The sequence below is a fragment of the Paenibacillus violae genome, from assembly GCF_032461945.1.
GTDB lineage: Bacteria > Bacillota > Bacilli > Paenibacillales > NBRC-103111 > Paenibacillus_E > Paenibacillus_E violae.
The window spans coordinates 57,672-115,342 of the sequence record NZ_JAWCUD010000002.1; the positions used below are offsets into that span (position 1 = coordinate 57,672).

General features: G+C 45.1%; 54 protein-coding genes (2 of these 54 cut by a window edge). 7 read left to right on the forward strand and 47 right to left on the reverse strand.

Annotated features, from left to right (window positions below):
• The 11 genes from thrS to RQP52_RS07270 form a co-directional block, all read right to left on the reverse strand.
• Positions 1-467 carry the start of a threonine--tRNA ligase gene (gene thrS / locus RQP52_RS07220; protein WP_315950494.1) on the reverse strand. It extends 1,447 nt beyond the left edge of the window, so the window shows 467 of its 1,914 coding nt (coding positions 1-467); it begins with the start codon at positions 465-467; its stop codon lies off the left edge, out of view.
• 441 nt (positions 468-908) lie between these two features.
• Positions 909-2,585, reverse strand: a complete 1,677-nt coding sequence (locus RQP52_RS07225; RefSeq protein WP_315950495.1) for an ABC1 kinase family protein — start codon at positions 2,583-2,585, stop codon at positions 909-911.
• A 6-nt stretch (positions 2,586-2,591) separates the two neighbouring features.
• Positions 2,592-2,888, reverse strand: coding sequence for a phasin family protein (locus RQP52_RS07230; protein WP_315950496.1), 297 nt, complete (start codon positions 2,886-2,888; stop codon positions 2,592-2,594).
• A 119-nt stretch (positions 2,889-3,007) separates the two neighbouring features.
• Positions 3,008-4,939 (reverse strand): fructose-1,6-bisphosphatase, encoded by a 1,932-nt coding sequence (locus RQP52_RS07235; RefSeq protein ID WP_315950497.1) that lies wholly within the window; start codon positions 4,937-4,939, stop codon positions 3,008-3,010.
• Between the two features lie 323 nt (positions 4,940-5,262).
• Positions 5,263-5,973, reverse strand: coding sequence for an MOSC domain-containing protein (locus RQP52_RS07240; RefSeq protein ID WP_315950498.1), 711 nt, complete (start codon positions 5,971-5,973; stop codon positions 5,263-5,265).
• Positions 5,974-6,101: 128 nt separating this feature from the next.
• A complete protein-coding gene (locus RQP52_RS07245; protein ID WP_315950500.1) occupies positions 6,102-7,223 on the reverse strand; it encodes a hypothetical protein in 1,122 nt (373 codons plus the stop codon).
• Between the two features lie 50 nt (positions 7,224-7,273).
• Complete coding sequence (locus tag RQP52_RS07250; RefSeq protein ID WP_315950501.1) at positions 7,274-8,083, reverse strand: ElyC/SanA/YdcF family protein; 810 nt, start codon at positions 8,081-8,083, stop codon at positions 7,274-7,276.
• 328 nt (positions 8,084-8,411) lie between these two features.
• Positions 8,412-8,648 (reverse strand): NUDIX hydrolase, encoded by a 237-nt coding sequence (locus tag RQP52_RS07255; RefSeq protein WP_315950503.1) that lies wholly within the window; start codon positions 8,646-8,648, stop codon positions 8,412-8,414.
• A 181-nt stretch (positions 8,649-8,829) separates the two neighbouring features.
• Entirely contained in the window at positions 8,830-9,687 is an 858-nt protein-coding gene (locus tag RQP52_RS07260) for an NAD-dependent epimerase/dehydratase family protein (protein ID WP_315950505.1), read from the reverse strand.
• A gap of 332 nt (positions 9,688-10,019) precedes the next feature.
• A complete protein-coding gene (locus tag RQP52_RS07265; protein ID WP_315950506.1) occupies positions 10,020-10,268 on the reverse strand; it encodes a hypothetical protein in 249 nt (82 codons plus the stop codon).
• 34 nt (positions 10,269-10,302) lie between these two features.
• Positions 10,303-11,301 carry a radical SAM protein gene (locus tag RQP52_RS07270; protein ID WP_315950508.1) on the reverse strand — a complete coding sequence of 333 codons (999 nt, stop codon included), beginning with the start codon at positions 11,299-11,301 and terminating at the stop codon, positions 10,303-10,305.
• 326 nt (positions 11,302-11,627) lie between these two features.
• On the opposite strand from RQP52_RS07270, the gene RQP52_RS07275 reads away from it, so the two are divergent.
• A complete protein-coding gene (locus RQP52_RS07275) occupies positions 11,628-12,758 on the forward strand; it encodes a helix-turn-helix transcriptional regulator (protein ID WP_315950510.1) in 1,131 nt (376 codons plus the stop codon).
• Between the two features lie 230 nt (positions 12,759-12,988).
• Here RQP52_RS07275 and gcvPB read toward each other — a convergent pair whose 3' ends face one another.
• The 14 genes from gcvPB to RQP52_RS07345 form a co-directional block, all read right to left on the reverse strand.
• Positions 12,989-14,548 carry an aminomethyl-transferring glycine dehydrogenase subunit GcvPB gene (gene gcvPB / locus RQP52_RS07280; RefSeq protein ID WP_315950512.1) on the reverse strand — a complete coding sequence of 520 codons (1,560 nt, stop codon included), beginning with the start codon at positions 14,546-14,548 and terminating at the stop codon, positions 12,989-12,991.
• A gap of 28 nt (positions 14,549-14,576) precedes the next feature.
• Positions 14,577-15,977, reverse strand: a complete 1,401-nt coding sequence (gene gcvPA, locus RQP52_RS07285; protein WP_315950514.1) for an aminomethyl-transferring glycine dehydrogenase subunit GcvPA — start codon at positions 15,975-15,977, stop codon at positions 14,577-14,579.
• A gap of 94 nt (positions 15,978-16,071) precedes the next feature.
• A complete protein-coding gene (locus RQP52_RS07290; RefSeq protein ID WP_315950515.1) occupies positions 16,072-16,854 on the reverse strand; it encodes an SDR family NAD(P)-dependent oxidoreductase in 783 nt (260 codons plus the stop codon).
• Positions 16,855-16,870: 16 nt separating this feature from the next.
• A complete protein-coding gene (locus RQP52_RS07295) occupies positions 16,871-20,017 on the reverse strand; it encodes a glycoside hydrolase family 2 TIM barrel-domain containing protein (RefSeq protein ID WP_315950517.1) in 3,147 nt (1,048 codons plus the stop codon).
• Positions 20,018-20,037: 20 nt separating this feature from the next.
• Positions 20,038-20,850 (reverse strand): carbohydrate ABC transporter permease, encoded by an 813-nt coding sequence (locus RQP52_RS07300; RefSeq protein ID WP_315950519.1) that lies wholly within the window; start codon positions 20,848-20,850, stop codon positions 20,038-20,040.
• Positions 20,847-21,800 (reverse strand): carbohydrate ABC transporter permease, encoded by a 954-nt coding sequence (locus RQP52_RS07305; RefSeq protein ID WP_315951471.1) that lies wholly within the window; start codon positions 21,798-21,800, stop codon positions 20,847-20,849. The genes RQP52_RS07300 and RQP52_RS07305 overlap by 4 nt, the downstream gene beginning before the upstream one ends.
• Positions 21,801-21,869: 69 nt before the next feature.
• Positions 21,870-23,150 carry an ABC transporter substrate-binding protein gene (locus RQP52_RS07310; protein ID WP_315950520.1) on the reverse strand — a complete coding sequence of 427 codons (1,281 nt, stop codon included), beginning with the start codon at positions 23,148-23,150 and terminating at the stop codon, positions 21,870-21,872.
• Positions 23,151-23,268: 118 nt separating this feature from the next.
• Complete coding sequence (locus RQP52_RS07315; protein WP_315950523.1) at positions 23,269-24,492, reverse strand: response regulator transcription factor; 1,224 nt, start codon at positions 24,490-24,492, stop codon at positions 23,269-23,271.
• Positions 24,470-26,311, reverse strand: a complete 1,842-nt coding sequence (locus RQP52_RS07320; RefSeq protein ID WP_394358148.1) for a sensor histidine kinase — start codon at positions 26,309-26,311, stop codon at positions 24,470-24,472. Before RQP52_RS07320 ends, RQP52_RS07315 begins: the two co-directional genes overlap by 23 nt.
• Before the next feature lie 107 nt (positions 26,312-26,418).
• The gene (locus tag RQP52_RS07325) at positions 26,419-28,122 is read right to left on the reverse strand and encodes an amylo-alpha-1,6-glucosidase (RefSeq protein WP_315950525.1); all 1,704 of its coding nucleotides are present in this window, start codon (positions 28,120-28,122) and stop codon (positions 26,419-26,421) included.
• A 170-nt stretch (positions 28,123-28,292) separates the two neighbouring features.
• Positions 28,293-30,155 carry an ABC transporter ATP-binding protein gene (locus RQP52_RS07330; protein ID WP_379174434.1) on the reverse strand — a complete coding sequence of 621 codons (1,863 nt, stop codon included), beginning with the start codon at positions 30,153-30,155 and terminating at the stop codon, positions 28,293-28,295.
• On the reverse strand, positions 30,152-31,912 hold the full coding sequence (locus RQP52_RS07335; protein ID WP_315950527.1) for an ABC transporter ATP-binding protein: 1,761 nt from the start codon (positions 31,910-31,912) through the stop codon (positions 30,152-30,154). The genes RQP52_RS07330 and RQP52_RS07335 overlap by 4 nt, the downstream gene beginning before the upstream one ends.
• Positions 31,913-32,114: 202 nt before the next feature.
• Complete coding sequence (locus RQP52_RS07340) at positions 32,115-32,678, reverse strand: SF0329 family protein (protein WP_315950529.1); 564 nt, start codon at positions 32,676-32,678, stop codon at positions 32,115-32,117.
• A gap of 36 nt (positions 32,679-32,714) precedes the next feature.
• Positions 32,715-33,683 (reverse strand): helix-turn-helix transcriptional regulator, encoded by a 969-nt coding sequence (locus tag RQP52_RS07345; RefSeq protein WP_315950530.1) that lies wholly within the window; start codon positions 33,681-33,683, stop codon positions 32,715-32,717.
• A 145-nt stretch (positions 33,684-33,828) separates the two neighbouring features.
• On the opposite strand from RQP52_RS07345, the gene RQP52_RS07350 reads away from it, so the two are divergent.
• Positions 33,829-34,308 (forward strand): hypothetical protein, encoded by a 480-nt coding sequence (locus RQP52_RS07350; RefSeq protein WP_315950531.1) that lies wholly within the window; start codon positions 33,829-33,831, stop codon positions 34,306-34,308.
• Positions 34,309-34,385: 77 nt separating this feature from the next.
• A complete protein-coding gene (locus RQP52_RS07355; protein ID WP_315950532.1) occupies positions 34,386-34,862 on the forward strand; it encodes a GyrI-like domain-containing protein in 477 nt (158 codons plus the stop codon).
• A 63-nt stretch (positions 34,863-34,925) separates the two neighbouring features.
• On the opposite strand, the gene ilvD is transcribed toward RQP52_RS07355, so the two are convergent.
• The 4 genes from ilvD to RQP52_RS07375 all read right to left on the reverse strand — a co-directional run bounded on the left by ilvD (position 34,926) and on the right by RQP52_RS07375 (position 40,195).
• Positions 34,926-36,614, reverse strand: a complete 1,689-nt coding sequence (gene ilvD, locus RQP52_RS07360) for a dihydroxy-acid dehydratase (RefSeq protein WP_315950534.1) — start codon at positions 36,612-36,614, stop codon at positions 34,926-34,928.
• Positions 36,615-36,634: 20 nt separating this feature from the next.
• Positions 36,635-37,300, reverse strand: a complete 666-nt coding sequence (locus RQP52_RS07365; RefSeq protein WP_315950536.1) for a GntR family transcriptional regulator — start codon at positions 37,298-37,300, stop codon at positions 36,635-36,637.
• Positions 37,301-37,478: 178 nt separating this feature from the next.
• The gene (locus RQP52_RS07370) at positions 37,479-39,164 is read right to left on the reverse strand and encodes a hypothetical protein (RefSeq protein WP_315950538.1); all 1,686 of its coding nucleotides are present in this window, start codon (positions 39,162-39,164) and stop codon (positions 37,479-37,481) included.
• Between the two features lie 200 nt (positions 39,165-39,364).
• Positions 39,365-40,195: an SDR family oxidoreductase gene (locus tag RQP52_RS07375; protein ID WP_315950540.1), complete on the reverse strand. Its 831-nt coding sequence runs from the start codon at positions 40,193-40,195 to the stop codon at positions 39,365-39,367.
• Between the two features lie 97 nt (positions 40,196-40,292).
• On the opposite strand from RQP52_RS07375, the gene RQP52_RS07380 reads away from it, so the two are divergent.
• Entirely contained in the window at positions 40,293-40,706 is a 414-nt protein-coding gene (locus tag RQP52_RS07380; RefSeq protein ID WP_315950542.1) for a MerR family transcriptional regulator, read from the forward strand.
• Positions 40,707-40,760: 54 nt separating this feature from the next.
• Here the strand turns inward: RQP52_RS07380 and RQP52_RS07385 are convergent, their stop codons facing one another.
• Both RQP52_RS07385 and RQP52_RS07390 read right to left on the reverse strand, forming a co-directional pair.
• Entirely contained in the window at positions 40,761-42,608 is a 1,848-nt protein-coding gene (locus tag RQP52_RS07385) for an S-layer homology domain-containing protein (RefSeq protein WP_315950543.1), read from the reverse strand.
• Between the two features lie 158 nt (positions 42,609-42,766).
• Positions 42,767-43,222 carry a VOC family protein gene (locus RQP52_RS07390; protein ID WP_315950545.1) on the reverse strand — a complete coding sequence of 152 codons (456 nt, stop codon included), beginning with the start codon at positions 43,220-43,222 and terminating at the stop codon, positions 42,767-42,769.
• Between the two features lie 241 nt (positions 43,223-43,463).
• On the opposite strand from RQP52_RS07390, the gene RQP52_RS07395 reads away from it, so the two are divergent.
• Positions 43,464-44,924 (forward strand): flagellar hook assembly protein FlgD, encoded by a 1,461-nt coding sequence (locus RQP52_RS07395; RefSeq protein WP_315950546.1) that lies wholly within the window; start codon positions 43,464-43,466, stop codon positions 44,922-44,924.
• On the opposite strand, the gene RQP52_RS07400 is transcribed toward RQP52_RS07395, so the two are convergent.
• The 4 genes from RQP52_RS07400 to RQP52_RS07415 form a co-directional block, all read right to left on the reverse strand.
• The gene (locus RQP52_RS07400) at positions 44,911-45,927 is read right to left on the reverse strand and encodes a peptidylprolyl isomerase (protein WP_315950547.1); all 1,017 of its coding nucleotides are present in this window, start codon (positions 45,925-45,927) and stop codon (positions 44,911-44,913) included. The genes RQP52_RS07395 and RQP52_RS07400 overlap by 14 nt on opposite strands.
• A 79-nt stretch (positions 45,928-46,006) precedes the next feature.
• Entirely contained in the window at positions 46,007-46,624 is a 618-nt protein-coding gene (locus RQP52_RS07405) for an RICIN domain-containing protein (RefSeq protein WP_315950548.1), read from the reverse strand.
• Between the two features lie 37 nt (positions 46,625-46,661).
• Positions 46,662-46,907, reverse strand: a complete 246-nt coding sequence (locus RQP52_RS07410; RefSeq protein WP_315950549.1) for a sensor histidine kinase — start codon at positions 46,905-46,907, stop codon at positions 46,662-46,664.
• 23 nt (positions 46,908-46,930) lie between these two features.
• On the reverse strand, positions 46,931-47,860 hold the full coding sequence (locus RQP52_RS07415) for a hypothetical protein (RefSeq protein ID WP_315950550.1): 930 nt from the start codon (positions 47,858-47,860) through the stop codon (positions 46,931-46,933).
• 217 nt (positions 47,861-48,077) lie between these two features.
• On the opposite strand from RQP52_RS07415, the gene RQP52_RS07420 reads away from it, so the two are divergent.
• Entirely contained in the window at positions 48,078-49,364 is a 1,287-nt protein-coding gene (locus RQP52_RS07420) for a galactokinase (protein ID WP_315950551.1), read from the forward strand.
• A 76-nt stretch (positions 49,365-49,440) separates the two neighbouring features.
• On the opposite strand, the gene RQP52_RS07425 is transcribed toward RQP52_RS07420, so the two are convergent.
• The 4 genes from RQP52_RS07425 to RQP52_RS07440 all read right to left on the reverse strand — a co-directional run bounded on the left by RQP52_RS07425 (position 49,441) and on the right by RQP52_RS07440 (position 51,647).
• Complete coding sequence (locus tag RQP52_RS07425; RefSeq protein ID WP_315950552.1) at positions 49,441-49,743, reverse strand: hypothetical protein; 303 nt, start codon at positions 49,741-49,743, stop codon at positions 49,441-49,443.
• Between the two features lie 2 nt (positions 49,744-49,745).
• Entirely contained in the window at positions 49,746-50,201 is a 456-nt protein-coding gene (locus RQP52_RS07430; RefSeq protein ID WP_315950553.1) for a DinB family protein, read from the reverse strand.
• Positions 50,202-50,271: 70 nt separating this feature from the next.
• On the reverse strand, positions 50,272-50,820 hold the full coding sequence (locus tag RQP52_RS07435; RefSeq protein ID WP_315950554.1) for a nucleoside/nucleotide kinase family protein: 549 nt from the start codon (positions 50,818-50,820) through the stop codon (positions 50,272-50,274).
• A 191-nt stretch (positions 50,821-51,011) separates the two neighbouring features.
• Entirely contained in the window at positions 51,012-51,647 is a 636-nt protein-coding gene (locus tag RQP52_RS07440) for a 2OG-Fe(II) oxygenase (protein ID WP_315950555.1), read from the reverse strand.
• A 231-nt stretch (positions 51,648-51,878) separates the two neighbouring features.
• Between RQP52_RS07440 and RQP52_RS07445 the strand changes: the two genes are divergently transcribed.
• Entirely contained in the window at positions 51,879-52,364 is a 486-nt protein-coding gene (locus tag RQP52_RS07445) for a heme-degrading domain-containing protein (protein ID WP_315950556.1), read from the forward strand.
• A gap of 228 nt (positions 52,365-52,592) precedes the next feature.
• Here RQP52_RS07445 and RQP52_RS07450 read toward each other — a convergent pair whose 3' ends face one another.
• From RQP52_RS07450 to RQP52_RS07485, 8 genes are all read right to left on the reverse strand, one after another.
• Positions 52,593-54,905, reverse strand: coding sequence for a BclA C-terminal domain-containing protein (locus tag RQP52_RS07450; RefSeq protein ID WP_315950557.1), 2,313 nt, complete (start codon positions 54,903-54,905; stop codon positions 52,593-52,595).
• A 21-nt stretch (positions 54,906-54,926) separates the two neighbouring features.
• Positions 54,927-55,271 (reverse strand): hypothetical protein, encoded by a 345-nt coding sequence (locus RQP52_RS07455; protein ID WP_315950558.1) that lies wholly within the window; start codon positions 55,269-55,271, stop codon positions 54,927-54,929.
• A 290-nt stretch (positions 55,272-55,561) separates the two neighbouring features.
• Positions 55,562-56,023, reverse strand: a complete 462-nt coding sequence (locus tag RQP52_RS07460) for an SMI1/KNR4 family protein (RefSeq protein ID WP_315950559.1) — start codon at positions 56,021-56,023, stop codon at positions 55,562-55,564.
• A 27-nt stretch (positions 56,024-56,050) separates the two neighbouring features.
• Positions 56,051-56,602 (reverse strand): DUF1349 domain-containing protein, encoded by a 552-nt coding sequence (locus RQP52_RS07465; RefSeq protein ID WP_315950560.1) that lies wholly within the window; start codon positions 56,600-56,602, stop codon positions 56,051-56,053.
• Between the two features lie 92 nt (positions 56,603-56,694).
• A complete protein-coding gene (locus RQP52_RS07470) occupies positions 56,695-56,889 on the reverse strand; it encodes a hypothetical protein (RefSeq protein ID WP_315950562.1) in 195 nt (64 codons plus the stop codon).
• A complete protein-coding gene (locus tag RQP52_RS07475; RefSeq protein WP_315950563.1) occupies positions 56,886-57,200 on the reverse strand; it encodes an AAA family ATPase in 315 nt (104 codons plus the stop codon). The genes RQP52_RS07470 and RQP52_RS07475 overlap by 4 nt, the downstream gene beginning before the upstream one ends.
• Positions 57,201-57,349: 149 nt before the next feature.
• Positions 57,350-57,535 (reverse strand): hypothetical protein, encoded by a 186-nt coding sequence (locus RQP52_RS07480; protein ID WP_315950565.1) that lies wholly within the window; start codon positions 57,533-57,535, stop codon positions 57,350-57,352.
• Positions 57,536-57,650: 115 nt separating this feature from the next.
• Positions 57,651-57,671, reverse strand: partial view of a GyrI-like domain-containing protein gene (locus RQP52_RS07485; protein ID WP_315950567.1) — the end only. 462 nt of this gene lie beyond the right edge of the window; only the last 21 of its 483 coding nucleotides appear in the window; its start codon lies beyond the right edge, outside the window; the stop codon is at positions 57,651-57,653.

A 57,671-nucleotide genomic window follows, 5' to 3' on the forward strand; every position in this document is an offset into this window, starting at 1 on the left:
TCTTCGAGCTCCTCGAAAGCTGTAATTGCTTCACTGCGGCTGACAGCCCGGCGAACAATTGGCAGGTTCTCTTGGATTACTTTCTCCATCTCTTTTTCAATAGCTGCAAGATCATCAATAGACAGAGGTTGTTCTATATCAATATCATAGTAAAATCCATCTTCGATGACCGGTCCAATTCCGAGCTTGACTGCCCTATCTCCATATATGCGTTTAATCGATTGGGCCATTAAATGCGCCGTACTGTGCCTGTATATCTCCAGGCCCTCTTTACTGTCAAGAGTAACGATTTCGACAAGACTATTAGGCTCAATCGGGTGATCAAGATCAACGAGTTTGCCATTGATCTTTCCAGCTACCGCATTTTTCTTCAATCCTGGACTAATAGATTCCGCCACTTGTTCGATTATCGTACCTTGTGGATACCTCCTAATTCTTCCATCTGGCAATGATACATTGATCTCCATGATTTAGCCTCCATTTCTAGTTATTCATTATTTTTGAACGCAAAAAAACGCATCTCTCCCACAAAGGGACGAGTGCGTTCAGCTCGTGGTTCCACCCTAATTTGACCTTCAACATGTCATGCTTTGGCTGTTCTCCAAAGTAGCAGTTACAAGATCCTTATTGGTATCCAGTATCGGGGATAAGACGGTGACGCTTACTGCCGCGACGAACAGATCGACGGGTTCAACGACACGGCTACAAAGGGGTAATTTCACAGCCGGTAACAGGAGAAGCTTTCAGCCTAAACTTCTCTCTCTGGACAGTTCGTGAAGGAAATCATGTCTTTGGTCAATGCCTTATTTATGTTGTGTTAACTGGTTTAATATTACATAGTCGCGCTCTTGAAGGTCAAGGGAAAGAATTATTATATAAAAGTTTCAAGCTCTGACGAAGTTCTTTATCTAGAATCTGCCCGATTTAAAAATCGAAAAAAGCAGCCAAAGACTCATTAAGGATGCCAGTATAAACCCAACTTCAATGGTTGGCACGTTGAGCAAGAAATAATGCTTCCGGCCAACAATGGAAGAGCCGATGATGAGTCCCATCATAATGAGGCTGAAGGACAAGAGAACGATGCCGAATGTGATCCTATTGCCAATGCGATCCAGCTTGCGCAGGAAATCGTAGGCATCAGTGACGCTAATATTCATATGCAGTTTCCCTTTTTTTATCTGTGAAAAAAACTCTCGGGACTGTCTTGGAAAATCAATTAGCAAAGACCCATAATCCGTGACATCTTTAAGTAAACTTGCTGTCAGATTTTTCGGGCGCAGTCGTTCCAACAGCAGTTGGAGGCCGAAGGGTTCCGCTATCTTTACGATACTGATCGTAGGATCTAACTTCGTGACTACCCCTTCAATCGTTATCAGCGTTTTCCCTAATAAGATGAAATCCGACGGAATGCGAATATGGTACTTGTACGCCACTTCGAACAGATCGTTGACGATTCCCCCCAGGCTTACACGACTAAGAGGGACTCCGAAATATCGCTCTCTAAGCTCCTCAATATCATAACGCAGCTCCGCCATATCAAGCTCCTCGTCAATAAGCCCGATCCGGTAGATCGCTTTAATCACCCCATCGGTGTTCTGGCGCATAAGAGCAATAATCAATGAGGAAAAATGAAATTTGGACTCCGCCGTAAGCCGGCCCACCATGCCAAAGTCAAGCAAAGCGATCACTTCGCCCGGCAATATGACGATGTTCCCGGGATGAGGATCGGCGTGAAACAAACCTTCAACGAATATCTGATGAAACAATGCTTGAATGAGTCGATTGGCAATTCGCGCCCGGTCATACCCATGTGCGATGAGTTGATCCTCTTGGTACAGCCGAATACCTTCGATATACTGCATTGTCATAACCTTTTTAGAGCTGTAATCGCTATAAATCGGCGGCACGTAGATATGGGCTACATGCTTGAATTGCTCAGCTATTTTCTCCGCATTTCTAGCCTCTTTGGTATAATCCAGCTCATTTAAGAGCGATCTGCCGAATTCCTCAATGAGGACCTCCATTTGAATTCGGCGTGCCCATGCAAAACGTCGCTCGGCTATCGCAGCCAGATCAGCTAGAATCTCGAGATCGATTCGGATTGATTCTGCGGCTTGAGGTCGTTGGATTTTGATAGCCACACGTTCTCCAGTGTGGAGCACGCCATGGTGCACTTGCCCGATGGATGCCGCTGCAAGTGACTGCTCCTCGAAGCGCTCATAAACAGTCTCGATACTTTGGCCTAATTCAGCCTCAATAATATCTTGTACCTGTTTGTAAGGGATGGGCTTCACATCATCTTGAAGTTTCTCCAACTCCTTAACAATGTCTTCCGGGAGGAGATCAGAACGGGTGCTGGCGATCTGTCCCAATTTTATAAAGGTTGGACCGAGTTCTTCAACGACATCCCTAATTCGCAGTCCAAGCGATTTACGGTCTGCATCGTCATCCACTCGAAATCTTCGAATTGGAATACGAAGACGCTGCAGCAGATCTGACTCTTCTACCAAGAAGCCAAACCCATGGCGAACCAAAGCAATAACAATATCCCGGTATCGTTGAAACTGCCGTATCCTTTTCCTCATAATCAACTATGCCTGTAGCTTGTGTTCCATTTGGTCGATACGCTGATCTAGCCGCTTAATATCATCCTCAGTCGCCAGGTGCAAATCAACCAGCAGCTTCTGAAGCTGTACGCGTACGATTTCTTTAAGAGCGTCCTGCTGCTCCTCCCCTTTCTTGATCAACTTTGCCACCAAAGCCTTCGACTCCTCAGGAGCAACTTCTCCCTTTACCACAAGCTCTTTAACGTAGTTTTCCAGTTTTTCTTTGGTCACAATCGTGATTCCCAGACCGAGCGAAACTGCATTTTTGATCAAATCATTCATTTACAACACTCCTCTACAAACAATTATTAAGCATTATGATTTCCATTAGATGCCAATGGTATGTATGCGGAGTAGAAATCAAAGATAATCTCTTTTTTCAAACGTAAAAAAACGTTGTTTCATTTCATGTAGCGATATTCCAGGAGATTCTTCAAATTCGAGATCCTCTGCAGCAGATTCTCCCCGACATTGGTTTCCCTCACCAGCTTCCGCTCCAGTTCTTTATCCACCAGTCTTTTTACAGACAATACGTCCGTGCCGTTACATAACACGTCTTCTTTAGATTTAAATTTCTGATGGGCAACGAGCTGCATGCCAAAGGAATTATACAACAATGTATATCCGGCGATGCCCGTTGTGGATTGATAGGCTTTGGAAAAACCGCCGTCAATGACCACCATTTTCCCGTTTGCCTTAACGGGATTCTCTCCACGAATTTCTTTAACTGGTGTGTGACCGTTTATGATATGTCCATGATCCGGATTCAAATCAAACTCCAGCAGGATTTTCCGGCAGATCTCCTCATTTTCACGCAAATGGTAATAAGGATTCTTTCTCTCTTTATAGCTTTCTTTGTCTTGGATAAAGTATCGTTCAAAGGTGGTCATTTCTCTCTTTCCAAATAGCGAGGAACATTCCCCTGTCCAGATGTACCACACCATATCCGTTGCCAGATCATCCGTCTCTTCTGGATGCGCAAAGGCGTAACGTAAATAATATTCAAAAACATCGAGCAGCTTACGGCCCGAATACGTCTTGTCCTCAATTTGCATTTCTTCCATATTTCCTTCTTCATCCAAAGGAATACAGCCGTGAAATAACAAATTTCCGTTGTATTTTAGATAAAGACTGCCCTTTTTCATAAAAAAATTCATATGCCGGGCCAGCTTTTCGGAATGCTGAACGGAGAACAGCAGCTTTTCCATCACCTGCTGTTCTTCTTCCAACAATTTTGCAGGCTGCTGCGGATCTACGGTCGCGAAACAGGTGTTTTCCAGCGGGTACGTTTTACCGCCTATTTTTATTTCAGTTTTGTCGTAATCGATTTGCTCAAGCAAAAGCCTTTCAGACATATTAAAGAATGGCCGTCTCTTGATAATAGGGATTTCAAGCTTAAACTGGATCATGGCAATAGCTTGATGAATTTTGGTAATTTGCAGGATCTCCTGCTCCGAACTGTTATGCTCGGTCTGCAGCTTCGGTCTGAAGGCCGGATTGTCATGATAGTACTTCTCTGCCAAGTTCAGCAATGGGCGAAGATTGATGCCATATACGTCTTCGATGATGTCCAGATTGTCGTATCTGGCGCAGATCCGGATAATATTCGCAAGGCAGACTAGGGAACCCGCATAGGCGCCTATCCATAGGACATCATGGTTCCCCCACTGAATATCTACAGAATGATAATTGATCAGCGTGTCCATAATTTTATCGGGGTCAGGCCCGCGGTCATAAATATCTCCGACCACATGAAGATGGTCAACCACTAGGCGTTGGGTCGTATAAGCAAGCCCGATAATGAGCTTATCCGCCTGGCCCAAGGAAATAATTTGCCGGTATATTTCCTCATAATAAGGGTCCTTATTGTTGGTCGTATCCGTCTTGTATAAAAGTTCTTCTACAATATATACAAACTGCTCCGGCAGAGCTCTACGCAATTTTGAACGCGTATATTTGGATGAGGAATTAGATATGAGCGTAAGCATTTGTTCAATCGTGTGTCTGTACCATCGATTCAAGGCTTGATTATTGCATAAATCCGCTTTAACCAATTGTATTTTTTCTTCCGGATAATAAACTAACACCGTAAAATCATTGATTTCTTGCTCCGTCCAAACCTCACGGAATAAGGCTTTGATTTTCTCTTTTACGGTACCCGAACCGTTTCTTAATACATGCTGAAAAGCCTGGAACTCCCCATGCAAATCACTGACAAAATGCTCAGTTCCCTTGGGAAGATTGGAGATCGCTTCAAGGTTGATGATTTCTGTTACAACTTTTTCTTCCGTATCATATTCCAGAGCCAATAAATCTAGAAACTGTGCATCCAAAACAAATGTCCCCCTTCAAGGAAATATGGTGATGTATTATTCTTAGTGTAAACGGTAAAGGAAAAATATTGGTATTAGATTTCCCTGAATTGAATGGAACAATAAGCACCTATTTGATCAAACCTAAATATACCATATAATGGAACTTCTCTGCCGATAGTTCAATAGATAAAAAATACCCCATAGCAACAGGCTATGGAGCTAAAATCTAAGAAATATAAAGTTCTACAATCTACATTGTATGTAATCAGCCCGCTCCTAATTTAGGTTTAATAAAATAGTTTAACAGAAATGTATAAACTAATGTTCCTCGTAATTCGAGCTTATTCAATTAAATAAACTTTCTGACCAGTACAAATTTGACCTGGCTTTATAACAGATGCATATAAACCAAAGCATAAATTCATTTGCTCATTTACTTTCTTTAGCAGAGTGACATCACGTTCTAGTGTATCGGGATCAAGCGTAATTATTGAACATCGCTCACAACTAGATTCTACTTTTAATTTTACATCCCCAAAGGATAATTGCTTTCCAATCCAATCCGTTTCATCAAAATTATTTTCATTTAATGACAAGATAATGTTAGCTCTAAACCGGCGTTTATCTAATTTCTTTCCCCATATCGATTCAAGTCTGCGTAACGAAGAATCTGTAATAATAAGAATACTAGCAAGATCAACAGACATAAGTTTGGGGTCTTCAGGGTTTGGGGCTTTATAGTCCGCCTTAGATACTTTTCTATTGGTGTATCTTTGAATTTCTTTTAAAAGTTCTTCATTCCAGCTAAAAATTTCTCCGTTTGGAGATGTAACGCTTATTTCGTTATTAAGTAGTCTAGCCGTATAACCTCTCATTTTAGGGATATCTCTAGCCGTAATAAAACGATTCCAACCCTCTTTTGTTTCATCATAAAAAGCACAGAAACGGTCTCCAAACAACCCATATGTATCCACTCTACAAGCGTCCAAAGTTTCTCCGGCAAATGATTTTACAGGATAACGTGTTATTTCACTAATTTCTCCAACAAGCAAAAGTTTTTCGCCTCCATAACATAACAATATTTTTAGTTAAATCAACAACATGGTTCATTCTTCACCTCGAAGTTACAATCTAGTCTGTGTCACTGAACTTTAATGTTCCATTAGCTATAACCAGAGGATCATTTGAACTCATAAATAATCGTATCGGGCTTAGATTCCAAAGTTGAATGGGATCGGTCAACTATGAACATCATTAGTTTACTGTTTGGACTCCAGTACATTTCGCTGCTCGCCGCTCGGTTGCCGCTTTTGTAAATCATCTTATTTTCGCCACTCTTCATATCGACCACATGGACCTCATATTTCTTTGGGTATTCTTTCATCACTACATAAGTCAATTTCGATTGATCTAGTGACCAAGATATACTGTTGAAATATTCCCCCGACTCCAAATGATTACCTATAGAATTTCCATCGGGATCAAGGAGTAGAAGCTCACTTTTTGTCTTGCCGAATTGGCTACCCTCTGTCGTTACAACAGCTATTTGTTTTTCGTCTGGCGCGGGATAGAATCGATTTACGCTCTTATCGTATAACCTATGAATTACAGGATTATCCAGATGCGACGTCTCGATATAACTAAATTCACTACCTTCTACAAAATATAAACGTTCACCTATTTTCGTTACTTGCTCTATGTTTCTGGTACCCGTATCCTTATGTTCCATTAATTTACTTAATGCAGGCATCGGCGTAATATTCCCCTGCAGGTCAATCTGCACGACGCCCCCATCACCAATTCCACCCGTATATAATACATGCACATTATCCAGCCATATGGCGCTGCCAGCAATCGCCTGATTAGCTATTTCCTTTGTCTCTCCACCATCGCGGCTGAGCATCCGATGCTCCGCAACCAGTTTCTCATCTTCCATATGATTCAACTTCACATAGATATGCCTGCCATCAGGAGATACTGAATAGATATCGTAGGAAATGTCAGGTTTTTCTCCTCTTACTTCTCCAGAGATAATATCCTTAATCCCCCTCGTATTTTTGAATATAGACTCATGATGTTCGTCTGTCCCGATTTTCACCGATTGGACAAACTCAATCTCATGATTGGAGACCCAGCCGACACCATGGATTCCCTCCAATCGACTGGTAGTCCAGCTATTCGATGAATCCAAGATAATATCTGAGTTTTCTTCCAATTCGATCTTAGTAGAAATCTGCAATTTCTCAGTCACACAAGAACTCAGCAGTACAACTATAACCCCCAAACAAACAAGCTGCTTCATCTTTTATTGTACTTATCCCCCAGTTACCGTAATGGAGCTATAATTTACCGTTAATCAAGCGTTTTTGAAGCATACACAGGATTTGCAACTCTCACCAAATCTCCATATTCCACTTTTAATTCTTCAAATGCTTTCAATACATCGTTAGGAATATCAACGTGTGCAATGAAATTTTTTCCATTAGGGCCATATCCATTACTATCATCTAATAATCTCGGAATTTCTCCCAATAATAATGAAATATATCTTTCTATTTCCCACATACCCCAAATATCTGACGGTTCAAATACCAATTTTTCATTTTTTAATACAACCCTAACCTTATACGAAGCAAAATTTATTACTTCAACTCTTGCATCTTGGAGATATTTACGAAAACCAGCATCCATCCTACATTGCATCGTTGAGTCTTGAACAATAATCATATTGTTTAGGGAAAGATTATTTTGTTTTATAACATCTAATGCGTAAGTTATGTTATTTCCACAATTTGTTGAATTACGCTCAATCAATATATTGTCAATATCGTACTTTCGTTTCATATACTCACTTATAATATCTGCTTCCATCTTGCCTGTAGTTACTATTTCGGGTAAAACACTATGGACAGCTCTTCGTAAGCTTTCTGTTGTGTGTCCTTCTCCACCAACAATCATAAAATTCTTGGCAATATTGTTAGAAATGGCTTCACCTACTACGTCACAACCATATACTATACTAGCACCGAATAATATTAGTAAATCCGCTTGTGAAAATTGATATTTTTCTTCTAGAGCATCACTGGTTAATGTGTCTATATCTCTTATTCCAAGAAAGTCACTTAATAAATTTATGTTCTTTGCAATTTTATGTAGATCCATTTATTGACCTCCATACATACCTACTGATATATCTTTTTTGTTATTTCGTTAGCTAAGAACCAAATTCTATAGATTAGTAGTCTTAATCTTTTTTATGTAGTATCTTTTGCAATGTAGAGTTAATGTTCAATAAAGCCATGAATACGAATCCGAGCATAATAAAAGTTACGATTTCCCCTGTGAAAATTGATATCACGGCTAATAATACAGCATATAATCCATTTAAATATCCGTTATTCAAAAATTTCAATTTCACACTCTCCTCAAGAGATAGATAGACACTGCTTTTTGTTTTGCTCTAACGTTCTATAACAATCAATTATTCAATCTATTGTCTTGGACCCACAGTATGGAAAAGATGCTGTCTTTCGTGATCTAATGCATTACTGACTTTTAACCCTACTTCTTCGTGAACCTCTCTTTTTGCAGTTTCCTGCGCTGATTCATCCTCCTCAGCTTTTCCTCCTGGCAGATCCCAATTATTTTTGCCATAGCTATGTTTTACCAATAATACTTTCCCCTCAGAATCTAAAATAACTGCTGCTGCGCCAATTAACTTAGGCAATGTCATGCCCCCTTATGAATATTGACTACTTAATTATAGACGGAAATTAGTGGAAATAGTTTTAAGTTGACCACACTAATCTCCCTTTGCGTCAACGAAATAAGGGAACAGCTGCCATATGGCGATCTGCTCCCTCGTTAATTAAACTTACGTTCATCAATGTTCTAACATTGAATTGATTTCATCTAGCCAGACTGACACTAAAACCTGTCCGCCATGTCGGGTACAGCGGTTTCCAGCTGTACTCCTCTCGGGCCTTCCTGTTCGATGCCCCTCGCTCCCAAGTGTTGCTATTCGAAGAAGTTTCAGGGATAGGTGCTCCTAAGGCTTGTGAATAAACCGGAAGCCAGTCAATTCCTCTCGCTGGTTCGTCATCGACAATGTTCACTGGTCCAGAAGGCCATTGTAAGGCCATAAGTGCTGCCTCAGCGGCATCCTCCACATGAAGAAAAGAAGTGACCCCTTCGGTAGCGGGTATCTGTCTTTGATGTATTTGATTTGCCATAAATCCATTATGCTCGTACCAAGTGCCTGGACCGTAGAACATTCCATAGCGTAAAATTACATGTTGCGGTATTTTTGACACAGCACTTTCCAATGCTAAAATGCCATCAATTGTCGATTTTCGAGGTTCCTCAGCCGTTAAATGCAAGGATTCATCTTCGATTGCCGGTCCCTCTCCCGGTTCATATGCCCAAGAGATGCTTTGTGCGATGATGCGATTGATACCAACCGAAATAGCGGCATCGACTAAATTTTGTGTGCCTTCTATACGTATCCTTGTATTGTCAGAAAAATTGCGGCTACTCAAAGAAGTCAATTGATGAATGACAACCTCGGGTTGAGATTCATCTAATGCGGATCGTAAGGACTCACGATCAAAGACATTAGCGATTATTGCTTTTGCTCCCGTTTTTTCGATTATGGTTTTCTTACTCTCACTTTGCGTGATTCCAATTACTTCATGACCTGCGCGAATCAATTTTGGAAGCAAAATACGTCCGACAGCTCCAGTAGCCCCAGCAACAAAAATTCTCATGGATTTTTCCTCCCAATTAATTTGCAAATTCAGTTAATACCTGGCTCTATTGTCCAATTGCTTAATGAGGTTGCCGATCAATTTCGCCGCAGCCACGTTTTATAGCTTAGCGAACAAACGTTCCAATCGATTAAAATAGATGACCTCTCTTCTGTTAAATTTTAATTTTCATATTCCCCAGTTGAATGGAGAGCATATTGATTTAATGCTAACATTAGTTTGTTATGCTCATTTTGTTTATTCGCGAAATAATTAATCAAACCTGCTCATTAGTTCAACGAAAAAAGCAGCCGATTTGTTCGGCTGCCAGGAGTATCAATATAAATGAAAAGTTAGAGACGATTAAAAATAACCTCTTCTCTTATCTTGATAACGTCCCCTTTGGGACAACCAACATTTATTTTTATTGGTATACAAGCACCATTATTTGTATCATCACCCTCTGTTGCAAAATGTCCTGCTTTTATCATTTCACCGACTTTCTCTAATTGTTGAGCAATTACGTCATTAGTAATGACAACTCTCCCTTGTTCATCAAGTGTAATATCTTTAAGATGTGAGTTAATATTTATATTAGCCATTTTATTCTTCCTCCTTGAATAAAATCAAATTATTTTAGATTCCACTCATTAATAATGTGTCTGGAAGACTTGCTAAAGGGCATGCTAATTCCGAACGATCATTATTACTAATTCCTCGTGTCCAATTTTGTAATAACTGTTGGTTTACTTGTATGGTGCCATTAGAAAGTAATTGACCGATCGCATTACGAGAATCATTTAATGCCACAGTGCATTTCCCTAAAGAACCATCAGAACGTATGATTAATGAGTTCGGTTTTGCAGCATAACATACATAATCCTTTAGAAATTCATGCTCCACTTTATGACCATAGAGACGCAAGTATAATTCTTCTAAGATCGTGGATTCGTCTTGCCTTGAAATCACATCCATATTTGCATCATTCTTACCTCCGAGTTTAGCCAGAGGTTTAAGCATAATGGTAAAACGTGGATCATCTACAAAATGTTCTCTCAGTTCTCTGATAAGGGGCTCAATGTTACTTACCTTATCATAATCAAGATGGATCCGTAATTTTATTGTAAACTTCTGGTCACTATCACGAATGTCTAATAAGTTCTTCCAAATGCGATTGAACGTTCCTTTGCCATCGGCTCTCTTTCTAGTCTGATCATGTACCTCTCCAAATCCATCTAACGAAATTTGATAAGCATTAACGCCTACCTCTAAAAGAGCTTTAAATAGCTCATTATTTAACATATAGGCATTTGTTGTCATTCCTGCGTGAAAATCCACATTATACTTCTGTGATAACTCCAAAGCATAAGAGGAAATATCCATTACAATATCTTTTGCCACTAAAGGTTCTCCGCCAAACCAGCTCAATGTTAAATGTTTTAATTCTGGCATTCTAGTAGCAAGTAATTGTTTAAAAGCCTCTATAGTTTCTTTGGACATTCTACCTTTTTCAAAATCTTCATAACAATACGTACATCTAAAATTACACTGTTCTGTTGGTAACAGAATAAACTCTTGAACCTTAGGTGATAACATCTGATATAATTGAGCCTTTGATAATGGGTTAACAGACATTGATTTCCTCCAAATATTAATCAATCAAGTAGCAAAATTTATCTCACCTAATATTTAGCAATTTCCATTGAAACTTTGTGTATCACCCCTTCCATAAATTTATCCCAAAGAACCTTTTTCTTGTTCTCGAAGGAAAAATGCCCACTTTGATATTCGCGCCGATCGAATACGACTATATGTAGTCAATGCTTTCACAGCGCCTTTTATACTACCTTGTAAAGATTCTACAAAGGTCCTCTTTACTTATTTCATTATAAACCCAAGAATGATACAATCTGTATACCAATATATTGGGGGTAGTCTTGTGTTAGGGGAGACGATAAGTGATGAAATTCAACGGGAATTATCAACGAGTGTTGGTTCAAATAAAGCGCTTGTGTTACTCTGGATTAGACGATCAGCAATTGCGTCTTGAAATCATTAGCAAATTGCACCCCATTATGCAATCCGATCTTTGTTGCTTTCAAACGGTTGATCCTGCAACAGGATTAATCACGTCAAATGTGCGGAGAGGTGTACATAATCATGCTGTAAGCGATGTGGAGCATATTTTTCTTGAGCATTTATATTTTGAGGACTACCTTCCAGCTTATAGGCGATTAATGAATTCCCGGTTTCCAGTGGACCGGTTATCGGAAGCAACAATGGGAAATACTGGTCAAGCCTACCGCCATCAAATGCTATACAAACCGATCGGCCTTAACGACGAAATCCGTGCCGTCATGTATACCGGAAAAAATATGTGGGGCACGATGGTGCTAGCTCGTGAAAAATCCACAACTCCCTATTCCGAGCAAGATGCCTGGCTCCTAGCAAAGCTTGCACCCCATATTGGTACAGCCTTTCGCACGGCATTGCAGCAACAGCTTGCCTCTATAGAGCCAACTGATACTATGCAGGAATTAGACATCCCGGGTCTCCTTATTTACAATCCCATCGGTTACATCGAGTCTTATACAAATGCTGCCTTACTTTGGTTAAATGAATTAGGAGAGCTTCATCCTGAGTGGTGCCGCATTGAACTTCCTGTTTACATTACACAAGTAGTTAGTGCCCTCAAAAAATCGCAGTCGATGCAAACCGAAAATGATTTCGAAATCATACCCGAACTTGCTCGTTATGGTCGGAGTGGACGCTGGATAACCATCAAAGCCTATGAAATGAGCGCCGATGATGATAGAAATCGAAAAATTGGAATTATTCTTGGGCCTGCCGTGCAACGCGATCTCATCAAATTTCAGACAACTGCTTACGGATTGACTCCGCAAGAAAATGCAGTTGTTCATCTTGTGGCTAAAGGCAACAGTTCATCAGAAATTTCATCAAAACTTTCCATTTCGCCTTATACAGTTCAGGAGCATCTCAGCAATATTTTTGACAAAGTTGGTGTAAGAAGCAGGAGAGAGGTTGTGAAGAAGATTTTTTTGGCAAATCTGTTCCAAGGTGAACAATCATAAAAGTCAACTACACATTTGTTACTTCATAAAATAAATAACTTCACCTTACCAGCAAATATTTCTACTATCTACTAAATGCGAAACCAGCTAGTCTAAACACCTTTTAATCACTAATACAATAGGTTACAAACTGCAACCTGAAGCTGCAATTTAGTCTTTTGACGTGTGAAATGTTGTAGAAAATGCAAATATCAATCATAAACAGAAAAGGCCCCACACGGGGCCTCTCTTTATACCAGCTGAGTCTTTTTCAAATACGCCCGCCAAGTAATGCACCATTGCTTCGGATCGTCTAGCGAAGACTCATCGTTCCGATGGACAGTACTGTTATGCGGAGCTGACCTCACAATTTCCGGTTGTGTGTAGGCCTCATGCGAAATATGCTCCAGCGCATGGATGTATTCGTCCAGATCCTCTTTGGAATACGACTCTGTCGGTTCCAAGGTAAACGGCTGCTTCACGATATACGGGTGATGGGACGTCCAGTAGTGTAGACCGAAATCACACATGCGGCGAGTGATATCTTCTGTCGTGACACCTGTCTCATCGGTAAGCTGCTTCCAGCTGTAGCGAACCTGCTCGAGACGGCGTCCTTTGATATAAGGTGCGCTCGCTCCGCGAATTTGCAGGATTTTGTGATACAGATAGTTGTTGTTTAGAACCGCGATTTCAGCGACTTGCTTCAGTCCATCCGGACCGAGGCTCAGAATCCAAGCGTAGGAACGCAGAACAGTCTGTGCAACCCCGTGGAAGCTGCGAACTTTGCCGATACTGTCTGCCGTCTGAGACTTCAACACATAACGGCTTCCGTCGTAATCCACAAGCGGTCCAGGCAAAAAGCGTTTCAATTCCTCGCTTACACCTAGTGCACCTGTCGCTGGCCCACCGCACATATGAGGAGCAGCAAAAGTCTTATGCAGATTGAAAAAGCACATGTCAAAGCCCGCTTCTTTCGCTCTCGTAATGCCAAGCAAGCCGTTAGCGTTGGCCTGATCGTAGAAGCATACTCCACCCGCTTCGTGGACAATGTCGGTAAACTCGCGAATTCGGTGATTATAGATGCCCGTATCCTCCGGATTCGCAACGACAAAACCAGCTGTTCGCTCGGAGATTACACTCTTCAGTTTTTCTATGTCTGGGAAGCCATCTTCATCAGGATGCAGTGTGATGATTTTGTAGCCTTTCACTGCCGCTGTCGCCGCTTGGGAAGGGTGTGAGAAAATCGTCGTAATGATCTCATCCCGCTGATCCCCCTCCCCCCGCGAATCATGATAGGCGCGAACGATGGAAGCCATCGCTAGTAAGGCTTGCGTCCCGCTGCTCGGTTGGAACGAGAACGCATCCATCCCGCTAATCTCTCGCATAGCAAGGTCCAACTTATAGAAAATCTCCAGCATGCCCTGAACGGAATCAGCCTCCTGCAAGGGATGCAGTTCCATTAAATGGGGCGTACGGATAAGCATTTCGTTGATGCGAGGAATATACTTCATCGTGCAAGTGCCTTGTCCGATCTCAACATTCAAATCGGAGCCAAGTGTCTCTTGGGATAGGCGCAGATAATGACGAAGGACCTTCGCTTGGCCAATTTCGGGCAAAGCCGGCGCTGATTTTCGCTTCATAGAAGAAGGAATACTGCCTATCCCATCTCCTACCTCAGCTGTAATACCAGCCTCCGTTGCCGGCGGAATGACCCCTCGCTCACCTTGACGGTGAAGTTCAAATATAACCGGCTCATCCCATTTGGCTTGATGAAAATTGCGGACTTTATGGTCTCTGCGAATTCGTTTCATGGCGTTCCATCCTTTCTATTTAAGTTGATCACGGTTGGCGAACAATGGTTTGAATGGTGTCTGCAAGACGATCAAGATCAGCTTGCGAATGAATTTCAGTAACACAATAGAGGGCACATAGTCCCCAAGCAGGGAAAGAACCGGACAAATCTTTGCCTCCGAATATCCCCGCTTCAGAAAGGCGCGCATTAATTTCAGCGACAGTTAGGCCTGTATCGTTGAAATCAACAACAAATTCCTTGAAAAATGCTGTCTCTGCGAACCGCAGGGAAACACCTGGAATGGCGGAGAGTTTTTTGGCCGCATATTGTGACTTCTGCATGATGGTCTCGCCGACCTCTTGCATACCGGTTGGCCCAAGCAAGGACAGATACACACCTGCTGTTATGCCCCATAATGCGGTCTGGGTACCGACAGATTCCTTCCCTTTCTCACGAAGCGCGAAGGATGTGCGCTCATAGGCCACGTCGCCGAAGCCATATTCGCCTTCAACCTCTGTTGGCACGATGCCGAACAAACGAGAAGGATATTCCATCACATACGTCTCTTCGTCGCGCGTCGCGATAAATCCGGCTTGACCACCGCCGTAGTTCATATGCATCCCGAGCGGTTGCAAATCACCACAGACGATATCTGCACCATATTGGCTAGGAGGTTGAAGAACACCGAGTGAGATGGGGTCCACACCAACGATGGAGATAGCCTTTACGAAATGAGCAATCTCCGAAATCTCGTGCCCTTGGTCTTCGATAATCCCAAGGTAACCGGGATTTTCGAAGTATACCGCAGCTACCTCGTTAGTTAGCTTGCTGCGCAAATCATTCAAGTCCATTTTGCCAGTTGCCTCATCAATTTCAATAAAACGCAGCTCCATTACAGGCGTGCAGTAGTTGTTAATAATCATGACTTTGTCGGGATCAACTGACTTGGGAACTAGGGCAACACTGCGGCCGGTAATGCGCCCCGCCATTCGAATCGCCGTTGATGCCGCTTGTGCCCAGTCAAAGGTAGGGACATTCACGACGTCCATATCAACCAACTCAGCCATTAAACTTTGGTATTCAAACAGAGTTTGAAATCGTCCGTGATCTTCATAAGGTTCACCGGCATACGCAGTAACGAACTCGGATCGTTGATTAATTTCATCACAAACAGCTGGAATGAAATGCTGCCAACAGCCTGCTCCGAGGAAATTCAAATAAGCAGCACCGTGCTTGTTCTTGGCGAGCAGGCCATCAATATGGCGCCGCAGCTCATATTCCGTCATGGCTGGCGGGAGGTTCATCTCCCGATTCAGCTTCAAGCTGTCCGGAATGGCGTCATGAAGTTGTTCGATTCGAGTCAGGCCTATTTCCTTCAGCATCGCATCACGAACCTCAGGTACGGTATTCGGTATATAAGGATGGGCATAAGTTCTGTTATTAGGCAAAGGTAACGCCTCCATTCGTCGTACTTTTAAAAGTAGTTTAAAAACTCGATTTCATAGATTTTTAACTGCCTAGCTTGCTAGATGCGAATCTCCCTTAGGCAATGCCTCCACCATCTACAACAAGCACGCTTCCCGTTACCCAGGAAGACATGTCACTCGCCAGAAATAGGACTGCATTAGCAATATCTCGCGGTGTTCCGAGTCTTTCCAGCGGGCGGCCTCCGGCTGAGGCGATTAGGAATTCAGCCTCATTTCGCTGCAGCTGCTTCGCTTCATCACGCAGCAGCGGCGTGTCCGTATCGCCTGGTGATACGCAGTTCACACGAATGTTGGCGACGCCATGATCGATAGCCATAGCCCGCGTTAAATTTACAACACCAGCTTTGGCAGCGCAGTAGGCAGCAGCGCGATCTCCGCCTTTAAGACCCCAACCGGATCCTGAGTTTATGATGCTGCCTCCGCCATTACGTTCCATGATTGGGATGATAGATTTGGATAGCAGATAAACGCCTTTCAAAGAGACATCAATCACTAGATCCCAATCGCGTTCTTCCAGCTCAACGACCGTTTTACGGCGAATAATTCCAGCATTGTTGAATAAAATATCAATTCGTCCATGTGCTGCATCAATTTCTGCTGCAATACGCTGGCATTCTGCGGAAGAAGACACATCACAGCGGTAGAAACTTGCTAGTCCACCTTGCTGTCTGATGCCATTTACCGCCTGTTCACCTTGTGCTTCGTTAATATCAAGAATAACGGCATAAGCTCCAAAGCTGGCTAACAGTTCAGCGGTCGCAAGGCCAATGCCTGAGGCACCGCCGGTCACAACCGCTATTTTTCCCGATAAGTTTAAAACGTCTTGTGTATGAAGCATGCTTTGTATCCTCCTGTTATAGCTTATTCACTTCAGATTTCATATGATGGCTCAACCGCTCAGGTGAGGTATCTTCGGATAAATAGGGCTTAAGCAGAATCCTGAAACGGAATTCTTCTGATGTGACTGTGTTTTCCTGGGACTGCGCGGGTCCACAGCTGTTGCTGCCTAGACCATTCTGCCTGTAATCCAAGTTGAGTGTAATGTAATCACGTGGAACAAGTTCACTAGCATGCTTGGCTGCTTCTAAGTCAGCGTCGGTATAGCGTCGTGCACTGAATTCAAGTGTTGGTGCTCCAACCGCGAGCAGTCCGATTCCGGCGCCGTCTGTGATGGATACCCACCTTACATCGGTCCGATTGCCGTTTTCCTGCGGATAAATATAAGGCGTGAAAAGTTCATCTACAGATACCTGATACACACCGAACCGTCCTGCTTCTTTGCTGTCGGAGTAACTCTCCCCTGGACCACGTCCGTACCATTTCACGGCGTCCATGTCCCCAGGTATCTCCATTTGGAGTCCAATCTTCGGTAACATGGCCGGGCGCTTACCTTCTGGAACACCGTGCACGTCGATCACGATAAGACCTGAGCCCGTTATGGTGTAGACCGTTTCACATTGGAAGCCCCAGTCGAAAACAGGTGGTGCAATGCGAGACTTCCAAGTGATACGAATCGTCCCTTCGTCCAATCGCTCCCAACGGCAATCACCGATTCGTTCAGTAAGTCTATTGAGATGCGCCTTGTACCAGTCAGGCAAGACATACATATCGTTATCAATCGGCGCACGCCAAAAATGTAGGCGCGGCCCCGTGTTCACTAGCTCTTGGCCGTTCATTCGAAGCGAACCTATTCCTGCACACCGGGTGTCTACGGTGATTCGGAATGAATCGTTTGCGAGGATGAGCTTGCGCCCTTCCTCTGTGCAGGACAAGCTCCGCTTAGTCAGACTAGCTGCTTCGTAAGCAGACGAATTTCCGCTTACTCCGACATTTCTCGTTTGCTCACTGTTCCAGGCTGTTTCTAAAGCGAGCTGCGCCCATGCTACCTCATGACCACGATTACCCCAGATACAATCTGCTGCAAGCGTGAAGCCGATATTCAACCAGCGCTCCGCATATTTCTCCATTAAAACGAATTGCATATCTGCTCTTACAGGAACGTGTACCTCTACGCTTTCACCTGGGCCAATTCGCGGCAGAGCAAGCATGCCACTTTGAACTGTCCGCCCTTCTACCTTCACACTCCAATCAGCACAGAGATGATCCAGCGTAACAAAATCATAGCGATTCATGATGCGTATGCGATTATCTTTTAGATACTCGACCCTTACAGGCTCAATAATTTTCTTGTATTCAATTAGACCTGGGGAAGGTATTCGATCCGGACGAACAAGACCGTCGATGACGAAATTGCTGTTGTTCGGCACATCGCCATAGTCTCCGCCGTAAGCGTAATCGTCTTTGCCATCCGCAGTCTTCCTACGGATTCCGTGGTCGATCCATTCCCAAACGAAACCACCTTGCAGTCTTCGATAAGCATCGAAGGTATCAAAATACGGCTTGAGTCCGCCTGGACCATTCCCCATGGCATGGGCGAATTCGCATAGAATATGCGGTTTAGGATGATCCACAAGCTGTCCGAAGCCAATCATCTTATCCACAGAAGAATACATGGTGCTCACTATATCGCACACTTCCGCTTCACGGTCTTCTTCATAATGGATGAGGCGCGTTGGATCTGCTTGTTTGCACCAGGCCGACATCGCACGGAAGTTGCAGCCGAAGCCGGACTCATTGCCTAGTGACCAGAACAGAACAGAAGGATGATTCTTATCCCGTTCCACCATACGGCGTATGCGATCGATATAAGCTTCCTGCCAGGCAGGATCATCGCTTAATCGTGAAATATTGCCCAAAGGCTCGAAGCCATGCGTTTCCAAGTCGGTTTCTTCCATGACATATAAGCCATATTCATCACAAATATCGTAGAACCGCGGATCATTCGGATAATGAGCGGTTCTAACCGCATTGATATTATGCTGTTTCATCATCTTCACATCTTGAATCATGGTCGACAGTGTCACTGTGCGCCCCGTATCCGGGTGGTGATCATGCCGGTTTACGCCTTTTAGCAGGATGGCCTTGCCGTTCACCAAAAACTGGCCGTCCTGTACTTCGATCTTGCGGAAGCCAACCCGCTGGGCAACTGCCTCCACGGCTTTATCGTTCTGATCTACGAGACAAATCGTCAAATGATAAAGTGTTGGAGCTTCAGCGCTCCAAAGTGCAGGCTTCGTAACTGGGATCGAAAATGATAGAATCGTCTGTTCCGCACTGCTGGCATTGATTTGCTCTACAGCCGAAGCAACATATACACCTTTATGATCCAGCAACTGTAGTTGGAGTTTCCCTTGCAGAGCATCTCCATGCAGTTCAACTTGAATAGATAAAGTCGCATCGCTATAGTCCGCGTCCAATTCGGTAACGATGCGATAGTCCACGATCCGCGTGGAAGCTGGCTCCGAAATCAGATACACATCTCGGAAAATACCACTCATATACCACATGTCCTGGTCTTCCAAATAGCTGCCGTCTGACCACTGGTAGACACGAACCGCCATACGATTGATCCCTTGCTTCACATATGGCGTCAAATCAAACTCTGAGGTCAATCGGCTGCCTTGGCTGTAACCGACGAATATCCCATTGACCCATACGTGAAAGGCACTATCCACGCCGTCGAATTTCACGGCCAGTTTTCTTCCATCCCAATGCGGTGGAAGCTCAAACTCTCGCACATAGCTGCCCGTCGGATTATCGTTAGGCACATGCGGTGGATCAACCGGGAACGGATAATATAAGTCCGTATAATGCGGATTTCCATATCCTTTCAGCTGCCAATGGCTCGGAACTTGAATCTCTTCCCAACCCGACATGTCATAATTTTCTAAGTGAAAATCTTCCGGCGCCCATTCAGGCCCCTTCGCATAATGAAACTTCCAACGGCCATTCAATGATTTGAACCAAGGGGAGCTCCCTCGGTCATAGCTCAAAGCTCCGGCCGGGTCGGAATGTGGGATGAAATACGCGCGGCACTTCGCGCGGTTGCGCTCCAGAACCGCAAGATTATCCCAATCACGTGTTGCTTTCTCGTTACGCATCGTTGTCTCTCCTCTCGAATCTACCCCTTAATCCCGGTTCCCGCGATACCACCGACAATGTAGCGCTGCGCGAAGAAGAATACAGCGAGCGGCGGGATGGATATCAGGCAAGTGATTGCCATAATGGACTGCATATCGACGCCAAACATCCCTTTGAACTGCGACAATCCAAGCGTCAGCGTATATTTTGATTGATCATTAAGGAAAATGAGCGGTCCCAGATAATCGTTCCAACAGCTCATAATCTGGAAGACACCAACTAAGATGAGCGATGGTCCCATAAGCGGAACAATGACTCGCACAAGAATAGCAAGCTTATTTGCCCCGTCAATCGTTGCGGCTTCATCCAGTTCGCGAGGAAGTGTCAGAATGAACTGTCTCAGCAAGAAGATAAAGTAAGCCGAACCGAACCAAGACGGAACAATAAGCGGTTTGAGCGTATTGATCCAGCCCAGGTAGTTAAACTCCATATACTGCGGAATCATGGTAACTTCCCAAGGGATCATCATCGTAGCAAGCACAATCAGAAACAACAGATCGCGGCCTTTAAATTGGAATCTTGCAAATCCATAGGCTACGAGCGTACAGGATATCAATTGGCCGAGCGTTGACATCAACGTTACGATAACGGTATTTTTCAGAAATAGGTTAAAAGGCTGAATCGTCCATGCATCAGTGAAATTGCTGAATTTCCATACGGAAGGAATCCATTTGGGCGGGAAAAGGTACAGCTCTGCAGGTGATTTCACCGCCGTCGTCACCGCCCAAAACAGCGGAGCGACGAACAGCAGCGAGCAGATAATCAGCATCGTGTAGACGATGATCCTTTTCATGCTGACCGCCTCCTTCCGCCGGATTTCACTTTCTTCTGTGATTTTTGCTTCATTTCGCCTTCATAGAACACCCAAGCCTCGGATGACTTAAATACAAGGAATGTCAAACTGAGGACAATCAGGAACATGAACCATGCGTTAGCCGCGGAATAACCCATTTTAAAAAACTTAAAAGCATTCTCGTACATGTACATCGCATAGAAATACGTTGATTTCAGCGGACCGCCTCCGGTAAGCAGGAGAGCAAGAGTTAACTGTTGAAACGCCGCGATAATGGACGTAATCAGATTGAATATAATGGTCGGGCTGAGCATCGGAATCGTCACGCTGAAGAATTGTCTGAGCTTACCCGCCCCATCGATGGAAACAGATTCGTATAGATCTTTCGGTATCCCTTTGAGTCCTGCTAGAAAAATGAGCATCATCGAGCCTTGCCCCCATAGACTGGCAATTACCATCGCCACCAGCGACCATTGTTTGCTATTCAACCAGTCTGGACCGTTGACGCCGATGATCGACAGAAAATAATTCAGAATACCGTAATCGCCGCTGTACACCCAAGACCAGATCATAGCTAGAGCCACACCTGAGATCACGGAGGGCAGGTAAAATGCGGTTCGAAAAATTGCACTGCCGTGAATTTTCTGATTGAGTAGAATCGCTAGTCCAAGCGCAACCGCTATATTTAGCGGAACAAACAGTGCTGCGAATTTGATTGTCACCCAGAACGATTTCCAGAACAGCGGGTCTTTCGTAAACATATCCACATAATTGCCTAAACCGATAAAGCGTACTTTACCTACAATCGGCCAATCGAAAAACGAAATAACAAGCGAAAATAACAACGGCCCTAAAGTGAACACTAGGAATCCGAAGATCCATGGGAAAATGAAGAGGTAGGGAGCTACCCCACCCCAACTTGGTTTCCTTCTAGGCTTGAGGCTGGCCATTGATTTCCCTGCGTTTGCTTGCTGCGGGTAGGTTTGAGCCATCTCCCTAACCTTCTTTCTGTAGAAATCTTATTTCAAATAACGCTCGCTGTCTTTGACAGCTTGATCCAGCGCTTCCTGTGCATTGCTGCCAAGCACGATAGCTTCTACAGCCGAAGATAGCTGACGGTTTACTTCATTCCACTTGGGATTAAGCAGGAAAGCCGGTGAATTATCCGAACGCTGCAGCATCGTGTAAAACGGCTTGTACAGAGGGTCCTGATCCTTCTTAAGCTCATTGACGACACTTACTCTGACCGGTAAATCCGCTACGCGCATCTTGATCGCTTCATTGGAAACATAATATTTGATAAATTCCCAAGCGAGATCCTTCTGTTTGGAATCCTTTGCAATGGATAGAGCAGATTCAGCAATCACGCCTTTGACCGGTTTGCCTGGAAATGCCGGCATCTCCACTGTGCCTACATCAATCCCTGCTTCCTTGAACGACTCCAACGGCCAGATTCCGCTTTCCCACATTGCAATCTTGCCTCCTTTGAAGATATCCTCACCGCTTTGCTGTCCTTTGCCTCCGCTCAGTACGGCCGAACCGTTCTTGACCATATCGCCGAACATTTGAATGGCTCCGGCTGTTGCTTTACTGTTCATAAACCCGTTAATCGTCTTGCCGTCATTAGAGATATAGGAGCCGCCATTGCTCCATACAAACCCTTGCAGATCGTACGTATCATTATCCGCTCGAACACCGAACCCATATTGTTTCTTGGCTTTATCCGTCAGTTTCTTGGAGATCTCCTGGAAATCGTCCCATGTCCAGCCGTCCTTCGGATAAGGAATCTTGGCATCATCAAACATCTTTTTGTTGTAATACACGACCCGAGTCGTGAAACCAGCCGGGATTCCATAGAGTTTGTTATCAATCGTTGCGTAATTGAACAAACCTTTATAGAAATCATCCTTCTCCAAGTCTTTGTCCCCGTCGGCATAGCTGCCCAGGGGTTCAAGCGATTGATGATACGTTGGGAAATCCCACATGTACATCACATCGGGAGGATTCGTAGCGCCGAAGCCCGCAGCTAGCTTCTGGTCGAAACCGTCGGCGTATGCTTCTACCTGAACCTTCGTTCCGGGATGGTTGACTTCGAACTTCTTCGCTATATCTTGCTCGATCTTCAGCGCATCCCCGGTATCCCATGTAGCGAATCGAAGCGTCTTCTCTGTAGCAGCATCGTTACCTTTCGCCGGTTGTGTCGCTTTGCTAGTCGTACCCTCGTTATTGCTGCTGCATGCTGAAAGCGTCGTTACCGCCATTGCTGTTGTAAGAACAATGAGTGAAAGTTTCTTGTTCATGCTGTCAGCTCCCCTCTCCGTGAATGAGTAGATAATAATTGAACCGCTTTCATCATAACTAAAATGAAAGCGGTTCAAAACCGTTAACTATTCGAATGTTTGAGCATTTTTGTTCGATTCACCGAGATGGGTGTCCATATGTTCGGAGTGTGCCGTCCTTATGTTCGGCGCGGTACTGACTTGGCGTTTGGCCTGTGCAGCGTTTGAACCATTTGCTGAAATATTTGCTGTCTCCAAGCCCCGTACGCTCAGCAATCTCCTGCATTGTAAGCGGCGTATCCTTTAATAATCCGTAAGCAAGCTTAAGCTTGCGTTTGTACTGAAAAGCCACGAAACTGTCTCCCAGCGTCTTCTTAAAAATAATAGAAAAGTGACTACGGCTGAGACCAACCTGACCCGCCACATCGCTGACAGACCACTCGGCCGCTGGATTGTCATGCAGCAGTTTAACCGCTTTCCAGATCGGTTCCGGCCAATCTTCAGCTGTTACGCCATAGATTTTCTCTATTTCCGCTGCTTTATGCAGCGCTAAGAACGCATCAAGACGTTCCTGTGTGCTTGTAAGCGGTCCTTTTCTGGCCCACTGCAGCTTCGCGTTCTCGCTCTTTCTCTCCACAAGTAAGCTCTTCGAAGCATTCAGAAGGGATTCGGGCAATAAATAGTAGCAACGCTCATCCCCATAAGGAACGACTGCCCCTTTACATAGTTGTGGATCTTCTTCTATCGCATCCTTTAACCGTTTAAGCCACGATGCTTCACATCGGGAAGTCTTGATGAGATAGACATAAACCGGTTCACCCTGGAAAGACCACGCATCATGCGTTCGTTTCTCCATTTCCCCAATAAATTTGTCATTATGGCCATTCAGCCAGGCATAGAGCAGGGTACCCAGCCGCTCATCTTCAACTTCACTGCCAATTGATTGGGCAACCGCCGGTGCCGAAGGAGTCATCGTAAGCTCATGTTGAAACTTCGCCAGCATGCCTTCCAGCTCTTCATCCTCGAAGGCGGTTTTGAGGAGATAACCAGCTGCTCCAAGCTTTATTCCTTGCTGCGCATACTCGAAATCCCGGTGACAGCTGAGCAAAATAATCTTCGTATCGGGAGCTGTTTCCTTAACTCGGCGTGATAATTCAATTCCATCCATTTCAGGCATAACAATGTCAGTAATGACAACTTGAGGCCGATGCTCCAGAAAGGCTTCCCAAGCTTTGCGGCCATTCGAGGCGTCCGCCACCACTTCCATTCCGTATTTATCCCAAGGAACCGTAGAACGAAGTCCTTTACGGACGATACTCTCGTCATCTACGATAATTACCTTAATGGTCTTGATTGTTTCCATGCGGACTCTCCTCCTTCTTAGGCCATTCTATGATGATTGTTGTTCCTTCACCTTGGATAGATTGCACAGTTAGCCCGTGCTGCAAGCCAAAATGCAGCTTGAATTTCTGATCTGCATTTTGCACACCCAAGCCGCCCCTGCCCTTGCGTTTCTTCTCGCTTGGCCGAAGCAGTTGGTTTAGCTTTTCCGCAGGAATCCCTGCTCCATTATCGGATAATGTAAGGCGTAAATATGTGCCTTCATCCCGAACGGTTAAACGGATCACGCCTTCGCCGTCTTCAAAGCCATGGAAGAAAATATTCTCGAACAACGGCTGCAAAGTCATGCGGGGAATTAAATATCTCTCGAGCATCTTATCGCAAGCTAGTTCATACTCGAATACGGGACCATAACGGATCTCTTGAATTTTCAGAAAATGCTCAATCATTCGCAGCTCGCGACCTAGCGGTATCAGCTCCTGCGAGATATCCAGATTTCCTTCTAGCACCATCGTGAGATGGTATAGCATCTGGCGGATATCCTCCGCTCCCTGAAGTCTGGCTTTCCATTGAATGGAGTTGAGTGTATTGAAAAGCAAATGCGGGTTAATTTGATAATGAAAAGCCTTCAACTCCGCTTCCTTCTTGAGCCGCTCGCTGCTTTCAACCTCGCTGATCAAAGTCTGTATACCACCCACCATATTGTTAAAGCTTGTATCCAAAATGCCCAGCTCATCCTTGGCTTCGACCGGAGTCCTCGTATGCAGCTTCCCGAAGCTGACCTTCTGCATCGCATCTTTAAGACGGCGAATCCTCGCTGTCAATCGGGTAGAGAATAGATACGCAAGTCCGAAGGCCAGCAAACATGAAGCAACAGCAACCATAATCGTATTCGATCTTATAATGCTGGAGGAGCGATAAAACGACTGGGCAGGCAGCCTCGCCTCGATCGTCCATTGATTTGCCGCAAGTGTTTTGTTCCAAACAATATCACTGGTTTGCGGTGTGAAGGCAGCTGCCGTCTCATAGATAATGCGGCCCGACGGATCTGCTATGCGGAGATGAGCCTTCGTATCATTTTCAAACAACCTGAACATATGGAGCAAATCTTCCGCATTTTCCTCAATCAAAATTTTGCTGCCCCGCAGCGCTCCGTATGGATTGTTAATCGGCACTGCTAGGCCAAGAACCGTCATCCCGGAATCATCCGTTTCCTTCATCCCATGATTCTGAGCATAGAATCCCAACCAGTACTTCCCTTTATTCGCCTCGGACATGGATTGCCAAGCTGGGATATGGCTAAGCTTCGATACATCGAGATTATTTTCTCCATAATAGTAACCAGAGCTGGTGATAATGTAGATGCCTGTCGTCCGATCGGTTTTAAGCGCTTTCAGAAGGACTTCGAAATCATTCTTATCCATAATTTCTTTGTAGGTCGTCGGAACCTGATCCCCTAGATCAACCCTCGCAGGATCAAGTAAATAGGAATAAACGGTCTCTGTCGTCTGATTCATCCGGTTCAAATAAGAACTCATCTGCTGCTCCAACTGCGCCACAGCGTTCTCCCCGTATTTGCCAAATTGAGAATTAATAACCTTCGCAGATTGATAGTAAGACAAAGCCCCAAGAGAGAGCAGCGGAATAATCGTCACAATGAGAAAACAGAAGAGCAGCTTCGTTAGCATGCTTCGATAATAGCTAGACAAAAGGCGGAAGTTGAAACGCTTATGCAAATAACCTTTGATGATCGCACCCTCCTTCCAGCTTCTCTGAAAAATCTTACTCTTAAGTGTAGCATGGAACACTTTCAGCGAACAATGTATCTTCCATCCATGCAAGTCCGAGTAACTGACAATGGCTTCACCCTTTTGAGATGAAACCCCCGAAACGGCAAAAGCACCTCCCCTCTGCTATTTTTTATAACAGGAGGAAGTGCAGATTTCATTTAATTGGTGTACTCATTACCTAAAATTAAGAATACGCTCGATGTCCATGTAAAAGCCCGATCACGCAAGCCTTGTCCCGTAATCGCGTCAAAGTTCTCGGCCATTCCACTGCGATCCAACATGCGGCAGAATCGATGCGCCACCTCTTCTGCCAGCTCGCGATCACCCGCTGCAGCTACTCCTTCTACGAGTAACATCGTTGACGGCGCCCAGATCGGACCACGCCAATAGCCGTCCGGATGATAGAATGGACTTTTCACGCTTTCAGTCGCCCAACCATGACGGGTTAAGAAACGGTCATCCTCCCGTAGCCCCTTCAGCAAAGCTGTGCGGATCTGCTCAGGTAGACGTTTGCCCAGAAGAATAGGAACAAACAGGAGGAGGCTGTCCCCTTCTGACAATTCGTGCGTGCCGGAGCGGCAGGCCCTGAAGCGGTCATCCTTCCAGAAATGACTAATCATTTTATCGAGTGTGCCCTCTGCAAGTTGTCGCCATTCTTTTGCATCTTCTGCATGTCCGAGCAGTCCCGCAATCTCAGCAAGCAGTTCTGCTTGGAGAATGAGAAAGGCCGCTAAATCCGGGCTTTCTACAGGAATGCCAGTATTGAAAGCTGTGCTGTTGTCCCAGCCAGAATCATTCCCGTGATTGTATTGCGGAATGCCATCTCCGTCGCCGTCGCGGTAGCGGAACCACCATTTCGTCCATTTGGATAGCGGCTCATAGACCTCCCTAAGCTGCGCTTCCTTAATATAATCCGTTCTGGCCATCATCCAAGACAGCGTCCAACCGTGTATCGGCGGCTTGTTGCAGTTCCACAGTTCAAACTTGTTGTTGATAAAATCCGGAAGCAAACCGCTCTCATCCTGGCGGTCAAAGAAAATCATGAATTGATCCCATGCCAGCTGCGGATCATGGCGAACAAGCGCCATCGCGTTGAAGCAGTGGTCCCAGCTCCAAATATTCGTCATCCAGTTTTTCGACATATACATCGCCGGCCTGGTCAGGCACCCTTCTGCCGGAACGATGCAAGACCAAGTGATATAAGCCGCGAGTTCCCTACTTTCATGCCAGCGCTCAGGCAGAGGCAGAGAGCGATCCAGCCATTCATTAAACTCTTCCTTTACTTGCTTCACTGCGTCATCGTAGGATTCCCATGTCATGCGCGGTTCCCACACGGTGTGAAATTCCTCTACCGCAAACTCAGCAATGCCCGATTTGCTGTCAGGTAAGAAGTCTGCAATTACGTAGGAGCTTTTGATTTTGTCCCATGGCACTTCCATCTTCAAATCACCAACTAGCGCTGTCAGCATGAACCTGCATTCATGGGTGAAACTGTTCACTTCCCAGCTGCTGGAAGTTGCTTGATACGCATAATCGTACGCAGCCGTGCGGAAAGTTAAACGAATTCCACAGTCATTCGTACGAATCCGAAATGTTCGGCGATTAGAGATACAAATCTCAGCGCTTAAGCCGGTCGGCGATTCCAACCGGATCTGCTCTGGGCAAGCTGTTGCCTCGAATGACACGGATTGACCGCTTTCATCTAACATTTTGATATGAAACGCTTCGCCGAATTTATCGTCTCCGCCACGAACGGTGCGCAGATACAGGCCTTGTTGTCTATCTTGGGCTTCAGGCAGAATCGAAATCGCTAAGAAGGATTCTCTCCGGCTGAAAGGTACAACGTTCAGGTCAAAGTTCATGATCAATTCTCCTTTACGAAAGCAGTATGCGCTTTCATTGTACCGAATGGAGAACAGGTGAGAGAACCGACAGTTGTTAGTGATGGATAGGTAATTTGTTGCCTACTGAGAGTTGTTAGGGGTCGAGGGGTCATTTTGTTCGGTCAGAGTAGTCTTATTGTTTGGAATAACTACGCCAATTGTTCAAATTGGCTGTTATAGAGCTCCGCGTAGAATCCACCTTTATCCAACAACTCCTCATGATTGCCGCTTTCGATGATGTCGCCGCCTTTCATGACCAGAATCAGATCGGAGTTTTTGATAGTCGAAAGCCTATGCGCGATTACAAAAGAGGTTCTACCTTCCGTTAGTTTTTCCATGGCTGTTTGCACGATGCGTTCGGTTCGGGTATCTACAGAGCTGGTAGCTTCGTCCAGAATGAGTAACGGCGCATTTTGAATCATTGCTCGCGCAATGGTAATAAGCTGCTTTTGCCCTTCAGACAGACTTGCCTTGTCGTTCAAAACGGTATTGTATGTATCAGGTAAAACTTTAATGAAATGGTGTAGGCCGACGGTCTTACAGGCATTGACGACTTGCTCATCCGTAACGCCTTGCTTGCTGTAAACGATATTTTCTTTGATTGTGCCTTCGAACAGCCATGAATCCTGCAATACGATTCCAAATTGCTGATGGACATTTTCCCTCGTCACCTGATTAGTCGGCATGCCATCCAGCAGGATTTCGCCGCCGTCCAACTCATAAAACCGCATGAGCAGATTGATGATAGTGGTCTTGCCCGCGCCAGTTGGGCCGACAATAGCTACCTTTTGTCCTGCCTTTATCTGAATCGAAAAATCATGGATAATTATTTTTTCAGGCACATACCCAAATTTAACGTTCTTAAACTCAACATTGCCCTTTACGTTTTGCAGGGTTTTTACCTTTTGGCTCTCGTCAGTAAGCTCTTGCTCATCCAAAAATTCAAAGACGCGCTCTCCGGCCGCTGCTGTCCTCTGCAGATTGTTCATTGCTTGCGCCAACTGTGAAAGCGGCTGCGTAAAGAGGCGGATATACAGCATGAACGCGACAATGACCCCAAAAGAAATGCTTCCGTTCAACGCTAAAGCTGCGCCTACCACGCAAACGGCTACATACCCGATATTTCCGATAAAGCCCATCAGCGGCATCATCAAGCCCGATAAAAATTGCGACTTCCATGTGCTTTGGTACAGATCTCCATTGAATTTTTCAAAGGTTTTCTTTGCCTCTTTGCCGCCGTTATAAACCTTCACGACATGGTGTCCAGCATAGATTTCCTCAATGTGTCCGTTGATGCTTCCGAGCCCCGCTTGCTGGGCGATAAAAAATTTTTGTGATATTTTTGCGATGATCATCATCAAAGCAAAGCCTATTAGACTTGAGCCCACAGCGGTCAAGGCCAGAATCCAACTGTTATAAAACATCATAATAAGCGAGCCAACAAACATCGCAATTGCGGTAACCAACTGTCCGATGCTTTGGTTCATGGATTGCCCAATGGCATCCACGTCGTTTGTGACGCGGCTGAGTATATCGCCATTGCTCGTTCTGTCGAAATATTTGAGGGGCAAGCGGTTGATTTTTTGAGAAATATCCGTACGCATTGATTTTGATATTCTCTGTGTTACGGTCGCCATGATATAGCTCTGCGCAAAACTCAAGATCGTTGAGCCTGCATAGAAGAACACAAGAAGCCAGGCAATGTTTACAACCGTATGAATGTCAATACTGCCCTGCACCGGCACACCTTTGATCATGGCGGGAAGCCCTTTGGCAATCTCGTTCGTCATGTCCTTGATTTTATCGGGTCCAATAATCTGCAACACAGTACCGCCGGCAGCCATCACAAGTGCAATTAGGATAGCTGGTAGATAAGACTTACAATACCGTATCAATTTTATCCAGGTCGCTTTGAAATTTTTCGATTTCTCAACTGGGGCGCCCATCCTGCCTTGGCCTCCCATACCGCCGGGGCCACCCATTGCTGGCCTGTTTTTGGTGTTTTCACTCATGACACAAGCTCCTCCTCACTAAGTTGTGACATCGCAATTTCTTTATAAACATCGCAAGTCGCAAGAAGCTCTTTATGCGTCCCCTTCCCGACCACTTTACCATCGTCGAGTACAATAATCTGGTCAGCATCCATAATGGTACCGATACGCTGCGCGACAATCATGCTTGTAACCCCTGCCGTTTCTTTCTTTAGTGCGCTGCGCAGCACACGGTCCGTTTTGTAATCCAGTGCGGAAAAACTATCGTCAAAAATATATATTTCCGGGTTTCGGCTAATAGCGCGGGCAATAGACAGCCTTTGTTTCTGGCCTCCTGACAAGTTTGTACCGCCTTGAGAAATGGCCGCGTCATATTGCCCTTCCATTGCTTCAATAAAATCCGTTCCCTGAGCAATGGAAATGGCTTTTTTTATTTGATCCGCCGTAGTGGCATCTTTTCCATTATCGCCGTATCCCACATTTGAACTGACTGTACCTCTGAACAGTACAGCCTTTTGCGGAACATAACCGATTTTATTGTATAAGGCTTCTTCGGCATACTCCTTCACATTCACGCCGTCAATTAGTACTTCGCCCTCTGTGGCGTCAAAGAAGCGTGGAACCAGATTGACGAGTGTCGATTTGCCGCTGCCCGTGGAACCGATAAAGGCGACGGTCTCACCTTGCTTAACTGAAAAACTGACATTATGTAAAACATAGTCCGCCGCTCCGGGATATTTAAAACTAACATTTTTGAACTCGACCTCACCGAACGACCCTGGCTTCCCTTCGGTTAGTGAACCATCGGCAATAATCGGCTGTGTATCCAGCACCTCATTGATACGCTTAGCTGACACGGCTGCTCTTGGCAGCAGGACAAACATCATGGCCAACATCATAAATGACATCACGACCTGCATGGCGTAGGATGAAAATACAACCATGTTGGAAAAAATAGTAAGCTTATCTGTTACTTGCGCCGAATCGATCAGATATGCGCCAATCCAATAAATCGAAAGTGACAAGCCGCTCATGATCATGCTCATCACTGGCAGCATAAATGCCAAACCACGGCTTGTGTACAGTTGAGTCGCCGTCAGTTCCTCGTTGGCTTTTTCAAACTTTGCCTCTTGGTAATCGTCAGCATTATAGGCACGAACTACGCGAATTCCGGTGAGGTTTTCACGGGTAACCTTGTTCATGTTATCCGTAAGGGTCTGCATTTTTCGGAATTTCGGTAATACAAAAATCATAATAAAAGCGATTACAACAACCAGAATCAACACTGCGCATCCGGTTGCTAGTGACCATTCATAGCCCTTGCCCGCGATTTTTGTGACCGCCCATACCGCCATAATAGGTGCTTTGATGATAAGTTGTAATCCCATTGTTACCAGCAATTGAATTTGCGTGATGTCGTTTGTAGAACGTGTGATTAAGCTGGAGGTAGAAAATCGATTGATTTCTTCCATCGAAAAAGAATCTACCTTGTTAAACAGCAAAGTGCGAAGCTGCCGTGAGAACGACGCTGCGATAAGGGAGGCAAAGAATCCTACAATGACGGCTGACAGTAAACTTCCAAGCGCGCAGAGCAGCATATATCCTCCGTGAATCCAAATGTTGCTTATGGCGCTGCCTGGTGTCTGTACCAGTCGGGTAATCTCGGACATATAATCCGGTAGCTTCAGATCGAGATACACCTGTGCGACAATAAACACGAGGCTGATCAGGACTTGAATCCATTCTTTTAATCTTAGTTTTGTAAAGATTCTTAACATCAGTAAAGCAATCCCCCGTTTTATATAATGGAAGTACTGAGCGTTTGTCATTGCTGCTATTGCGGTTTTAGTTCCGTTTTCTGGTAATAAACAATATTATGTTGCAGCTATCTTACAATTATTCAAATCAGCAAAGCGCAGCAATACTTCTTCTGCAATCGGAGCATAAAAAAAACCGCCATTATGGCGGTTTTGATTCGGATTATAAGGTACGAAGTCGTAGTTCAAAAAAATACTGCACAATCGGATGCTTTAACTTCATCTTATCGGTCATGTTCATCATTCGCTTTTTTCCAACTCTTCTGTCTACTAAAGCTAAAATATTCAATAAAATATCGTTGCTTTCTAAGCTTTCCTCTATAGAAATGGATAAAAACTTAGTAGCAATGACGTTAAAATTTGATTTGCTTAAGGTTGACTGTGCTGAAAAAAGCTCTTTTGCATAATCCGATATTTTTCTACTTCTCGCTATCACTTTTAAACGATCCTCCGGAACATTCCCTTTGGTCTCTTTTCTGACCGCTTCGATTTCATCATTGCTGATAGGAATTTGGATATCTGAATCATTCTTTATTTCCAATTCCGTCTGATACCATCTGATTAATGTATCACTCATGTTGAGTACGTTTTTTTTATCAACTGCGATATAACAAAGTCCTGCTTTGTCCGGTAAATAGCGATAGCTCGTTGAAAGGTATTCGACCCTTCCATGCAGCGCAGGACTGAGAAAACTCTCCAGTTGTTGTTTCAATTTACTCCAGGCCATTTCGTCCTCCTAATATTACAAAACACCTATTAAAGCTCAGTTAAATCGCAAAGCGGCTAAACGCTCTTCCAAAATCACACGCAGTTCATCAGGAATCCGTACATACTCGACCCCTTTTCCCAAAAACAAAAGCCAATCCGCATAATACGCAAGCGCCTCGTTATCTGCCACATCCAACTGAACATTGAAAGTCCCGCTCGACTGAAACATCCCCGTTAAGGACAAAATGATCCCAGGCGGGTGCATACGCTTATAGCGCTGAATCCCAATGGTATCAAGTTTCACAACTAGATTGGCTTCACGTGCACGAAGCAGTTTCTTGTCCAAAATCTCTTGTTCTGTCCACTTCATCTCCTGCTTAGAAATGGCCGAATCCCTCAGCATCTCAACAGGCAAATAACGAAACTCATCCGTATCAAAATCATATACCTCGACCAGCCACTTAGCGTTCGAATTAAATATATGTAGTAAATAAACATCCAGCAACTGCGGCCAGCCCAGATTCATTTCATAAGTCACACGTAAATGTTTATCTCGCACAGCAAGCGAAATCAGCTGGTTTAGCTCGGCAGGCGCCGCATCATCAAGCTCCAGAAGATTCGGATTTGCGGGATTTGTATTTTCGAAAAGCAAGATATTATTGAGCTCGATCAGCTCGTCTTGCTGAGTTTGCGACGCGATACCGATAAGTTTTTCAGTGATTGAGCGGCGATTATGGAGATAAGGCAGCTGCGAATTTTTTGAGGCGATAAAGCTGATAAAAATCGCTTTCAACTCTTCTGGCGTGAAGCGGGCAGCGGGCAGATACTGATTTTGCAGGACAAAGTATCCGCCACCACGCCCAAGCTCGGACGTCAACGGAAAACCCATCGCTTGAATCTCGTTGATATCGCGGATCGCCGTCGCGCGGGAAATCTTGAACTCTTGCTGTATCTCAGCAATTGTAAAGTGCGCACGGTTATTGATGTAACGCATGATCAGGTTCACTCGTTCTGTTTTTTTCATGATTTTATTATATCAAAAATGTAGCATTAAATGTCAGGACAAACGTATTTACATGTTCGGGTCCAATAAAAAGTATCACTTTTTGATACATTTGACTAATAAGATCAGTCTTGTAAACAATAACCCCCTCAAAGGAGAGAACAAAATGACTAACTACTCCATTAAAACAATCTCAGAAAACTACAAAATGACGGCTTTTGGTGTTTCATTTGATGACTACAATGACTGGGCAGGAAATGCAGCAAAAACTGCAGCGAAGAAAGCTGAAATCACAGAAAACGGCAAGCTTGCTGAGCTTCTCGCACTCGCTGACGGGCAAGAATATCAAATCAACTACAACCTCGACCGCAAGCCTTGGCGCGGCTTCGGCGTAATGGGCGAGTTCAACGTAGAAGGCGCAGTTGTCCTCGAATTCCTCGCTGGCGATTACCTTGTCGTGCCTGGCACAGGCGCTGACAAAGACCGCCTTGCTGACGAAATTACAGGCAAAGTTTTCGGGGGCCTCCTCCAAGAAATCACAGAATATAAATACGTTGGTCCTGGTAACTCAACATTCGTTAAAGCAATTGATACAGGTGAATTCTACGGGGAAATGTGGCTTCGTGTCATGAAAGTTGAAAAATAATCCTTGTCAAATCTTTCAAAATCAATACAATGGAGCCTGACTTCCCAAAAATTATATCGGATAAAAGGAGCATTCACATGGCAGAATACACACTTGAACACAAAAAATCATTCACATTAACCGCTTATGGTTTTTCAATCCAGTCGAATTTTCAAGACATGCCGGCTATGCAAAAAGAAAAAACCGAGTTTTGGGATAAACTTAAAGCTGACGGGCGTTTTAATAAGCTCAAAGACGCTGCAAAAGATGATCGCGAATGGTCTGTCAATGAGGTCTATCAAGGAAAACCATGGAATTATTTCGCAGTAGAAGCTGGAAAATCAGTGACTGACGCAACGCGTATCATCGAGTTTCCAGAGAGTGAATACATCGTGGTCGCAGGAAATGGCGAAAAGGAATCTTTATTTGATCAGTTGACTTACCGTGCATTTGGCGAAGTCTTGTCTCAAATCACAGATTATGCTTACATCGGTGGTCCAAATGCGACTTATCGCAAAGATAACCGTGACGGCACTTTCTACGGCGAATTTTGGGTGCCAGTGGTTAAAAAATAATCAGCATGACAAAGGCAGCCATTTTGTTGGCTGCCTTTTGCTATACCTGAGTTTAAAGCCTGCTTAGAATAAATCTGTAACGGCCCCTTTGGAAGCAGATGAAACTAATCTGGCATATTTACTGAGAACACCATGACTAAATTTCAATTGTGGCTGAACCCATTCACTCTTGCGTTTCGCTAACTCTTCATCTGAAACTTCAAAGGAAATTTCTTGTGTTTCACTATCGATGGTAATGTTGTCACCTTCTTGCAGAAGAGCAATGGGTCCACCTACTTGCGCTTCTGGCGCTACATGGCCTACTACAAAACCGTGTGAGCCACCTGAAAATCGGCCATCCGTAATGAGTGCAACTTCTCCACCAAATCCTTTCCCGACAATTAAAGCGGTAACTGAAAGCATCTCTGGCATACCAGGTCCACCCTTCGGTCCGCAGTATCGAATAACTAACACATCTCCTTTGCGGATTTGGTTTTGTACTATCGCCTCTGTAGCCTCTGCCTCGCTGTCATATACGCGTGCAGGACCAGTAAAACGAGCCTTTTTCATTCCTGACATTTTGGCAATTGCACCTTCCGGCGCCAAATTTCCCTTTAGAACGACCAACGGTCCACTAGTTTTTAGGGGATTATCAAAAGGTCGAATAATGTCTTGATTTTCATGCAAAGGTTCTGAAGCTGCCAGATTCTCTGCTAAAGTTTTTCCAGTAATCGTCATGCAATCCCCATGGAGAAGACCCTGTTCAAGAAGAAGCTTCATCACACCCGGTACACCCCCAACATCACTTAGGTCCTGCATGACATACTTTCCACTCGGTTTAAGATCTGCTATGTGCGGCACTTTGACGCGAATACGTTCGAAATCATCATAGGTTAACTCCACTTGTACGGAGTGTGCAATCGCAATAAGGTGCAAGAAGGCATTCGTAGAGCCACCGAGTGCCATTACAAGCGTTATCGCATTTTCAAATGCTTTCTTTGTCATGATATCACGGGGATAAATCCCCTTCTCAAGTAGTTCGAGTACTTGCTCACCGGCTTTTTCGCATTCCAATGCTTTTTGAGGTGATACCGCTGAGGTGGAAGATGATCCTGGTAAACTCATGCCTAATGCTTCTGCCGCAGATGCCATTGTGTTAGCTGTATACATGCCTCCGCAAGCACCAGCTCCAGGACAAGCGTTGCACTCTACGTTGTGAAGCTCCTCATCCGTCATTTTTCCATCATGATATAAGCCTACTGCTTCAAAAGCACTAACAATATCAACGTCTTTCCCATCTAACTTTCCAGGTTGAATGGTTCCCCCATACACATAAATCGCAGGCAAATTCAGTCGGCCAATGGCCATTAAACATGCTGGTGTATTCTTATCGCATCCGCCTATAGCAACAAGTGCATCGAAACGCTCGGCATTCGTAACAATCTCAATAGAGTCTGCAATAGCTTCACGGCTTGGTAAAGAGTACAACATCCCGTCATGCCCCATCGATATTCCGTCTGAAACCGTAATGGTGTTAAAAATCAGAGGAGCACCACCATGAAGTTGAATTCCCTTCTTCGCTGCAAGCGCTAACGAATCAATATGCATGTTACATGGGGTTACTTCACTCCACGTACTGGCTACCCCAATCATCGGCTTCTTGAAATCGTCGTCTTTAAAACCTACAGCCCTAAGCATAGCGCGATTAGGAACGCGATTGACTCCCTCACTGATAACTTTGCTTCGAATTCTTAAATCTTTTTGATCAAACATTCACATCAATCCTTTCAATATTAGATTAGGGCATACAGTTCATGCATAGGTCTTATTAAGTTTTGTTTCATATGTGCGGCAGCTGTTTCAGCGTCTTTCTCCTCCAAAGCTAAAATGATTGATGCGTGCTCTTCCACTGAAGCAAGTGTTCCCGTAATTGGCTGTTTTAAAAAGACATACTTAAATCTTCTTATATGGATTTGCAATGATGTACTGAATGACGCGATATACGCATTATCCCCTACATCAACAATTAAATTATGAAACTGCTCATCAAGTTCCATAGCTTGGTAGGTCTGTCCATTGTGGATGGCTTGGGCGAATTGCTGATTTATTGCTTTTAAGTCCTCAATCTGTTCAAGGGTAATAAGGTTTGCCGCGTATTCGGCAGCCAAAGAATAGAGGGCAGCGAGTGTCGGGTAAAGCTTAAGAATATCATCTTTTTCTATATTCGTTACTCTTGTTTCTTTGCCCGGAAACATCGAGACAAGACCTTGCATTTCCAAAAGCTGAAAGGCTTCCCTGATTGGAGTTCTGCTAACAGCTAAAGATTCTGCGAGTTCAGCATCAATTAATTTTTCGCCCGGCACAAGTGTCCCTTCAATGATCCATCTCTGAATTTGAGTTAATGCTCGTTCTTTCGCTGATATTCGAGTAGGTGAAGAAAAATTATGGGGTATTGGCATGAGCAATCTCCTTTTTGTTGCTATATGTATATGCAATATATCGCATTTCGGAGTTGGATGCAATGAGATATTTATTTTCCAGACTGTCGGGATTGTAAGGCGCGAAAAATTGAGTGAGTCTTTTAAATAAAAAACGGGCAATCCGTCATTGCGGATTACCCGTCACTTCTATTTAAACTTAGTTTGCACTAAGATATTTTACTGCCCAAGCACCATAATCCACTTTGAGCTTTGCTGCATCTTCCTTACTGATGGCACCCGCAGCGGCAAAACCGTTGATATCTTGGTTAGCCTTTTTCAGCAGGTTATATAAGAGTGAGTCCGGATCCTGATTAGCTGCTTTAGCTATGCTTTGCCCTCCGTCCAGATTCTTAAGTAGGTCAGCGGTTTCGATTCCGGAGACTGAAGCCACATCATCGATAACCCGATCCGAGCGGTTCGCCATATATTGCTTCGCATCCACTTGATCTTTGTAGCCCTGGCGGTTGATGGCATCCAGCACGAGGCTATCAGCTTCCGACTCGGTCGCCGCTAGATCAGCAGCGTTGAGCCAGCCTTTCTGCACCGCCTGCTCGATATAAGCATGTGCATTCTGCTGCAAATAGCTGCTCAAGTCATTCTCGTCTTTGCCCGTTGCTTCTACTAGTGTATGATCATCTGCCAAAGACTGGCGCAGATCAGTTACGGCAGCTTCTGCATAATTCGCACTGTCTTCGACAAGAGCTTGAATGCTTTCTTCCGCAATCGCATGGTTGCTGCTGCCACTAGCCGCTTGGCCGTATCCGTCTAAGTCAATGGCTTTGTCAATCGCCTCAGCCGCACTCTTCTTCAACTGATCTCGCAATTGTGCGGAGAGATTGCCTGCATTCCATTCATTGTCCAAGTCTCGGCTTATTGCATCCATAAGCTGCGCTGATAAATCTGAAGATGCGAGACCGGAAGCCGTAACCAAGCTTTGGCCTGCGGCTAATCCATCCGTGATATCCTTATAATCTTTGCCCGCAAAAGCAGCTGCAGCTTGAATCATCATGTCCGGATCCAGCTTCTTATTCAGCAGTGCCTGGCCGTACTTCTCCATCCATGGCGTCGTTTGCTCGTCGTAGCCCTTCTTCTCAATGACCTGCCAGATCTGATCTGCCCCGGAAATCGCAAGCTGGTCTCGTTGATCGACTTTCAGGCTTCCCGCACTAACCGCAGCATCCAAATCTCCACCCAGCAAGGTGTTCAATACGCTGTTTAATGCTTGCGCATCCATCCCTGTTGCCTCAACAATCGATTGCCCGGATTGAAGAGCCTGCCTGATATCGGTTTCCGCAACAGCTGAAGCCGTAGCAGCATCTGAGATGATATGGTTCAAGCGATTTTGAATGATGCTTTTTCCATCCTTAGGCAGGTATGAAGTTGCATTAGTCCCTGGCCAAGATTGCTGAACCCAGCTCGCTATACCCTCTTTGAACTGCTGCTGAAGATTAGCAGCTTCTTCGTCCGTAAGAGTCCCTTGCTTAACCTCATTGCTAGTATCAATCCCGAACTGCTCAATAAGCGACGATGACAGCTCCGATAAGGCAAGACCTGAAGCGGTCGCCAAGCTCGATCCATTATGTAACAAATCGCTAAAATCGCTCGTATTTAACTTGGCAGCTTCTGCTGTATGCACATCGAGTTTGCTAAGCCAGTTGTTCAAGAACATGGTGCTAAAATCTATAGTTGCCACCTGCGTATCAGGTTTCTCTGCATTCGTCTGCGCCGTTGTATTTACACCAGTTACCGCTTCATCCGCATAAGCTCCGCGCGGAAGCACGATTCCGCTTGTGGATGCGGCCAAAATGGCGGCACCCATCAATACCATAAGTTGTTTTCTCATCCTACTCCTCACCTCTCCGATCATTTTCGGTATGCCACTTGCTCTCGACATAATGAAGTATAGGCGTGCTTCCTGAACTTTACATGAACGAACCCTTAAACTGGAATAATTTCCCGGTTAAAATCACCTTAATTTCTGCAAGTCCACGCTGAAATTAAGCTGAAACTTCTTACTGCGACCGATTCCGTATTTATCAAACGCTATTTCGAGAAATAATGTCCTTGCTCCAGATCTGCGAGAAGCCCCTGTTGGACAGGCTTCCAGCCGAGCAGTTCCCTCGTCTCTTCACTTGATCTTGCTAAGTCAAGCGACGCGACCATGCCTAGAAAACCGAAGATCGCTTGTGCCTCTTCACGCGGGATGCTGACTACCGGCACATCTAAGTGGCGGCCTATGACTTCGGCAAGGTCACTGAACGGAATGCCTTCATCGTCCACGCCATCCAGTCGCGAACCAGCCGGCGCAGATTCTACAGCGAGGCGGAACAAAACTGCCGCATCCAAGCGATGAATCGCTGGCCAACGGTTTGTGCCGTCTCCAATGTAAGCTGAAGAGCCTCTTTCCTGAGCGATCCGGATTAATTGCGGCACGAAGCCTTTATCTCCTTCTCCATGAACGGATGGTGCTAGCGATACGATCGATGCTCTCACACCTTTTTCTATAAACGAAAGGGCTGCATCTTCCGATGCTTTACCATTCGCATGAGCTGTGATAACAAGTGGTTTACTGGTGCCTGCAAGCACCTCTCCCATTGCTTCAATGGCGCGAAGATCCGTTGCTAGTGATCCGGCGAAATTAGTGAAATCGTGGTTAAAAGCCAGATGAATAACGCCGTCTGAAGTTGCTGCACGGCTGCGAAGTAAATCCAGATCCTCTAAAACACCGCGAGCTACCTCAGCTCCCAAGCTTTCTAATACTTGAGCACCACTCTCTGAACGTGTCAAACCAACTACCTGATGTCCCGCACCGATGAGTTCGCGGACAACTGCTGTACCAATATAACCTGCTGCACCTGTAACAAATATTCGCATAATCGTTTTATGCCTCCTTAAGTATTTGACGAAGATATGACTCTAGTCTAAACTATGAAGTGAACTCTAAGGCAAGCGTTTGGAGGTGGAATATGATTTGAAAATTCAAGAATTAGCAGACTTGATGGGTTTAACCCCCCACACCATTCGTTTTTACGAGAAAGAGGGTTTGCTGGACAGCAGGCATATTCAGCGAGAGAAGAATAATTACCGCAACTACTCGGACGAAGCCATTGAACGGTTAAGGCTGATTAAGAAATTTCAAGGCATCGGCTGTTCGTTAGCTGAGCTGAAAACAATTTTGCAGGATCACGATACGAATGCTCGCACGAACCAAGAAGTAATAGAATGGATTCTTCAGAAAATCAATGAAATCGAGCGTAAGAAGGACGAATACGATCAAATGCTTGTAACGCTGAATTGGATGCTGACATACAGGAAGTTGCTGAATGAAGACCCACAGCAAGCTGAGGCTATGATGGCGGATTTACGTCTTCGAATGAATATCTAGCATCGAATATTTTAGAATCGAAAAAAGGGCTGCCACTTGGGCAGCCCTTCTGTTTTACTTCACAACGATCGAAGTGACGAGATTATTCGAACCGATCAATTCAACGAGATGGCCTTCACTGAATAGGCCCAAGTTCCCAGATAAGCTGACACTCGGCGATACATTATAGAGTGTGTTTTGATCAGTGCCGTTAACGTTTTGGGAGATCGTAATCGTCGCAATCACACCTTGTGCGTTAACGGTTGTGCTTTTCAAATACCCGTAAATATCAAACGACTGGTCAACGCCTGCGTTGCGCGTAACCTCGATGTAAATCACTTGATTGTTCGACGTGCGCAAGTTGACGACATCTCCGGTGCGAAGATCTGACAATGTGGCGCGCACTCCGTTACGGTAAACAACCACGTCAGGAGAAACCGTGTAGTAGGCAGGACTGCTGCTGTTTGTCGAAGTCACTTGCAGCACATTGTTGGAAACCGCAGCGTTCAGTGTTGCACTAGTGCTGAGCGTTTGCGCCATCTGTGTCACCTGAACATAAGTGACCAAGTTATTGGATGTGCTGATGTTCACCACGTCCCCGATTTGCAGCGCAGAGCGGCTAACTTGAACATTGTTGCGGTAAATGACAGCATTGGAATCCAGTGTATACGTTGTGTTCACTCCTGCTTTCATCAGCTGCAGTACGTTATCGTTCACAATCGCGCTGACCGTGCCGCTGTTTGTTACAGGTGTGGCGGATGTCGTTACGGAGATGTAGGTCACTTGATTGTTCGCAATGCTCAAGCTGACAACATCGCCCACCCTAAGGTCGTAAGCGGTGATTCTTGTACCGCCTCTGTACACGACAACGTTCGGATCAAGCGTCATCGAAGATGACTGCGTGCCATTCGTAATCGTCAATGTATTATTTGTAACCGGCACACTGACTGTACCGTTATATAGCACCGTATTCGGGTTAGAGTTCACCGGTGTCGTCACTTCAATGAACACAACCTGATTGTTGAAGAGGCTGAGTTTCACTTGATCGCCTACTTGAATCGCAGAAACGTTGACTTTAGCGCCGTTCCGGTAAACAAACACTTCCGGATGCAGCGCATACGAATACGTGCTGCCCGAGCGTGTCAGGTTCAGCGTGCTGCCCGTTACAGCTGCATTCACTGTGCCTGTCAACGAGTTGTTGTCCTGATCCGGCAGTTGTCCACCGACGCGATCCAACAGCGCGGCAAGTTGTGCACGCGTTACCGGTTGGTTCGGTTTGAAGGTATTGTCTTCAAAGCCATCGACAAGTCCCCGCTCCCGCGCGACAGCGACATAACCAACTGAGCCTGCAGGAATTTGCTTAGCGTCTGTAAACGGTAGCACCGTATTCATCTTGGCTTTGGCATCGGCGTCCAGTTTCAACGCTTTCACCAGTAGTGTTGTTGCCCACAGCCGGTCGCTGACTTTTTGCGGGTTGACCATGTCATCGCTTTCGGAGAACAGGTCATTCTCCAGAGCGACGGCTACGTAGCCGACAGCCCATGCTGGAATTTGGTTGGCATCTTTAAAATTTAGCTTTGTACTCATCTTAGCCGGCGATTCCGCCTGATCGCGCAGCCCCATTAAACGAACAGCCGCGGTGATCGCTTCGATGCGGGACACCGTGTTCTGCGGTTTAAAAGTTCCGTCGTCATAGCCTTCAAACACCCGCTTGGAAGCAAGGCTGGCAATATAACGCATCGCCCATTCCGAGTTCTTCAAATCGTTGAACGTCAAATGCAATTCGATCTTGTTATTACCCTTCCGATCGTCATCGTGTTTGCCTTTGTTTTTGTTATAGCCTTCTGCCATTACCGCCGTACCGCTGCCTAGCATCATGACGAGTGCAAGTCCTGCTGCGACTACCTTTTTCGAATGCAACATCCCGTTCCCTCTCCCTTATCATTAAAATGATTCATGATAACTAATGATCAATCAAATGAATTCGGCAGGGTGGATAATTATGAGAGGGTGCAATCGAATTTCTCTAGAGATTTTTCCTAATTATTTTCCAAAAGCAATGAATTGAACGAGACGTCCCGTTATTTGTTCCCGAGTTGTTCCGCCAAACCGATTAGAAGTCCATCTTTTCCACGTATGTAGCAGAGCCGATACGAGTCCCCATACTGAACAACTTCCCCAACGAGCTGTGCACCATGCTTAGTGACTAGTCTGGATACCAATTCGTCAATGCCTTCAACAGTGAACATGACGCGCAGATAACCGAGGGCATTTACAGGAGCAGTTCGGTGATCTGATACCGTAGGTGGGGTGAGAAATCGCGAAAGTTCAATTCGGCTGTGGCCATCTGGGGTAATCATCATAGCAATCTCCACACACTGTGAACCTAGCCCGGTTACACGACCAGCCCATTCACCTTCAATTGTAGCTCGCCCTTCCAGCTTCAAGCCAATCTCCTCGAAGAAAGAAATTGCGTCATCAAGTGATTCTACTACAATGCCAACATTGTCCATTCTTAATAATTTGTTTTTTGCCATAGTTTTATCTCCTTATATGTATAAATTTATTAGCAGATCATCTTCATATTGATTCTAACAAGAAATGCTAATTCCTTCCAAACGATTAACTCGCAGATGCTATTATTCGCATAATTGCATACTTTTCATCTTCTACTAGGAACCAATTTCGATCAATAAATGGCCGAAACATTTGATCCCCACTTGCGTTAATGTATATATCCTGTAATTCGACTCTGAAGAGCATTGGAGGAAACCTTGTATGCGAAAACAAACGCTTACTTTACTATCCCTAATCCTGCTTAGCGGATTGGTCCTCGACAAAGGTGTGCAAGCCGCTGATTCGAATTCCGCGCTGCTTCCATTACCGATTGAACTCGTTTTAAATGAACAACTTACGCCAGTGTATGATTCGATCGAAGGTCAGCGGCTATATTTCGCCTCACCTCAAGTCGTAAAGGTCGATGGGGCAGAACCAAGCTGGGATCGTAAATTGATTCAAACTCATGAGGCTGTCTGGTTCGAAATTAAGACGACTGACGGCGATCGCTGGGTTCACCTGCAAAATCCCGAGTTTCGGGAAGACTACTATCAACATCTCCTGTTGACCGGTAAGGAGAACTTCTATAATGACCAGAGCCACAGCTCTGGCGCTCGAAGCGCGGGTTCCGTTTCTCCTCAACTGCTGCGCGTCCTGTACGCCGATGATGGCAATTATTTGATTCAAACCTGGCTCGGCTATCGGTGGATGCGTCCGCAGCACCCCATCATTGACGATGTGCAGACATATGGTGCGAACAGCTCAGGCATGTCGTTTGAACTACCGACAACTTCTCCAATGTTCGATTCGCCAGACGCAGGCAGTCATGTGGCAGGCTGGCTTGCCCCGCAATGGTTCACATCCAAAATTGTATGGAACGATTGGTACTATGTGGATACTTGGGATGGCCCCCATTGGGTAAACCCGAAAGTCGGAAATCCTGCGGACTTACGCAGCGAAGAAACGACGCTTCGATTAGACCAAACGGCGGTTGTTTACGAACATCCTAACAAGGCTGCCCGCGTACTTGGCTCACTTGCTCCTCAAACCATTAATACTTTCGAGCATGGAAGCGGCTGGCATCATATTCATAGTTCGTGGCTCGGTGATTCATGGATATACGCTGTGAAAAAGGACCAGGATCCTGATGCTTACGTTCCTCCAACGAAGGTAGAGGTAAAACCGATTACAGTAATCAATCAAACGAAAACAATTACTGAACTCGGATCCGGGTCGCGAAATTATCCGTTTGATTTGACGGTTCATGTTAAGAACGAGGCCGGTAATATCTCTAGTGAAGCTTTTCAACCTTATGGAAAACAAGTCGGTATTGAATTCATATTCCGGAATGGGAGTGAGGAGGTGTTAACAATGCAGCCAACTGCCTTCAAAATCGACATCTCCCGTCGGGACAAGACAGATGGTTCGTTGACGCTTGTTTGGTCCGGTCAAATCGATTCGCCTGATGCGAAATTGGCAAGCGGCGAAGTACATTCGTTTGACTTTATCTGGGATCAGAAAGATTTCGACGGGAAGCAAGTCCCTTTTGGCGAATATTCTGTTGAAATCAAACTTCCGATGAGCATCAGCTACACGAAGGATGGCGAAAATGGCACGCTTCAGCACGAGGACGCCAAGAGTGCGATGCTTACAAGCTTCCCGCTGCGAATCAGCGCTCAGTGAAAGTTGCCTGACTGCCGAGCTCAGCAGCATTCACTTGAACATCTGCCGCTGCTCGGAGCTGATCCCAGTGTGACTGAAACTTTTGGTCAACGAGCTTGCGGTATACTTCATCCCGAACCTTCGCGAAGGCTTTGACTCCTTCCTCAAGCCGACTGTCGCAATAGACCATGACATAACTGCTCTGATCGACAAAAATAGGGCTGTACTCGCCCGGATGCAATCGGTTCGCCTGCTCGAATACGGCTTCCCGATATTTCAATAAGCTGCGCTTATTCTCCTCAGTTATCATCTCGTCGATGACTTGTATCGGCGCAGCTTCCGCTGCATTGACAATTACTTCAAGTTTGGCGCCGGAGACTGCTTCCTTGTGCAGCGCCTGCATGCGTTTCAAATCGCTTCCTGCCTCTGAGCTGATCGGCAGTTTCCAGACTTTCAACCGGATGGTTGGCTGGATCGTATACGCCGCTAAGTCCCTTTGATAGGCTAGCTGCAGGGCTTCTTCCGATGTGTCCATCGTTTGTGCGGCCATTCTTTTTAAGCCATTTTCCAATTGGGCGAACTCATCGGCGTAGAACGTTTGGTCCGAAAATCGCTTGGGGCCATAGATGACTGCCTTTTGTTCTGCTGCTTGCGCTCTCCGCTCGTTTTCCTTGTCTAGTTGGGCATGGAAATCTGCGAAGGAAGCGGATGCGAGCAGTCCCTGCTTCACCCCCTCCAGCTGCAAGACCTTTACCTGAATGGCCGTCTCGAGTTCATCGGCCTTCCGTCCCTCCTGCGACCCGGTTTGGGGAGTGGATAGCCGCCTCGCAAGCCCATACTCTTCCATCGTCAGGGGCTCGCCGTTGACGGTTGCTACAATTCGGACTTCCGATTGTAAACGACCGGCCTGCGACGACGTTTCACCCTGATCAGCTGGAACGCTTGTAGTGCAAGAAGTGAGAACAAGTAATCCCAGAAAAATACGGCTAACTTGCACGGATATGTTTCGCTTAGTAGCCTTCATGCCTGAACCACTTCCCTTCCCTTAGAAAAATAAGACTCCCCGCCAAGCTGAACGGAGAGCCCTTAGGTGCTCGCTTGCGTTATGACACTGGGACAAGCTCCCATTGCTGATTGTAGCTGCCGCTAAACGGCCACTGAATGATCGGCGTGCCATCGGCTGTCGAGCCCCCCGAAATATCGACGGCTTTTCCGCTTAGCTTGCTAATGAGTTTGTAATAGCCCTCAGCGGATGCAGCGGAAAGTTTCCACTGCTGATTGTCTCCTCCACTATATGGCCATTGAATAATTGAAGCCCCGTCCGTGGTGGAATACCCGGATATATCAATCGCTTTACCGTTTAGCTTACTGACTATTTTATAATTACCGCCGCCTACATACGCAATTTGCCACAGTTGATTGTCCCCTCCGGTATAAGCAAGCTGCTGCAGTTGAACACCATCGGTATTGGAACTTCCCGGAATGCTTAAGGCTTTGCTGCTGTTTCTGCTGATGATTTTGTAATAGGAAGATGTGAATCCGCTGGCAATGCCCGCACCATTATAGGCCCCTCGATTTGTCGATCCGCTGGACGCCACGGAGTTGCCCCAGAAATCTTTGCCGCTGTTATTGTTGACGAACACGCCGGAACCGATCGCCGGAGAGTCTTGCAGCAACTTATACCCGTTTAATGAAGTGCGTCCAAGATTCCCTGATCCCACATTTACAAATGCAGGGTCGGAAGTTAGTTTGTGCGTCTCATTGGGTTCGGAAGAAGGATGATTGCTTATAGAGGAAATGAGGATTAATCTGGCTTTGCAAATAGGCAAGCTCCGCTCTTCGTTTCACCAGTTCAGACTCGTACAGCAAGCGTTTGCCCTCAACCAAGTGTTCGGTTAATTCCTCAATCTCAGCCATCATTTCATTAAAACGCGTCGTCATCACCGTCATTTCCGCGTAGCCGCCGACTTGAATGCGCTTGCTTAATTGATTTTTCTGCCCCATACGCATCTCATTTATCAGGCGCATCATTTTTTTAGCGGCTGCAGGATGTTATTGATAACAAAAAGAAGCGGCACAATTAACAAAAGCAGAGCTACTGCGACCAGAATCAACTGCTGCTTGCGAATATCATTGATACCCCTGAGCAAGATTTCGTTAGGTATTTCGATGACAATTTCCCCTCCCAGATCGGGAATGCTATCTTTCTGAACGAGATATTTTCGGTTCGAACCCGCCAATACCTGTTCGGGAATAAGGCTGCCAAGCCGCGTGGATGGATCATTGGTAAAAAAAACATGCCCCATGCGATCCGACATATACACCTTCGCCCCGTTGAATAGCTTGTCTGGAAAATTCACATCAAACAAAGACTTAATCGAAATTGTCATCAGCACCGTACCTAGACGTTTGTTGCCTTCACTAAACTCCGTTGTAGAATACACGGGCGCTCCTACAACAAGAACTGGCATTGTTTTTGCCACGAAATCAATCTCTCTGTAGCCCGCATAATAGAACAGTGTTTGGTCCGGGATTTCATCGACAATTGGCATCAGATCATTCAGATTGCCTTGAATGTTGACTTTCGTGTTATTTCTCCCGACCAGCATGATGTCCAACAGACCATCCTTAATGCCCATCATATCCGACAAATAATTCCTCAATTGCGTGTACGCTTCAAACTTCTCAACCGGATCTGTCACGTAAAAATAGTTTTGAACCGTCTGTCCATTGTAAGCAACCGTATCCAAAATGCGAATAATGTATTCGCTATTGGCCGCAATGGTCTGCTTCAACTGGGAGATGCCTCCCTGTACATAATTGCTGTTGTCACGCTTTACCACCTCGACAGAGCGGAAATAATTCGTGACCATGATTAGAAGCATGGGAATGACAATGAGCGAAGTCAGCAAGGTCAATTGCCAAGCAATGGGAAGCTTCTTCAAACTGCCTTTCATCCAGCACTTCCCCTTCTACTAGGTGGTAGGAGCAAAAACCTTTCAGAGCATTTTATCGAAAAATTTCAAACCTGTCCATGGATTCTGATTAGATATGAAGCTAAGAAATTGATAAAGATCGATTTCTTTCATAAATATCTATCTGAGAGCGCTGTCTTTCGGTACAATGGGTATGATAATTACTATTCAAACAGTTAGAACCAGGAGGAACATTCAAATGAACGATCATTTCGAGCAGTTTTTTGATTCGCTTCAGGCACAACAGCTACTGGACCAAATGTACGGAAGCGAAGAACGAGAGAGACAAATTGACAGATACCGGAAGTGTATGGAAGGATATCGTGCGCAATATGGAGATAAGGAGTCGTTGAAATACTTCAGTGCTCCGGGGCGTACTGAGATAGGCGGCAATCATACAGACCATAACAATGGAAAAGTATTGGCAGCTAGTATCCAGTTAGATACGATTGCGGCTGCAGCAACCGTAGACACTGGAGTTATTTCGGTCATTTCCGAAGGGTATCCGGGCATGTCCGTCATCCATTTGGATGATCTAGCACCTAAGTCTGGCGAGGGTGGGACGGCTGCTTTGATCCGCGGTATTGCACATGGTTTCCAACAGCACGGGTATCAAATTGGCGGATTTAATGCTAGCATCAGCAGTAACGTGCTTCCAGCATCAGGACTCAGTTCCTCGGCCTCTTTCGAAATTCTGATCTGCCAAATGCTTAGTACGTTTTATAACAACGGAGATATGGATGCGGTCATGATGTCGCGCATTGGCAAGTATGCTGAAAATCTTTATTGGAACAAGCCGTCAGGAATGCTAGACCAGATGGCTTGCTCGCACGGTGGCATGATCACAATCGATTTCAAAGATCCGGCAGAACCTCAGATTGAGCGTGTTCCAGGTACCTTTGAAGCAGCAGGTTACAGCCTTGTCATTGTCAGTACAGGCGGTAATCATGCTGATCTCACGAAGGATTATGCATCAATTCCGAACGAGATGCGGGCGGTAGCACAAGCCTTTGGTGCAGAGGTATGCCGCGATTTGACGGCAGAGATGATCTATGACCGGCTCGCGGAACTCCGCGAAACTGCCGGAGATCGCGCGGTGCTGCGGGTCCTCCATTATCTGGATGAAAATGACCGTGTTGGGCAGCAGGTAGAGGCAATTATGGCGGGCGAATGGCAGAACGTGCTGAAATATATTACTGCTTCAGGTAATTCCTCGTGGAAATGGCTGCAGAACATCTACCAAGAATCGGTATCCCGTGAACAGGGGATTGCACTTACACTCGCCATTACCGAGCGTTTCATCAACAAGTTGGGCGACGGTGCTTGCCGAGTACATGGCGGCGGTTTCGCAGGCGTCATTCTCGCCGTTCTGCCACATGCGGCAGTAGCGGAATATCGGGAACTAATCGGGCGTACGACTGGGACGGAACTGTTCAAGATCAGCGTACGTGAAATCGGAGCGGTCTGTTTGAATACACTCTTGTAGATTCGAGGGTTTAATGGTCAATTGTATGCTCCCTTATACGAGAGGTTGTCTATCGTTAAGGGAGCATGCAAATGAATTAAACCTTAGCTTTCCACTCATTTTTATCAAGCTTGTAGTAATTATAACTCTCGTTATCTATTTCAATAACGCTTTGAAAATTAAACCCGCATTTTTGTATTATTTCATAATCCGTCAACCATATTTTACGTCGCTCTTTAGATACGCTCCAACCAGGCAAGTACTCATATATTTCAGGTTGCCAGATTAAAGAATGAAATTGATCGAGATCATCAAACGTGTACTCTTTAAGATACACATCCTTACAATCAATAGTAAAGATTCTGCTTTCGCTCAATGTCTTCACTTCATTGTTAGGCACTGTTATAGCCTCGCAAACGTGATGTAATCGACTTGGGCAGGCTCTGCTGATTCAATCCGAAGTGCCCGGTTGATCTGTCCCCGGTGATATTGACCATGTAAGAGGACCTGCAATAGAATGTCCCTAATTGACGTTTTGAACGGAACCCCGCTCTGGTTCGCATAGTCGATCATCTCGTCCAACATGGATTCCTCGAGCCCTTCAACATAGACGCGATATTGCTCGGCGTTTTCTTCGAACATCGTCCGGATCTCCTCCAGATTTTCCGCTTCTTCCCAGAGTAAATATTGTGTGGTGCCCTTGCCCTGCAATCGGGACAGCCAGACTCGTTCCGCGACCGCGACGTGCCGAACCAGCTTCAACAGGTCCTTGTTCTTCGTCTCACTCTCCTCGAGCGCGTCCAAGATGCGTCCGTCCGCCCAGTAAAGATGGTCCATCATGCACTTAATTGTTTTCATATTTGTTTCCTCCTGTTCGTCTCACGGATTAGTTGAAGCTGCTTATATCCGTTAGCGTAACGCCCTGTACTTACAATCCTATGTGTCTCAACTCTACTAGTAATTGATCGACAATCAAATTAACAGGCAACAATCCATTAATTTCAATGTCAGAATTCGGTTTTACGTTTTTTTGCATTTCTAAGTAAGCATCTCTTCCACGGACTAGGTAGTTGTTTAAGTCACTATTCAAATCATAAACCAAGTTCTCACTTTGATCTCGTAAAATCCTTCTCGCCATCGCGATATCCAATGGGGTATCAATAAAAACTGTTAAATCAATGTATCCACTCATAGAATCATTTAAATATGCAAATGGATAATCCAGAAGGATATATTCAATAGATTCATTCTTAAGATATTCTTGGATGTCTTTAATTAAAGGGGCCAGATTCCATTCGTTATAATTAGCTCCTCTACTAACCCAATCACAAATGTCTTCAGGACAATCTTTAAAGTCATATTCATCAAAATACAATGCTTTTGAATTATTCAATTTACCTAGTAACTGATTGGTAATGGTAGTCTTCCCACCTCCTGATATAGCAGCAATTGAAATTACATGAGGTTTCACGTTCATAATGGACCTCCAAAATTCTGACAATCTTCCACAAAGAAAATCGTTTTTCAGTGCAATATCTCAACCCTATTATACCAGATGTTGGTATCTTTAAAATGTTGTATTGCTCTTCTCCTAAACGGCATTCTACGGCATGTTTGTATTAAAAAATAAAAAAGGAGCTGCATCGCTGCAAACTCCACTCTCTTTCTTTAAACGTTGCGATGTCTCTGTCTTCTCATCCACTGGGTCGCTACCCATTTCTCCCCGACTTCAACTGGATTTCCTGCGTGTAATGTTAGTTCATTTAAGCGACTATCATTATAAAAATATTCAAAATAGACGGCACTACCTTTTTTCGGCGTTACTGAGAAACGAAGCGATGGGAAATGCGTTTCACCGCCTTTTTCCACGTCATTTAAGTACATCACCAAAGTGCTGATCCGATTGTTAACAACATTTTCGGATGTAAAATAGTCAAAATGAGGATGATACTGCTCCCCTACTTTATATTGTAAAATTTGCAGCGGTTCCGCATGTGATATCGGTATATTCATGAGTTCAGAAATTCTGGCCTCAATTCTTTGAATCATTTCATTTTCGCTTTCCTCAAAAAACATGTTGCTGCTTGTTCTAATATCGCTTACTACTCGAGACTTGCCGATTTTAGCTCTTTTCATTCTATTATTAGCTAAGTCTATCAAAGCGTCACACTCTGTGTAGCTTAATACATTGTCCAAAATTAAAATAAGCGGTTCATCCATTCTGCCGACAATAGGAATCTCTCTGTCCTTAGTAATAATTTTGTTTCCAAATGAATTAAAAATCGTCTGCTCTATAATGGCCATCGTTGCAACCTCCATTATTGATTACTGAGGAAGTACTCTGCATGATGTCAGTCGATTTAAACAGTTCTTCGTGGAATCAGATGTTCCTCATATTCTATAAAAATTATTCTATTACGCTTTATTTTAGAACAAACGAAGCTTTCTATTATATTTTTAAATTCCGTATAACTTCTAGTTAAAAACTATCCTTTGCGTGTATAATATCAAACAGGAAATGATAATTTATTTGAAATGGATGTGCTCACTCTGGATAAATACGACGATTTACTAATGACTTTGCTACAGGAAGAAATAGATCTCCAGTTTTCCGTTTTTACGAATGAGACTGCTTACAGGGTTGGGAACAGGATTATTGAAAAGGCAATGAAAGAGAATAAAGCAATCGTCGTCAATATTCGTAAAAACAATGAGCTGTTATTTTACAGCAGAATGAACGGCACATCTTCAAATAACGACGAATGGGTGACATGGAAAAATAACGTTGTCCAACATTTTGGGCATAGTTCCTATTACATACACGTATTACTGAAATCGACCGCTTCGACAGTGGAAGCCTCCGGCCTCAATCCGAATGATTACAAGGCTGAGGGTGGCGCCTTTCCGTTAATTTTGAAGGATGAAGGTATTGTAGGCACAATTTCGGTATCAGGACTGCCTGGTGAAGAAGATCACAACATGATTACTTCCGTATTAAAGGAATTACTTTTGGGAAAATAATCATTGGAAAAGGTTCGAATTGCAAGTGCTTCAGCTAAAAAGGAAAAAAACTTACAAGGTCAGTTTGCCAAGGCAGATTGGCCTTTTCAAATTTTCCCGAATCGAGAACGAATCTTTTTGTAATGAAAAATGGCTCTTCCGTTTTCCCTTAGGGAAGCGAAAGAGCCTAGAAGATTACATAAATCCTAAAATGATATTTGGCTGGAAAAGCTTCTAAATGACACGAAATTAAGAGACCTTAATGATGGTCAGAGCAGCGCCAGCAGCCCCGCTAAGCAACGTCGCGGCACCGAGTAATCCAAATAATTGAAGTGTGATTGTGTCACCTGCAGCTAGACTCAATATGACCAAGTTATTAAATTCAGATACAGAAGCTACAGGTGCAATAATGGTAGGCGTAGATGGTGTTCCGTTAATTAACAATCGCGTGCTGACCAACAAAGCGGCCGTAACATTTACTTGATACGAAATCATATAGTCTCCGGCTGACGGCACCGTAAATGTATCGTTTAAGCCGTTGACAGTAATGCCGCCATTAAGCAGTTGATTGTTAGGGAGTGGAACGTTAGTTCCGCCAAGGACAACAGCGATAACGGAACCAGCCGTATTCGCGGCAAAGCTGTTAATGTTCGTGAAAGCTGTACCTGTGGCACCAGTTGCACCTGTAGTGCCTGTAGCTCCAGTCACACCGGTAGCCCCAGTTGCACCGTTGGTTCCTGCTGCACCCGTAGCACCAGTTACACCGTCAGCCCCTGTTGCACCTGTAGCCCCTGTTACTCCGTTTGTTCCTGTTGCGCCCGTAGCACCGGTAGCTCCGTTTGTTCCTGCTGTACCCGTAGCACCGGTTACACCGTCAGCTCCTGTTGCGCCTGTCGCACCCGTTGCACCGTTTGTTCCTGCTGCACCCGTAGCTCCGGTTACACCGTCAGCCCCTGTTGCACCGGTAGCCCCTGTTACTCCGTTTGTTCCTGCTGCTCCTGTCGCACCCGTTGCACCGTTTGTTCCTGCTGCACCCGTAGCTCCGGTTACACCGTCGGCTCCTGTTGCACCTGTAGCCCCTGTTGCACCGTTGGTTCCTGCTGCGCCTGTAGCGCCTGTAGCACCGGTTGCTCCGTCAGCTCCTGTTGCACCTGTTACTCCATTTGTTCCTGTTGCGCCCGTAGTACCGGTTGCTCCGTTTGTTCCTGCTGCACCCGTTGCTCCGGTTACACCGTCTGCTCCTGTTGCACCGGTTGCACCGTTTGTTCCTGCTGCACCCGTAGCTCCGGTTACACCGTCAGCCCCTGTTGCACCTGTAGCCCCTGTTACTCCGTTTGTTCCTGCTGCGCCCGTAGCACCCGTCGCACCGTTTGTTCCTGCTGCACCCGTAGCGCCGGTTGCACCGTTCGTTCCTGCTGCGCCCGTAGCACCGGTTGCACCATTAGTTCCCGCTGCACCCGTAGCACCCGTTGCACCATTAGTTCCCGCTGCACCCGTAGCACCCGTTGCACCATTAGTTCCCGCTGCACCCGTAGCACCCGTTGCACCGTTCGTTCCTGCTGCACCCGTTGCACCGGTTGCACCGTTTGTTCCTGCTGCACCCGTAGCTCCGGTTGCACCGTTTGTTCCTGCTGCACCCGTAGCACCGGTTGCACCGTTTGTCCCTGCTGCACCCGTAGCACCGGTTGCACCATTCGTTCCTGCTGCACCCGTAGCACCGGTTGCACCGTTTGTCCCTGCTGCACCCGTTGCACCGGTTGCACCGTTTGTTCCTGCTGCACCCGTAGCACCGGTTGCACCGTTTGTCCCTGCTGTACCCGTTGCACCGGTTGCACCGTTCGTTCCTGCTGCACCCGTAGCTCCGGTTGCACCGTTTGTTCCTGCTGCGCCCGTAGCGCCAGTTGCACCGTTTGTTCCTGCTGCGCCCGTAGCACCCGTTGCACCTCTAGCCCCTGTTGCACCGGCGGCTCCTGCTGCACCCGTTGCACCGGTTGCACCATTCGTTCCTGCTGCGCCTGTAGCACCGGTTGCACCGTTTGTTCCTGCTGCACCCGTAGCACCCGTTGCACCTCTGGCCCCTGTTGCACCGGCGGCTCCTGCTGCACCGGTTGCCCCTGTTGCACCGTTTGTTCCTGCTGCTCCGGTAGTACCTGTAGTTCCTGTTGCCCCGGTTGCACCTGTAATTCCTGCAGGTCCTGTAGCTCCTGTGTTATCTCCAAAGAGTTCAGATGAAACAATCCGATGCGCTGTAACTATTTCTCCTGAGGCCGATTTTCCCCAAACAGAAATTTGGATTTGTTTTGCAGCGGTACCTCCTGTTGTAAATACGAATTCGAAACTATCAAAATTAGCAAAGTAATTTCTAGTTATCTCTTGATTTGGTAGAACGTCCAATACATCAAGAACATATAACGTTCTTGTGCCGTCTAAAACATAACCCTGAATGACCACAGAAGCAGAATTGACGGTATCCCGATTATCAATAATGAGCGATACTTGCTGAGTTGGTCTAACTCCGCTGACAGAACTATTATCAATAGGTCCAGTCGATAAAATAGCCATATAATAGATAACCTCCAATTTTTAAAGTTCAGATGTAACAAGCAGATGTGCTGTAACTAACTGTCCGGATGCATTTTTCCCCCATACAGAGACTCCAGTCTGATCTGCAGCGGTGCCTCCTGTTGTAAATATGAATTCAAATCTATCGAAATTTGCAAAGTAATTTTTGGTTAGTACTTGATTTGGAAAGACATCCAAAACGTCAAGTACATATAGCGTTCTCGTGCCATTTAAGATATATCCTTGTATGATAAGAGTTGCAGAATTAACAGTATCGCTATTATCTATTAATATAGTTACCTGTTGAGTGGGCCTCATACCGCTGATAGCATTGTTTTCTATCGGACCGCTTGATAAGACAGCCATTTATGTTTTTCCCTCCTATTCATATGGTTGAAATTAACTCTAGTTTGCAGAATATATCTACTAGCTAGTAAATACTACTTCTAAACTATGCAAATTCTTAAGAGATCGCTTGGACTTAAAAGAAAGAACTACCTAAATTTTTCCACAAAGTGGTAAATTCCAAAGTAAATCCTATCAAAACTAGTTGCTAAACAACGCGAAAAAGCTGCCCGTTCTCACGGCAGCTTCTAGTTTCTGACTTTGGTGTTTTCGTATATGTGTTTAATTATTATTCACTATTGCTCCCTAGTCTAATCAAGCCACTTTATAACTGAATGCTGATATATCGAATCGGCAAGAAACTCTTCAAATGAATCATAGAGCTTAATTATCCCCTTCATGCTTCCCTCGTACCATTCCATGACAGGAGGATTATCCCCTTCATCCAAATTAAAAAATCTAATTTCATAGCCCTGATGAATAGAGAATACAAAAGCGCTAGCAGGCAGCACGACCGGGTTATTATTCTCTCGTAATAACTCATTTGCCTCATCCTGAAGTTCTTTTAGTTGTGAGAATTGCATGTCTGTGCCTTGGAACAATCTTCCCGAATAATGGCCGACTGCAAGTAAATAATGACGATAGGACTCGGGTAACCTGACTCCCATTTCTTGCTCCAGTAGCTTTATCTCTGCTTCGCTACACCCATCGAAAGGACGATCCGTGTACAATTCCTTCTCTTGCAGGAGCTTTAATAAATGTTCCCGTCTCACTAACCAACCTACTTCCTTAAGGGGTAATCAAATATTATTTACATCTTTATTCGTATTGGGAAAGAGCTGTAAGTAATCGAACTTCACTACACATCCTTCACCAACTGGGCTCTGAGCAACTACACCAACTTTTAACCTTTGACTATTCTTCATTCCAAAATAACGCACTAAGGCCCAATCATTACCATCAAGAGAATAATGAAAAGCTATGCAATTATCATATCGAGACACTCTGAAGAAAGGTTTTACATTTCCAACATAGTCACCGATACAATCATCCGAAATATCTTTCGTTACAACACTAATAATGGAAGGTCGACCTCTAAAATCTTCATAACATAACTTGGCCCAGTTATTCTCGTCTGCCATGACCATCAGGCATGCGGAATCATTTCGGTCACGTATGTCTACGCTAACCCGAGTGGTTAAAATAAAATTTTCACTTGTTGTCGTGTACAGGAATGGAACAGAATTTTTCCTCGTTTCCTCTGTTGGGTTATGGAAGAAGTCTGCACGAGGTGGCGCAGTAATTATAAGTGCACTTTGTTCAGAAAATGTCCATTCATGTGGTTCATTCATCCATTGAAGGGAAGAATGTAGACTTTTCCCCACGCAGCTATTAAAAAGGTTCATACCTAACCATCGCCACCCATCTATAGTTTAAATAACTTCTACCCCTGGCATTTATTTGCTTCGCTTAGACGGATGATCTCGTCAACGACGTCCGTGATCGGTGCAGTAACGTCGATAATCATTCCGTTTTCCGGAATGTCTTCTTTCGTTTGGTGCAATCGCGCAATGAGTTCCCGCTCCGCTTTCTTACTCCCCCACTCATTTTCCGGTCGTTTGTCAAGCCGCCTGTTCAATGTGTCAAGATCGACCTCGAGGACAATACACCGTCAAATAAATCTAAGAATTTCGAAATCTTCCTGGAACCACCGCAGAAAAATGTTACCGCCTCATCTTGATTGGCGACCAAATCTTTTACTTTATCTACGTGCCATATATGGTGCTCGTGCGTAACACCATCCGTCCGAGTACCTGTTTCTGGATCGCCTTGATAAGCTAATTCTCGGTCACCGTGAATGGCATGGTAACCGCGCCGCTGTAATTCATTGCAGACCGAAGTTTTACCAGTTCCGGAAACGCCTTCAATTAGATAATCCCTAATGCCCATGGCTTTTTTTAAACTCCTTCGCCAGTATGGTCTATGTAATTGTAGCACATTCCGGGACAGGAAAGCGCTTTCTAATACATTCTCTGCGAGTTCCCACTCTGTGGTACATTCGTGTTTATTCATTAAAAAAGCCGCTTCGTATGAGCGGCCTAACATTCCGGACTTATTAAACCTACTTTCACTTCTGTCGCACCTTCTTTTTCCATAACGATCTCTTTGGCTTTTTCTATGATCTCCGACTCCACATCACTCTCGATGTCAATTTGAATGGATCCTTTGTTTATTTTTACCCCCTGATCAGGTTTGGTGAATTGATAATCAACAATGTATTTCATTGCTCTTTTACCTCCTAAAATTTGGTGTTTTTACATTATCGCATTCTAAACAAAGAGAAGCAAATCGCATCTTTCAACAATAAAAAGAACGTCCTACATTAGGCGCCATTTTTATCTATTTAATTGCTATAAAAAT

Coding starts and splice junctions, on each gene's coding strand:
- RQP52_RS07465 (WP_315950560.1), bottom strand. CDS start 56,602: ATGAATGAACCACATGAATGGACATTTTCTGAACAAAGTGCACTTATA.
- RQP52_RS07300 (WP_315950519.1), bottom strand. CDS start 20,850: ATGAAAAGGATCATCGTCTACACGATGCTGATTATCTGCTCGCTGCTG.
- RQP52_RS07305 (WP_315951471.1), bottom strand. CDS start 21,800: ATGGCCAGCCTCAAGCCTAGAAGGAAACCAAGTTGGGGTGGGGTAGCT.
- gcvPB (WP_315950512.1), bottom strand. CDS start 14,548: ATGAAACGAATTCGCAGAGACCATAAAGTCCGCAATTTTCATCAAGCC.
- RQP52_RS07375 (WP_315950540.1), bottom strand. CDS start 40,195: ATGCGAATATTTGTTACAGGTGCAGCAGGTTATATTGGTACAGCAGTT.
- RQP52_RS07430 (WP_315950553.1), bottom strand. CDS start 50,201: ATGAAAACAATTAAGTGCATGATGGACCATCTTTACTGGGCGGACGGA.
- RQP52_RS07270 (WP_315950508.1), bottom strand. CDS start 11,301: ATGTCTGTTAACCCATTATCAAAGGCTCAATTATATCAGATGTTATCA.
- RQP52_RS07475 (WP_315950563.1), bottom strand. CDS start 57,200: ATGGGCATTAGGGATTATCTAATTGAAGGCGTTTCCGGAACTGGTAAA.
- RQP52_RS07480 (WP_315950565.1), bottom strand. CDS start 57,535: ATGAAATACATTGTTGATTATCAATTCACCAAACCTGATCAGGGGGTA.
- RQP52_RS07415 (WP_315950550.1), bottom strand. CDS start 47,860: ATGAAAGGCAGTTTGAAGAAGCTTCCCATTGCTTGGCAATTGACCTTG.
- RQP52_RS07225 (WP_315950495.1), bottom strand. CDS start 2,585: ATGAGGAAAAGGATACGGCAGTTTCAACGATACCGGGATATTGTTATT.
- RQP52_RS07315 (WP_315950523.1), bottom strand. CDS start 24,492: ATGGAAACAATCAAGACCATTAAGGTAATTATCGTAGATGACGAGAGT.
- RQP52_RS07330 (WP_379174434.1), bottom strand. CDS start 30,155: ATGAGTGAAAACACCAAAAACAGGCCAGCAATGGGTGGCCCCGGCGGT.
- RQP52_RS07440 (WP_315950555.1), bottom strand. CDS start 51,647: ATGGCCATTATAGAGCAGACGATTTTTAATTCATTTGGAAACAAAATT.
- RQP52_RS07335 (WP_315950527.1), bottom strand. CDS start 31,912: ATGTTAAGAATCTTTACAAAACTAAGATTAAAAGAATGGATTCAAGTC.
- RQP52_RS07275 (WP_315950510.1), top strand. CDS start 11,628: ATGAAATTCAACGGGAATTATCAACGAGTGTTGGTTCAAATAAAGCGC.
- RQP52_RS07435 (WP_315950554.1), bottom strand. CDS start 50,820: ATGAACGTGAAACCTCATGTAATTTCAATTGCTGCTATATCAGGAGGT.
- RQP52_RS07310 (WP_315950520.1), bottom strand. CDS start 23,150: ATGAACAAGAAACTTTCACTCATTGTTCTTACAACAGCAATGGCGGTA.
- RQP52_RS07355 (WP_315950532.1), top strand. CDS start 34,386: ATGGCAGAATACACACTTGAACACAAAAAATCATTCACATTAACCGCT.
- RQP52_RS07420 (WP_315950551.1), top strand. CDS start 48,078: ATGAACGATCATTTCGAGCAGTTTTTTGATTCGCTTCAGGCACAACAG.
- RQP52_RS07245 (WP_315950500.1), bottom strand. CDS start 7,223: ATGAAGCAGCTTGTTTGTTTGGGGGTTATAGTTGTACTGCTGAGTTCT.
- RQP52_RS07265 (WP_315950506.1), bottom strand. CDS start 10,268: ATGGCTAATATAAATATTAACTCACATCTTAAAGATATTACACTTGAT.
- RQP52_RS07385 (WP_315950543.1), bottom strand. CDS start 42,608: ATGTTGCATTCGAAAAAGGTAGTCGCAGCAGGACTTGCACTCGTCATG.
- RQP52_RS07450 (WP_315950557.1), bottom strand. CDS start 54,905: ATGGCTATTTTATCGACTGGACCTATTGATAATAGTTCTGTCAGCGGA.
- RQP52_RS07230 (WP_315950496.1), bottom strand. CDS start 2,888: ATGAATGATTTGATCAAAAATGCAGTTTCGCTCGGTCTGGGAATCACG.
- RQP52_RS07325 (WP_315950525.1), bottom strand. CDS start 28,122: ATGAACTTTGACCTGAACGTTGTACCTTTCAGCCGGAGAGAATCCTTC.
- RQP52_RS07400 (WP_315950547.1), bottom strand. CDS start 45,927: ATGAAGGCTACTAAGCGAAACATATCCGTGCAAGTTAGCCGTATTTTT.
- ilvD (WP_315950534.1), bottom strand. CDS start 36,614: ATGTTTGATCAAAAAGATTTAAGAATTCGAAGCAAAGTTATCAGTGAG.
- RQP52_RS07390 (WP_315950545.1), bottom strand. CDS start 43,222: ATGGCAAAAAACAAATTATTAAGAATGGACAATGTTGGCATTGTAGTA.
- RQP52_RS07370 (WP_315950538.1), bottom strand. CDS start 39,164: ATGAGAAAACAACTTATGGTATTGATGGGTGCCGCCATTTTGGCCGCA.
- RQP52_RS07365 (WP_315950536.1), bottom strand. CDS start 37,300: ATGCCAATACCCCATAATTTTTCTTCACCTACTCGAATATCAGCGAAA.
- RQP52_RS07445 (WP_315950556.1), top strand. CDS start 51,879: ATGGATGTGCTCACTCTGGATAAATACGACGATTTACTAATGACTTTG.
- RQP52_RS07295 (WP_315950517.1), bottom strand. CDS start 20,017: ATGCGTAACGAGAAAGCAACACGTGATTGGGATAATCTTGCGGTTCTG.
- RQP52_RS07455 (WP_315950558.1), bottom strand. CDS start 55,271: ATGGCTGTCTTATCAAGCGGTCCGATAGAAAACAATGCTATCAGCGGT.
- RQP52_RS07345 (WP_315950530.1), bottom strand. CDS start 33,683: ATGAAAAAAACAGAACGAGTGAACCTGATCATGCGTTACATCAATAAC.
- RQP52_RS07395 (WP_315950546.1), top strand. CDS start 43,464: ATGCGAAAACAAACGCTTACTTTACTATCCCTAATCCTGCTTAGCGGA.
- RQP52_RS07350 (WP_315950531.1), top strand. CDS start 33,829: ATGACTAACTACTCCATTAAAACAATCTCAGAAAACTACAAAATGACG.
- RQP52_RS07410 (WP_315950549.1), bottom strand. CDS start 46,907: ATGGGGCAGAAAAATCAATTAAGCAAGCGCATTCAAGTCGGCGGCTAC.
- RQP52_RS07260 (WP_315950505.1), bottom strand. CDS start 9,687: ATGAGAATTTTTGTTGCTGGGGCTACTGGAGCTGTCGGACGTATTTTG.
- RQP52_RS07250 (WP_315950501.1), bottom strand. CDS start 8,083: ATGGATCTACATAAAATTGCAAAGAACATAAATTTATTAAGTGACTTT.
- RQP52_RS07290 (WP_315950515.1), bottom strand. CDS start 16,854: ATGCTTCATACACAAGACGTTTTAAACTTATCGGGAAAAATAGCGGTT.
- RQP52_RS07340 (WP_315950529.1), bottom strand. CDS start 32,678: ATGGCCTGGAGTAAATTGAAACAACAACTGGAGAGTTTTCTCAGTCCT.